The organism is Acinetobacter sp. Marseille-Q1623, from assembly GCF_902809895.1.
Classification (GTDB): Bacteria; Pseudomonadota; Gammaproteobacteria; order Pseudomonadales; family Moraxellaceae; genus Acinetobacter; species Acinetobacter piscicola_A.
The window spans coordinates 1,499,459-1,557,129 of record NZ_CADDWG010000001.1; the positions used below are offsets into that span (position 1 = coordinate 1,499,459).

The 57,671-nt window shown below is 37.0% G+C and carries 57 protein-coding genes (1 of these 57 cut by a window edge); 18 read left to right on the forward strand and 39 right to left on the reverse strand.

Annotation, left to right across the window (positions count from 1 at the left end):
* Positions 1-17: 17 nt before the first annotated feature.
* From HUV91_RS07135 to HUV91_RS07160, 6 genes are all read right to left on the reverse strand, one after another.
* On the reverse strand, positions 18-764 hold the full coding sequence (locus tag HUV91_RS07135; RefSeq protein ID WP_174493604.1) for a HesA/MoeB/ThiF family protein: 747 nt from the start codon (positions 762-764) through the stop codon (positions 18-20).
* A 489-nt stretch (positions 765-1,253) separates the two neighbouring features.
* On the reverse strand, positions 1,254-2,900 hold the full coding sequence (locus tag HUV91_RS07140) for an AMP-binding protein (protein WP_174492972.1): 1,647 nt from the start codon (positions 2,898-2,900) through the stop codon (positions 1,254-1,256).
* A gap of 283 nt (positions 2,901-3,183) precedes the next feature.
* Positions 3,184-3,750, reverse strand: a complete 567-nt coding sequence (locus HUV91_RS07145) for a LemA family protein (RefSeq protein ID WP_174492973.1) — start codon at positions 3,748-3,750, stop codon at positions 3,184-3,186.
* 17 nt (positions 3,751-3,767) lie between these two features.
* Positions 3,768-4,793, reverse strand: coding sequence for a hypothetical protein (locus HUV91_RS07150; protein ID WP_174492974.1), 1,026 nt, complete (start codon positions 4,791-4,793; stop codon positions 3,768-3,770).
* Positions 4,794-5,028: 235 nt separating this feature from the next.
* The gene (locus tag HUV91_RS07155) at positions 5,029-6,411 is read right to left on the reverse strand and encodes an amino acid permease (RefSeq protein WP_174492975.1); all 1,383 of its coding nucleotides are present in this window, start codon (positions 6,409-6,411) and stop codon (positions 5,029-5,031) included.
* Between the two features lie 170 nt (positions 6,412-6,581).
* Positions 6,582-8,303 carry an alpha-keto acid decarboxylase family protein gene (locus HUV91_RS07160; protein ID WP_174492976.1) on the reverse strand — a complete coding sequence of 574 codons (1,722 nt, stop codon included), beginning with the start codon at positions 8,301-8,303 and terminating at the stop codon, positions 6,582-6,584.
* 130 nt (positions 8,304-8,433) lie between these two features.
* On the opposite strand from HUV91_RS07160, the gene HUV91_RS07165 reads away from it, so the two are divergent.
* Positions 8,434-8,901 (forward strand): Lrp/AsnC family transcriptional regulator, encoded by a 468-nt coding sequence (locus HUV91_RS07165; RefSeq protein ID WP_130072784.1) that lies wholly within the window; start codon positions 8,434-8,436, stop codon positions 8,899-8,901.
* An 87-nt stretch (positions 8,902-8,988) separates the two neighbouring features.
* Here the strand turns inward: HUV91_RS07165 and HUV91_RS07170 are convergent, their stop codons facing one another.
* Together HUV91_RS07170 and HUV91_RS07175 are read right to left on the reverse strand one after the other, a co-directional pair.
* Positions 8,989-10,521, reverse strand: coding sequence for a pyridoxal phosphate-dependent decarboxylase family protein (locus HUV91_RS07170; protein ID WP_130072785.1), 1,533 nt, complete (start codon positions 10,519-10,521; stop codon positions 8,989-8,991).
* A 3-nt stretch (positions 10,522-10,524) separates the two neighbouring features.
* Complete coding sequence (locus tag HUV91_RS07175) at positions 10,525-11,898, reverse strand: diaminobutyrate--2-oxoglutarate transaminase (RefSeq protein WP_130072786.1); 1,374 nt, start codon at positions 11,896-11,898, stop codon at positions 10,525-10,527.
* A gap of 465 nt (positions 11,899-12,363) precedes the next feature.
* On the opposite strand from HUV91_RS07175, the gene HUV91_RS07180 reads away from it, so the two are divergent.
* The 3 genes from HUV91_RS07180 (at position 12,364) to HUV91_RS07190 (ending at position 14,763) form a co-directional block, all read left to right on the forward strand.
* Entirely contained in the window at positions 12,364-13,068 is a 705-nt protein-coding gene (locus HUV91_RS07180) for an SIMPL domain-containing protein (RefSeq protein ID WP_174492977.1), read from the forward strand.
* 195 nt (positions 13,069-13,263) lie between these two features.
* Entirely contained in the window at positions 13,264-13,860 is a 597-nt protein-coding gene (locus HUV91_RS07185) for a phosphatase PAP2 family protein (protein WP_174492978.1), read from the forward strand.
* Between the two features lie 123 nt (positions 13,861-13,983).
* A complete protein-coding gene (locus HUV91_RS07190; RefSeq protein ID WP_174492979.1) occupies positions 13,984-14,763 on the forward strand; it encodes a sulfite exporter TauE/SafE family protein in 780 nt (259 codons plus the stop codon).
* Between the two features lie 129 nt (positions 14,764-14,892).
* Here the strand turns inward: HUV91_RS07190 and HUV91_RS07195 are convergent, their stop codons facing one another.
* Positions 14,893-15,987, reverse strand: coding sequence for a fatty acid desaturase family protein (locus HUV91_RS07195; RefSeq protein WP_130072790.1), 1,095 nt, complete (start codon positions 15,985-15,987; stop codon positions 14,893-14,895).
* A gap of 12 nt (positions 15,988-15,999) precedes the next feature.
* Positions 16,000-17,067 carry a ferredoxin reductase gene (locus HUV91_RS07200; protein ID WP_174492980.1) on the reverse strand — a complete coding sequence of 356 codons (1,068 nt, stop codon included), beginning with the start codon at positions 17,065-17,067 and terminating at the stop codon, positions 16,000-16,002.
* 141 nt (positions 17,068-17,208) lie between these two features.
* On the opposite strand from HUV91_RS07200, the gene fabR reads away from it, so the two are divergent.
* On the forward strand, positions 17,209-17,904 hold the full coding sequence (gene fabR, locus HUV91_RS07205; RefSeq protein ID WP_130072792.1) for an HTH-type transcriptional repressor FabR: 696 nt from the start codon (positions 17,209-17,211) through the stop codon (positions 17,902-17,904).
* 30 nt (positions 17,905-17,934) lie between these two features.
* On the opposite strand, the gene HUV91_RS07210 is transcribed toward fabR, so the two are convergent.
* Both HUV91_RS07210 and HUV91_RS07215 read right to left on the reverse strand, forming a co-directional pair.
* Positions 17,935-18,066 (reverse strand): LuxR C-terminal-related transcriptional regulator, encoded by a 132-nt coding sequence (locus HUV91_RS07210; RefSeq protein WP_174492981.1) that lies wholly within the window; start codon positions 18,064-18,066, stop codon positions 17,935-17,937.
* Positions 18,067-18,072: 6 nt separating this feature from the next.
* Positions 18,073-18,672 carry a LysE/ArgO family amino acid transporter gene (locus tag HUV91_RS07215; protein WP_174492982.1) on the reverse strand — a complete coding sequence of 200 codons (600 nt, stop codon included), beginning with the start codon at positions 18,670-18,672 and terminating at the stop codon, positions 18,073-18,075.
* A 129-nt stretch (positions 18,673-18,801) separates the two neighbouring features.
* On the opposite strand from HUV91_RS07215, the gene HUV91_RS07220 reads away from it, so the two are divergent.
* On the forward strand, positions 18,802-19,698 hold the full coding sequence (locus tag HUV91_RS07220; RefSeq protein ID WP_174492983.1) for a LysR family transcriptional regulator ArgP: 897 nt from the start codon (positions 18,802-18,804) through the stop codon (positions 19,696-19,698).
* Between the two features lie 22 nt (positions 19,699-19,720).
* Here the strand turns inward: HUV91_RS07220 and HUV91_RS07225 are convergent, their stop codons facing one another.
* Positions 19,721-20,293, reverse strand: a complete 573-nt coding sequence (locus HUV91_RS07225) for a nicotinate-nicotinamide nucleotide adenylyltransferase (RefSeq protein ID WP_174492984.1) — start codon at positions 20,291-20,293, stop codon at positions 19,721-19,723.
* Between the two features lie 104 nt (positions 20,294-20,397).
* Between HUV91_RS07225 and HUV91_RS07230 the strand changes: the two genes are divergently transcribed.
* Together HUV91_RS07230 and HUV91_RS07235 are read left to right on the forward strand one after the other, a co-directional pair.
* Positions 20,398-21,198, forward strand: coding sequence for an enoyl-CoA hydratase-related protein (locus tag HUV91_RS07230; RefSeq protein ID WP_174492985.1), 801 nt, complete (start codon positions 20,398-20,400; stop codon positions 21,196-21,198).
* A 94-nt stretch (positions 21,199-21,292) separates the two neighbouring features.
* Entirely contained in the window at positions 21,293-22,051 is a 759-nt protein-coding gene (locus HUV91_RS07235; protein WP_174492986.1) for a nitroreductase family protein, read from the forward strand.
* Positions 22,052-22,137: 86 nt separating this feature from the next.
* On the opposite strand, the gene HUV91_RS07240 is transcribed toward HUV91_RS07235, so the two are convergent.
* The 8 genes from HUV91_RS07240 to HUV91_RS07275 all read right to left on the reverse strand — a co-directional run bounded on the left by HUV91_RS07240 (position 22,138) and on the right by HUV91_RS07275 (position 30,761).
* Positions 22,138-22,452 carry an NGG1p interacting factor NIF3 gene (locus HUV91_RS07240; protein WP_130072798.1) on the reverse strand — a complete coding sequence of 105 codons (315 nt, stop codon included), beginning with the start codon at positions 22,450-22,452 and terminating at the stop codon, positions 22,138-22,140.
* Positions 22,453-22,526: 74 nt separating this feature from the next.
* Positions 22,527-23,255 carry a hypothetical protein gene (locus HUV91_RS07245; RefSeq protein ID WP_174492987.1) on the reverse strand — a complete coding sequence of 243 codons (729 nt, stop codon included), beginning with the start codon at positions 23,253-23,255 and terminating at the stop codon, positions 22,527-22,529.
* 26 nt (positions 23,256-23,281) lie between these two features.
* Positions 23,282-23,746: a hypothetical protein gene (locus HUV91_RS07250; protein WP_174492988.1), complete on the reverse strand. Its 465-nt coding sequence runs from the start codon at positions 23,744-23,746 to the stop codon at positions 23,282-23,284.
* A gap of 165 nt (positions 23,747-23,911) precedes the next feature.
* Positions 23,912-26,911, reverse strand: a complete 3,000-nt coding sequence (gyrA, locus tag HUV91_RS07255; protein ID WP_174492989.1) for a DNA gyrase subunit A — start codon at positions 26,909-26,911, stop codon at positions 23,912-23,914.
* Between the two features lie 440 nt (positions 26,912-27,351).
* Positions 27,352-27,843 (reverse strand): DUF2147 domain-containing protein, encoded by a 492-nt coding sequence (locus tag HUV91_RS07260; RefSeq protein ID WP_130072802.1) that lies wholly within the window; start codon positions 27,841-27,843, stop codon positions 27,352-27,354.
* Positions 27,844-28,155: 312 nt separating this feature from the next.
* On the reverse strand, positions 28,156-28,557 hold the full coding sequence (locus tag HUV91_RS07265; RefSeq protein ID WP_174492990.1) for a hypothetical protein: 402 nt from the start codon (positions 28,555-28,557) through the stop codon (positions 28,156-28,158).
* Between the two features lie 501 nt (positions 28,558-29,058).
* The gene (locus HUV91_RS07270) at positions 29,059-29,991 is read right to left on the reverse strand and encodes an FAD-binding protein (RefSeq protein WP_130072804.1); all 933 of its coding nucleotides are present in this window, start codon (positions 29,989-29,991) and stop codon (positions 29,059-29,061) included.
* Positions 29,992-30,008: 17 nt separating this feature from the next.
* On the reverse strand, positions 30,009-30,761 hold the full coding sequence (locus HUV91_RS07275; protein ID WP_130072805.1) for an electron transfer flavoprotein subunit beta/FixA family protein: 753 nt from the start codon (positions 30,759-30,761) through the stop codon (positions 30,009-30,011).
* Between the two features lie 587 nt (positions 30,762-31,348).
* On the opposite strand from HUV91_RS07275, the gene HUV91_RS07280 reads away from it, so the two are divergent.
* Entirely contained in the window at positions 31,349-31,987 is a 639-nt protein-coding gene (locus HUV91_RS07280; RefSeq protein WP_174492991.1) for a GNAT family N-acetyltransferase, read from the forward strand.
* On the opposite strand, the gene HUV91_RS07285 is transcribed toward HUV91_RS07280, so the two are convergent.
* The 6 genes from HUV91_RS07285 to HUV91_RS07310 form a co-directional block, all read right to left on the reverse strand.
* Entirely contained in the window at positions 31,935-32,315 is a 381-nt protein-coding gene (locus tag HUV91_RS07285) for a hypothetical protein (protein WP_174493605.1), read from the reverse strand. The two genes, HUV91_RS07280 and HUV91_RS07285, sit on opposite strands and share 53 nt — an antisense overlap.
* A 313-nt stretch (positions 32,316-32,628) precedes the next feature.
* Positions 32,629-33,546 (reverse strand): tyrosine recombinase XerC, encoded by a 918-nt coding sequence (locus HUV91_RS07290; protein WP_130072807.1) that lies wholly within the window; start codon positions 33,544-33,546, stop codon positions 32,629-32,631.
* A 111-nt stretch (positions 33,547-33,657) separates the two neighbouring features.
* On the reverse strand, positions 33,658-33,933 hold the full coding sequence (locus HUV91_RS07295; protein ID WP_174492992.1) for a hypothetical protein: 276 nt from the start codon (positions 33,931-33,933) through the stop codon (positions 33,658-33,660).
* 86 nt (positions 33,934-34,019) lie between these two features.
* Entirely contained in the window at positions 34,020-35,435 is a 1,416-nt protein-coding gene (gene glnA, locus HUV91_RS07300; protein WP_171457446.1) for a type I glutamate--ammonia ligase, read from the reverse strand.
* A 767-nt stretch (positions 35,436-36,202) separates the two neighbouring features.
* A complete protein-coding gene (locus HUV91_RS07305) occupies positions 36,203-36,736 on the reverse strand; it encodes a GTP-binding protein (RefSeq protein ID WP_174492993.1) in 534 nt (177 codons plus the stop codon).
* A gap of 80 nt (positions 36,737-36,816) precedes the next feature.
* The gene (locus HUV91_RS07310; protein ID WP_174492994.1) at positions 36,817-37,761 is read right to left on the reverse strand and encodes a hypothetical protein; all 945 of its coding nucleotides are present in this window, start codon (positions 37,759-37,761) and stop codon (positions 36,817-36,819) included.
* 702 nt (positions 37,762-38,463) lie between these two features.
* Between HUV91_RS07310 and HUV91_RS07315 the strand changes: the two genes are divergently transcribed.
* The 7 genes from HUV91_RS07315 (at position 38,464) to HUV91_RS07345 (ending at position 43,422) form a co-directional block, all read left to right on the forward strand.
* On the forward strand, positions 38,464-39,048 hold the full coding sequence (locus tag HUV91_RS07315; protein WP_217431191.1) for an anthranilate synthase component II: 585 nt from the start codon (positions 38,464-38,466) through the stop codon (positions 39,046-39,048).
* 13 nt (positions 39,049-39,061) lie between these two features.
* Positions 39,062-40,108: an anthranilate phosphoribosyltransferase gene (gene trpD, locus HUV91_RS07320; RefSeq protein WP_130072813.1), complete on the forward strand. Its 1,047-nt coding sequence runs from the start codon at positions 39,062-39,064 to the stop codon at positions 40,106-40,108.
* Between the two features lie 30 nt (positions 40,109-40,138).
* Positions 40,139-40,945 (forward strand): indole-3-glycerol phosphate synthase TrpC, encoded by an 807-nt coding sequence (gene trpC, locus HUV91_RS07325; protein WP_174492995.1) that lies wholly within the window; start codon positions 40,139-40,141, stop codon positions 40,943-40,945.
* A 65-nt stretch (positions 40,946-41,010) separates the two neighbouring features.
* On the forward strand, positions 41,011-41,454 hold the full coding sequence (locus tag HUV91_RS07330; protein ID WP_130072815.1) for a hypothetical protein: 444 nt from the start codon (positions 41,011-41,013) through the stop codon (positions 41,452-41,454).
* Positions 41,455-41,608: 154 nt separating this feature from the next.
* Positions 41,609-42,310: a Smr/MutS family protein gene (locus tag HUV91_RS07335; protein WP_130072816.1), complete on the forward strand. Its 702-nt coding sequence runs from the start codon at positions 41,609-41,611 to the stop codon at positions 42,308-42,310.
* A 140-nt stretch (positions 42,311-42,450) separates the two neighbouring features.
* Positions 42,451-42,999 (forward strand): GTP cyclohydrolase I FolE, encoded by a 549-nt coding sequence (gene folE / locus HUV91_RS07340; RefSeq protein ID WP_171457450.1) that lies wholly within the window; start codon positions 42,451-42,453, stop codon positions 42,997-42,999.
* A gap of 63 nt (positions 43,000-43,062) precedes the next feature.
* Positions 43,063-43,422 carry a cupin domain-containing protein gene (locus tag HUV91_RS07345; RefSeq protein WP_130072818.1) on the forward strand — a complete coding sequence of 120 codons (360 nt, stop codon included), beginning with the start codon at positions 43,063-43,065 and terminating at the stop codon, positions 43,420-43,422.
* Positions 43,423-43,436: 14 nt separating this feature from the next.
* On the opposite strand, the gene HUV91_RS07350 is transcribed toward HUV91_RS07345, so the two are convergent.
* From HUV91_RS07350 to hemE, 6 genes are all read right to left on the reverse strand, one after another.
* Positions 43,437-44,156 (reverse strand): hypothetical protein, encoded by a 720-nt coding sequence (locus tag HUV91_RS07350; protein WP_174492996.1) that lies wholly within the window; start codon positions 44,154-44,156, stop codon positions 43,437-43,439.
* Between the two features lie 102 nt (positions 44,157-44,258).
* On the reverse strand, positions 44,259-45,614 hold the full coding sequence (locus HUV91_RS07355; RefSeq protein WP_174492997.1) for a diguanylate cyclase: 1,356 nt from the start codon (positions 45,612-45,614) through the stop codon (positions 44,259-44,261).
* 261 nt (positions 45,615-45,875) lie between these two features.
* On the reverse strand, positions 45,876-47,762 hold the full coding sequence (locus HUV91_RS07360; protein WP_174492998.1) for a DUF4105 domain-containing protein: 1,887 nt from the start codon (positions 47,760-47,762) through the stop codon (positions 45,876-45,878).
* Between the two features lie 79 nt (positions 47,763-47,841).
* Positions 47,842-48,312: a DUF3015 family protein gene (locus HUV91_RS07365; protein WP_174492999.1), complete on the reverse strand. Its 471-nt coding sequence runs from the start codon at positions 48,310-48,312 to the stop codon at positions 47,842-47,844.
* A gap of 134 nt (positions 48,313-48,446) precedes the next feature.
* The gene (locus HUV91_RS07370; RefSeq protein WP_174493000.1) at positions 48,447-49,241 is read right to left on the reverse strand and encodes a DUF817 family protein; all 795 of its coding nucleotides are present in this window, start codon (positions 49,239-49,241) and stop codon (positions 48,447-48,449) included.
* A gap of 12 nt (positions 49,242-49,253) precedes the next feature.
* Entirely contained in the window at positions 49,254-50,327 is a 1,074-nt protein-coding gene (gene hemE / locus HUV91_RS07375; RefSeq protein WP_130072824.1) for a uroporphyrinogen decarboxylase, read from the reverse strand.
* A gap of 241 nt (positions 50,328-50,568) precedes the next feature.
* Here hemE and HUV91_RS07380 point away from each other — a divergent pair, with 241 nt between their 5' ends.
* Both HUV91_RS07380 and HUV91_RS07385 read left to right on the forward strand, forming a co-directional pair.
* Complete coding sequence (locus tag HUV91_RS07380; protein WP_174493001.1) at positions 50,569-51,840, forward strand: L,D-transpeptidase family protein; 1,272 nt, start codon at positions 50,569-50,571, stop codon at positions 51,838-51,840.
* A 235-nt stretch (positions 51,841-52,075) separates the two neighbouring features.
* Positions 52,076-52,765 (forward strand): pirin family protein, encoded by a 690-nt coding sequence (locus HUV91_RS07385; RefSeq protein WP_174493002.1) that lies wholly within the window; start codon positions 52,076-52,078, stop codon positions 52,763-52,765.
* A gap of 88 nt (positions 52,766-52,853) precedes the next feature.
* Here HUV91_RS07385 and HUV91_RS07390 read toward each other — a convergent pair whose 3' ends face one another.
* From HUV91_RS07390 to HUV91_RS07415, 6 genes are all read right to left on the reverse strand, one after another.
* Positions 52,854-53,606 carry a class II aldolase/adducin family protein gene (locus HUV91_RS07390; RefSeq protein ID WP_174493003.1) on the reverse strand — a complete coding sequence of 251 codons (753 nt, stop codon included), beginning with the start codon at positions 53,604-53,606 and terminating at the stop codon, positions 52,854-52,856.
* A 136-nt stretch (positions 53,607-53,742) separates the two neighbouring features.
* Positions 53,743-54,426 (reverse strand): molybdate ABC transporter permease subunit, encoded by a 684-nt coding sequence (modB, locus tag HUV91_RS07395; RefSeq protein WP_174493607.1) that lies wholly within the window; start codon positions 54,424-54,426, stop codon positions 53,743-53,745.
* 43 nt (positions 54,427-54,469) lie between these two features.
* Positions 54,470-55,240, reverse strand: a complete 771-nt coding sequence (gene modA / locus HUV91_RS07400; protein ID WP_174493004.1) for a molybdate ABC transporter substrate-binding protein — start codon at positions 55,238-55,240, stop codon at positions 54,470-54,472.
* Positions 55,241-55,280: 40 nt separating this feature from the next.
* On the reverse strand, positions 55,281-56,507 hold the full coding sequence (locus HUV91_RS07405) for a molybdopterin molybdotransferase MoeA (protein ID WP_174493005.1): 1,227 nt from the start codon (positions 56,505-56,507) through the stop codon (positions 55,281-55,283).
* On the reverse strand, positions 56,507-57,430 hold the full coding sequence (gene moaCB, locus HUV91_RS07410) for a bifunctional molybdenum cofactor biosynthesis protein MoaC/MoaB (protein WP_174493006.1): 924 nt from the start codon (positions 57,428-57,430) through the stop codon (positions 56,507-56,509). The genes HUV91_RS07405 and moaCB overlap by 1 nt, the downstream gene beginning before the upstream one ends.
* A 45-nt stretch (positions 57,431-57,475) precedes the next feature.
* On the reverse strand, positions 57,476-57,671 hold the end of the coding sequence (locus tag HUV91_RS07415; RefSeq protein WP_174493007.1) for a molybdopterin synthase catalytic subunit. Its footprint extends 476 nt past the window's final position; 196 of the gene's 672 nt are visible here — the last part of the coding sequence; the start codon falls outside the window, past its right edge; the stop codon is at positions 57,476-57,478.

Genomic DNA, 57,671 nt, shown 5'->3' on the forward strand with positions numbered 1-57,671 from the left:
GGATTGAGTTTAACAAATTAAATGACATTTGCAGTATGGCTTGCCTGACAGTTTGCACAATCTTGATCTTTTTCAAAGCTTAAAATTCGTTGTTTCATTGTTAAGCCATCCCAAAGCAAGAGTTTTTGTTTCAATGCCATCCGATTTAAACCCAAATATAAAAGTGCATGATGTGCTTGCAAACTTGCCATTACATTCGGTGTCGTTGCCAAAACACCTGTATCAGCACAGCGTAAGCTTTCATTGGTATGTTGTTCTTTTGGAAATACACATTCATAACATGCCGAATGCTCTGCCACCATAAACAATTGCCCTTGAAAACCAATCGCAGACGCACTAATCAAAGTAACATTATGCTGAGTACATATTTGATTCACCAAATAGCGAGTTTCAAAGTTATCACAACCATCTAATACTAAATCTTGAGCATGAATGAGTTGCTCAGCATTTTTTGATGTGAGTTTTTCTGTAATACTTTCAACCTGTATAAAAGGGTTAATTTGTTGTAGTCGTTTCGCCAAAATTTCGGCTTTATAAAAACCAATATCTTGCTGACTATAGGCGATTTGTCGTTGTAAATTACTCATTTCTACTGTATCTGCATCAATCAGGGTAATTTTCCCTACACCTGCACGTGCAAGTAATTCAGCAGTGGTACAACCAATTCCGCCACATCCCACAATAAGCACATTGGCAAGTTTTAATTTTTCCTGCGCTTCAATATCCCAACCATCAAGCAGTATTTGACGTGAATAAAGATGCATTTCTGCATCACTGAGTTCCAAATCTAGCGCAAGTTCTGTTACCACTGGAATATCCTTTTCAGATGAATCTTGATCAGTTGAGGTATTATTATAGTTGATCTACTGTGATTAGGAGATTTAACTTTCAGCACTCATTAAATTAAATTTAAATTATTGAAATTTGACAATATTTTTAAATAATGTAGAATAATTTCTTAAGCAGCCTAATTTATTCAAATCAGCTTCATTCGCTCAATGAATTTAGGTCATTTTTATCTTTTTATAAAAGGAGTAAATGGCAAATGTTTAAAGCGTTTAAACAATTATTTTGTAAACATCACTTCGTTCAATATGAGATGCAACATTTACATATTGCTGAATGTGTCAAATGTGGTGTGCAATTTCCGCATTAAATGGTCAACCTGTAAAAACCGTTTTACGACTTGAATCAAAGGGTAGATTCAGAAATCAAAGCACCCATTTCGGGTGCTTAGAGAAATTCTGAAACACTTAAACGGCTTGTTGCATCATCTGTAACTTTGCAATTTCTTGTTGTTTCAATAAATTACGCTGAATTTTTCCACTCGATGTTTTTGGTAAACGCTCTACAAACTCGATCTCACGTGGATATGAATGCTTAGATAAACGAGAACGCACATAATCTTGTAATTGAATGGCTAACGCAGCCGATGCCGCAACTTGAGGTTTTAAAACCACAAAGGCTTTGACAATTTCAGTACGCTCTACATCAGGTTTACCAATGACTGCTGACTCTAATACTTCTACACATTCTAAAAGTGTACTTTCAACATCAAAAGGACCTACACGATAGCCTGATGTTGTAATCACATCATCAGCACGACCCACAAAATCAATCCCACCTAATTCATTGAGTTTGACCGTATCGCCTGTTAAATAATAATGCCCAACAAATGATTTACGGTTATTACCGCCATAACCTTTAAACCATGTTAGAGGAGATTTTGAAAAATCAATTGCCAATGTTCCAATCCCACCACGTTCGACTTCTTCATGATTTTGATTGAGTACAGCAAAACGATGCCCAGGATTTGCAAAACCTGCTGAACCGATCTTGATTGGATGCTGCAAAGCATGATGATTACCAATCACCATTCCCAATTCAGTTTGCCCATACTGATCAAAAATATTGACCTTTAAATCTTGATTAAACCAATGAATCACTTCAGGTGTTAAAGGTTCACCTGCACTACTGACCACACGCAAATGCGTTTGAATTGAAGCATCAAATTTTTCTTTAAAGCCAAAGAACATACGAAAAGCGGTTGGTGAACCTGTTAAATTACTGACTTTGTATTTTTTGATTATTTCTAAGGCATTATCTACACTAAATGCACGTTCATCCATAATGATGCTATGCCCTAATGCCAATGGACCTGTAATACCATAATACAAACCATATGCCCAACCAGGGTCAGCTAAATTCCAAAACGAATCTTCTTCAGTTAATCCAACTGCATGCAACATATATTCTTTAAATGCCAAAACTGCCTTTAAAGGAACAGGAACAGATTTTGCCAAACCTGTCGTTCCTGAGGTAAACATCATTAAAAAATCATCATCAAAACCAAGTTGCACAGCTTCAAATGCTGCATCTTGTTGCCCCACTTCTTGCCAAAAATCTGGGTCAATTCTTTTCTCATGTTGATCTGTATAAACCGTTAAAATTTGTGGAACTTCAATATGATTTAATTTACTTCGTTGCTCTGAATTGGTCACAACCAATTGAGTATTGGCAGTATCAAGGCGATGCTCTATCGCTTTCGACTCAAAAGCAGTAAATAAAGGCTGATAAATTGCCCCCATTCGCCATGTTGCCAAAATAGTGATTAATAACTCAGGCGTACGCGGCAATAAACCTGCAATACAATCCCCAGTTTGAATCCCCACATGCTGAAAGTAATTGGCTAATTTTCCTGAAGCTTCCGCAAGTTGCTCAAACGTCCATTGTTCAGATCTACCATCTTTCGCTTGCCAAATCAGCGCAACTTTATCTGAGCCAACATAACGTTCACAGCATTCTATGTACGCATTCAGTGCTTGTGGTGTACCCACTAAACTTTTTGAAATCAATGCTTCATAATCAAAATCTTGATGCGCTCGCTCTAATGTCTTCATGACAATATCCTTTTAATCCTTGTACAAACATCATAATTTTTATGACATTTTTCGCATATTTTTATTTTGAAAGCTCATTCATTGAGCATTTCTAAAGATAGGAATAGATAATCATGAATATAAATATTGAACAATTTCCAAACACCGCAAAGATCATGCAGTTTTTGGATATTTAACAATAAACTCGATTTTATTATTTTTTACAAAAATGTGAGTTAATCAATTCTTCATCCATAAGCGATTACTCACATCAACCATAGGCTAAAACAGTCTGATTCAAATTTTAAAAATTTGGTCGATAATCAAAATTTTTCAACAAAATTGGATCTGAAAATGGACGTATTGCCTTTTTTGATAAGGTCAGTGTATTAATTAAATTGTTGGGAAAAACTTGAATTGTATTGTTAAATTCTTCAACATTTCGATTAAAAATCGTAATGGCTGCGCCCACATTTTCATTCTGCTCTTGAATCTCATCCATCATTTTTAGATAAATCTGATCTGCTTTGAGTTCAGGATAATTTTCTACCACGACATTTAAATTTTTTATCAAATCTTGACTGAGCTTTTCAATATGTTGCAATTGAGAAACATCTGTATGATTCAAATTGAGATTTAAAATTTGTTGACGTAATTCAGTGACTTTTTCTAAAGTCGATTTTTCAAACTCAGTATATTTTGTCAAAACTTGTTCTAGATTGCCTAAAATTTTGGCTTTTTGTACTTCAAAATTTGCCACTTCAGCCCAAGCTCGTTTGGTCGCATTAAAATAACGAACAATATTATTACGAATAGCAATTCCCCAAATAAAAATAAGGACAAAAATTGCAATAAAAATAAACCAGCCCATATTGTTTTCCTTATTGATTATGAAATTAAGTTTAGCATGTGTTGCTGAAAGCGTTCATATTCAGCCATACGCAAAGTACGTAAATGTCCTCTTAATTGCGAAACATCTCGAATTTTTTCGATATTTTGACGATGTTGCAACAAATTTTGATCCCCCATATAGCACAGCATATCTTCTTCAAAATGAAATACAACTTCACCTGAATAATCTTGAAAAAAATCACTCAATTTTAAAGTCATCATTGGGCTAATATGACGTGCAAGTTGATTCTGATCATGTCCAAAGATGTTTAGATTTTCATTCACTAAAATATCACTGGTTGACCATTTTTGTGTATAGGGTTCAAAAAATGCGTGACGCTGATTACTTGCTGCAAAGCCCAAACGGGGTGTAGCAAATACAAAAGCGCCCCACTGATCTTTACGTATCCCTTGCGTTTTATTCTGATCTTTATTGAACTGACTCATTGGCAATTCATTGATGTAATAATAATGAAACAATAAGACTGGATATTTTTTATGTTCAAATTCCCATGTTGTAGCAATGTATTGAGTAATTTCATTTATCGCATTTCCTTTTGAAAATAAAGGAAAAGATTGCTTTAATTTACTCATAACCAAAAGCGAGTTGCTACTTTGCGGCAAAAAAGATGGTACACGATTGAACTGTAAATCATATTTTAACATCAACATGCGTTTTTCTAAAAACTGTATTACTTCTTCAATCGGTGAACGAGGTTCATAAATTAAATAAGCAAAAAATAAACACAACATAGCGACCAAGAAAGTCAAAGCAAAGGGAATATAAACATTAATCATCCAACCAAAAATCAGAATAAAAACACCTAAAACTATGAATAAATGGGCAATAAAATTGTGGAAATATAAATCTTTACACTCTCCCCACGGGTGTAAAGCATCTAAAATCTCTTGGGGATCGCGTGCTTTTTCACCAATATTCCATAAACGAGCAACATTACGCATCACCTGCTGATTTTTTTGCGTGGTTAAATGTAGCCAGGTTTCAACGGTCTTTATTGGCATAAATACTTTAAATTTAAATGATTAAAACAAGTGTTTAACAATATCACGATGCATGATCGCTTTAAAATAAAAAATAAAACCATCAATAAATGATCAATACCTTTTTAAAATACATAAGCATAAAAAACCGAGCGAATAAATTCACTCGGTTTTTCTAAACGGTTCAACCTATTGCGAAGGATGATTCTATAAAACAATGTCGGTGAAATATCAACCACAAAGCGATAACTTTTATTTAGCGAGAAATACCGACCTCAGACATGATTGCGGCCTTCTTGCGGTATTTCGCCATATACATAAAGCCTAAAAATACCAACCACACAGGAATCATCACCACTGCTATGCGCATATCTGGCGTAAAGCTCATCACAATCAAAATAAAGAATACAAAAGCAATCGTGAGATAATTTGACCACGGTGCAAACAAACTGTTAAATGCAGTCTGCTCACCTGTACTTAACATCACTTTTCTAAATTTTAAATGTGTAATCGAAATCATTAACCAGTTAATCACTAATGCAGAGACCACCAACATCATTAAAAGCTCAAACGCTTTGCTTGGCATGATGTAATTGATCAAAACACAAAGTGCTGTCACAGCCGATGACAATAGAACAGCATTCACAGGAATGCCACGTTTATTTACTTTCTTAAGAAATTTAGGTGCATTCCCCTGTTCCGCCAAACCATGTAACATTCGTGTATTACAATAAATACAACTGTTATAAACTGAGATCGCGGCAATCAACACCACAAAATTTAAAACATTGGCCACGCCACCACTATTTAAAGATTGGAAAATTAATACAAATGGGCTGCCACCTTGTGCAACCTGATTCCATGGATATAGACAAAGTAAAATCCCAATTGCACCCACATAAAAAATCAGCACACGGTATACAATTTGATTAACTGCTTTCGGAATGGTTTTCTGAGGATTTTTGGTTTCTGCCGCCGTGATTCCAATCAACTCAAGCCCACCAAAAGCAAACATAATCATTGCCATTGCCATGATAAAACCATGTGCACCATTGGGGAAAAAACCACCGAATTGCCAAAGATTGCTCACGCTTGCCTGTGGACCAGCCTGTCCACTTAATAATAAATAAGCACCAAAACCAATCATGCTTAAAATCGCTATGATTTTAATCATTGAAAATAAAAATTCAGATTCACCAAAAAACTTCACATCAATGAGGTTAATCCCATTGATCAAAATAAAAAAGAACAGTGCTGTTAACCATGTTGGGATTTCGGGCCACCAAAAATGTATAAATGTACCAATCGCAGAAAGCTCTGCCATACTGACCAAAACATACAACACCCAATAATTCCAACCTGACATAAAGCCAGCCATTTGACCTAAATATTTATTGGCAAAATAACTAAAAGAACCACTGACAGGCTCATGTACGACCATTTCACCGAGTTGTCGCATGATCAAAAATGCAATCACACCCGCCAAAGCATAACCTAATAATACTGAAGGTCCTGCAAGCTTAATGGTTTGAGAAAGTCCAAGAAATAAACCTGTTCCGATTGCACCACCAAGTGCAATCAATTGAATATGACGATTGGAAAGCTCTTTTTTTAGCGTATTTTTTTCCTGAATTTCCATATTAACTCCTGTGTTGTCATATCCGTGACAACTTTTTTAGAAGAAATGATCTTTAACAGCTCATACCTTAAAGATCACAGTTTGATTAGCATCACATTTTAGAAATAACTTGAATTGGAAAATAAAAAAGAAGAGGAAATGTAGCACTGCTACTACATTTCCTCTTTGCGTCAAAACGAAATCGCATCCTGACATTTCACATATGGTTCAGACATTTTTAGTTTTTGGTAAGCATGATCACCATAATCATAACGAGCTACAACATCGGCAAATTTTTGTAGGCTAAGTGGCGCATCCATCGCGGGGAGTTTTAATTCAATAAATGATAAATGCTGATGATCATTAATTTTTTCTAAGGCTTGCTCAAGCTCTAAGACTGTTTCCACGGTACATGTTTCATAGGTATTTTTCCCATTAAATACATGAACCATTTCGGTATATTTCCAGTTTTGAATGTCGTTATAAGCTGCCTTTTCTCCTAAGATCAAACGCTCAATGGTATAACCGCCATTATTAATGACAAAAATAATCGGCTTAAGATCATGTCGAATAATCGTTGAAAGTTCTTGCATGGTCAGTTGTATAGAACCATCACCAATAAACAAAACATGACGACGTTTTGGTGCTGCTTTCATTGCCCCTAATAATGCGGGTAAGGTATAACCAATCGAACCCCAGATTGGCTGAGCGATGTATTTTGCTGTTTTCGGCAATCTAATGCCTGATAGAGCAGAATTTGAAGTACCGACTTCACCAATGATTACATCATTTTCTTTTAAAAATGCACCAATATATTTCCACAAAATATCATGTGAAAGCTTTCGTGAAGCTTGAATGCTTTGTGGCACAAAAGGCGTTGCCTCTAATACAGGTTTGAGAACTTTTCGAGTCGGTAAAGCATGACAGAGTGCAGTCAATAATTCAGATAATTCAATTGCAGGAAAATTTTGACCAAAAATATTTAAATCATACTGCTTAATATCTACAAACGTTTTGGGGTTAATTTGATGGCTAAAATAACCAGAACCCACATCTGTAAATCGTGCACCAATTGCAATTAAACAATCTGAATTTTCAACCAATTGGCGGACGATTGGCTGACTTGCTGCGCCCACATATACACCTGCGAACAATTGCGAGGATTCATCAACAATATTTTTCGCCGTGCTTAAACACACATAAGGAATTGCATATTGGTTTGCTAATTTTTCCACAAGCTGCGTCACTTGGAAGATTTGAGCTTCATTATCAACCAAAAGTACTGGACTTTTTGCATGCACAATTGCATTCGCCAGTGTTTTAATTGCATTTTCAAGTAATTCAGGATCACTTTTTGGCATAACAAAATTTAAAGGCTGCTCTTCCACCTGTATTTTGACATGCGTAATGTCTGATGGAAGTTGAATGTGCACAGGTCGTTTTTCGATAAAACATTGTTGCAATACACGGTCTATTTCTTTGGCTGCATTTGCAGGTGTTAGACGGGTCTGCGCCACTGTAAACTCTCGCATACAGTTCATGATATTGTCATAATTACCATCAACCAAGGTATGGTGTAAAAGTGCACCATTTTTTACTGCATGCAAAGGTGGAATCCCGGAGATATGAACCACCGCAACATTTTCAGTATAAGCACCTGCAATCCCATTGATCGCACTTAAGTCTCCTACACCATATGTGGTTGCAAGCGCAGAAAAACCGTTGATTCGTGCATAACCATCAGCAGCATAAGCGGCATTGAGCTCGTTGCAATTACCAACAAAATCAAGCTGTTTCTCTTCTTCAATCTGCTCTAAATAAGATAAATTAAAATCACCAGGTACACCAAAAACATGTTTAATTCCAAGCTCTTGTAAACGTTTATTCAGGTACTTACCAATTTCTATTAACATATTCACTTTCCTTTACATTATTATTCCCTTTATAAAAATAATATTGCATTTTATTTTTATATTTCATGCATAATAGAAACAGATTTTTTGCAATATGCATGATCTGTGTATCATAAAAGGATTTTATGCAATGGATAAGTTTGATTGGCAAATCATACAAGCATTACAACGCAATGGACGTTTAACCAATCAAGAAATTGGCGACACGATTGGATTATCAGCTTCACAATGTTCTAGACGTCGACAGATCTTAGAACAAAAAGGCATTATTTTAGGTTATAGCGCCCGAATTCTTCCACAAGCACTCGGAATAAACGTTATGGCAATGGTTCATGTTAATTTAAGTACGCATGGTGCTGTATCAAAACAGGCTTTTCAAGATTTAATTGAATGTGAAGATCAAATTCAGGAGGCTTTTTCTTTAAGTGGAGATGCAGACTATATGCTCAAGGTTGTTGCTGAAAATTTGGAACAACTTTCACATTTTGTCACAGAGCGTTTGTTGTCTTGTGACTTTATTGGACACATAAAGTCTTACATTGTTTTAAAAAATTTTAAAGAAAAGAATCAGATCATGATGAAATCTAAATTTACTTAATGAGAAATACACAAGTTGATAAAAAGTTCATTTTCAAATCAAAAAACCCAGTGCTAAAACTGGGTTTTTCTTTGATAAATACAATGATTAATCAATTGCAGGCGTATAACTACCATCCGCAATAGCATCTTTAATACGATCAGCTTCTGCAAGCACTAAAGCAAGTAAATTCTGTACGTTTTCTAAAGTTGCCACTGGACTTAAAGTGGTCATTTTCAATGATTGAACATTGCCCACTTTGGTCACACCAATATTGGCTTCACCACGTGCAAACAATTCATCTGCCACGTTTTGATTCAGAGAGTCCAATAATTCCACAGGATAACCTTCAGGAATCACACGGAACAACACAGACGCAAATTGTGGATCGACCAACATTTCAAGACCGTCTGTTGCATTGATATAATCCGCAACTTCACGTGTAAGTTTCACACCGTGATCGATCATTGAACCATAAAGCTCTTCACCCAAGTTCTCAATCGTCATCCACAATTTCAACGCATCGAAACGACGAGTTGTTTGTAATGATTTAGACACTAAGTTTGGAACACCATGCTCTTCATCATAAGCAGAGTTTAAATACTCAGCTTCGTAGTGCATGAAACGATAGTTCGCTTCATCTTTTAACAAGAATGCACCACATGAAATGCTTTGGAAATAATGCTTATGGAAATCCAATGTGATCGAATCTGACAATTCAATACCGTCTAACATTGAACGGTAGTCATTTGACAGAATTAACGCACCACCCCATGCCGCATCGATATGCATCCACGCGCCATATTTGGTGGTGATTTCACGAATTTGTTTCAGTGGATCAATGGCACCCGCATCGGTTGTGCCCGCAGTTGCAACCACACATGCCACGATTTTGCCTTCAGCTTGCAAATGCGCCATGGTTTTTTCCAGTGCATCCACATCCATCTGAGCATTTTCATTGACAGGAACAGTCACGACTGATTGGAAACCCATGCCCATCATTGCCATGTTCTTTTGCACAGAGAAATGCGCATTTTCAGAACAAATGACTTTGACATTACGCATTGCTTCATTTGGCACGCCATCGCGCTGAACCGACCACGGATTACCGTTTTCGTCTTTCCAGTTTTTTGCGATACACCAGTCACGAGCAAGTAGTACGCCCATCAAGTTAGATTGTGTACCACCAGAAGTGAACACGCCTGCTTGACCTGCACCATAACCCACTTTTTGACGTAACCAATCGATCAATTGAACTTCCATCAAAGAACCCGCAGGGCTTTGATCCCATGAGTCCATCGACTGGTTCGTTGCATTAATCAATACTTCAGCGATTTGACTTGTCACCATGGTTGGGCAATGCAAATGTGCTAAAGAATGTGGGTGATGTACTTTTAAGCTTTTGTTTAAGAATAACTCAACCATACGCTCAAGCGATTGGTGAAGACCTAAACCTTCTTTAGATGGGTTAAAAGAAATCGCTTGGCGAAGTTCTTTAATGCTACCACCTGTATACATTTTGTCGTTTTGCAACCATGCTGCGACCGCTTTGGTCGCCTCACCCATTGCTGACTCATAGTCAGCAATAGATTGAGCATCATTGCAGAGTAACGCTTTACGATGTTCTGCAAAATCTACCATAAATTACGCGCCTCGAACTGCAACAAGCGCTTCTGCAACAGCTTTCTTAAAGCGTGCAATAGCTTCTTCACATTCTTCTTGAGTGATGATCAATGGGCAAAGCAGACGAATCACTGTGCCGCTACGACCACCTTTTTCAAGCAATAATTTATTGTTGAAACAAGCAGTTTGGATTGCAGCAGCCAATTGCGAATCTGCAGGAAGAGAACCCATGTGATCCGCTTGTTTACGTTCATCTACGATTTCAATACCGATCATCAAACCACGACCACGAACATTACCAATACATGGGAATTCTTGCGCTAATTTTTTCAATTCAGCTTGTAAGAAATCACCACGTTCTTGTGCGTTTTGAGCAAGATTTTGTTCTTTAATGGTTTTAATGGTTGCAAGACCAGTACCCATAGCAAGTTGGTTACCACGGAAAGTACCCGTGTGACCTGCAGGTTGCCAAGCATCAAACTTACGTTTAATTCCTAATACAGCCAATGGTAGGCTACCACCCACTGCTTTCGACATCACAACGACATCAGGTTCGATACCCGCATGCTCAAAGGCAAACATTTTACCTGAACGTGCAAAGCCCGCTTGAACTTCGTCTAAAATCAATACGATGTTGTGACGCTCTGTCACTTCACGGATTTTTTGCAACCATTTTACAGGTGCAGTCACCACACCACCTTCACCTTGAATTGCTTCAAGAATTACAGCAGCTGGTTTAGTGACACCACTTTCGACATCTTCAATGAAGTTTTCGAAGTAATACGTTAAGGCATCTACACCTGCTTCACCGCCAATGCCTAATGGGCAACGGTATTCATGCGGATATGGCATAAATTGTACGCCTGGCATTAAGCCATTGACCGCATTTTTAGCAGATAAGTTACCTGTCATCGCCAATGCACCGTGGGTCATCCCGTGGTAACCACCAGAAAAACTGATAACTGTGCTACGACCTGTATAGGTTTTCGCTAATTTAATTGCTGCTTCTGTACCATCTGCACCAGATGGACCACAGAACTGTAAGCAATATTCTTCTTGACCACCTGGAAGCTGTTCAAGAAGTGCTTCAGTAAAAGCATCTTTTAAAGGCGTTGTTAAATCTAAAGTATGCAGAGGAAGACCACTCGCTAAAGTGTCCTGAATACTTTTAATCACCGCAGGATGATTATGGCCTAAAGCCAATGTTCCTGCCCCAGCTAAACAATCGAGGTACTTTGTACCTTCAACATCGGTAACCCAACAACCATGTGCTTCCGCTATCGCTAACGGTAATTTACGTGGATAACTACGAACATTCGATTCCATCTGACTTTGGCGAGTCAAGTAGTATTCGTTTGTGGAAGTGGCAGCAGGATTTACAGAAGTAACGCTCATATCGAATTACCATCTCTGATATGGGTTGAAAGAAATAAGTCGGGTGACTTGCGGTCCTTTGACTCGGTGCTTTATAGAATCTAGTTAGAGCGATTTTGAATATTCATAACTAGGAGCGCGATAATACAGTTTTTTTCAAGAAAATAAATATCTTTTATGTACTTATCGCCTATTCGTTTATCGAAAAAAACGCTCATTAACATCTATACTATAATTATCATCATACTCTGTGACAAAGCAAAGAAAAGTCGATGATTTGCTCGTTTTTAATTTCTACAATATTTTAATCTATTTATTTTTTACAAAACATAAATAACACACTAATTTATATCATATTTTAATTTATTATTTGTTGCAAACTTGGTATAAATTATTACAAATGCACCACAAATTATGCAAAAGCTCTCCCTGACTTGTGCTTAATATCAAATAAAGAATTTCAATGAATACTTCTAAGGAAAAACTATGCGTTATTTAGCTTTAACCACTTTACTTTTAGGAACAACACTGAGTACCCTAACTATGGCAGCAGAAAATGACGCATTGAACTATAATGTTGTCAATGTACAAGCAGATGCAACCCGTCAAGTCTCTAATGATGAGATGCATGCTGTCTTATTTATTGAAAAAACCAACAAACAACCTGCTGAATTGTCTGCCCAAATCACACAGCTCATGAATCAAGCCATGAGCATTGCCAAAAAATATCCACAAGTTAAAGTTGAAACAGGCTCTCAAACCACTTACCCAGTCTATGACAATGACAACCAAAAATTAAAAGAATGGCGTGGTCGTGCCGAAGTTCAAATTGAAAGCAAAGACTTTAAAGCCGCGAGCCAGTTGATCAGTGAGTTACAACAAAGCTTCCAAACTCAATCAATTAATTTTACAGTATCTGATGAGCAACGAAAAAAAGTTGAAAATGAACTCATGGTTGAAGCATCCAAAAACTTTCAGCAACGTGCACAAATTTTGACACAGGCATGGAATAAATCGGCATATAACTTGGTGAGCTTAAATATCAACACCAATAATTCTTATCCTCAGCCGCTCTATGCAGCGCGCGCTAGCATGGCAAAATTTGAAGCAGCCGATGCAGGTGGGCAAAACATGGCTTCTGGTGAATCTAAAATCACTGTCAACGCCAATGGATCTATCCAATTTAAATAAGTCTTCTTATTTTTGAAACACACATACCTTATAAAACAGTAGATCAAGCCATGGTTCTACTGTTTTTTATTCAATAATCGCAAAATACGTCTCAAATTTTGAGTTACATTGTTGGCTTTAGGTGAGCACTATATTTCATTTTAATGACAAGATGCTTACAGTAGCCTACCGTCGCTTTACTTGAACTTTCCTCTAATGTCGATTGAAAATTTAAATTTTGCTATATTTAATCTTTTAAATGCGCCCGAACATGCATCATCCTTTATGGTGCACTATGCGATTTTCATTGCTAATGATTTATTGTATTTAATGATTGTTGTATTTGCCATCCTGTGGTTTCGTGGCGATGAACAAGTCAAAAAACAAATTTTAAAAGCATTCATTTTTACTTGTGTGACGCTGTCAATGAGTCAGTTAATTTCACATTTTTTTTATTCTCCACGACCTTTTGTCATGGAAGTCGGTCAAACCCTCATTCAACATCAACCGACAGGTTCATTTCCAAGTAATCACATGACGATTTTTAGTAGTATCGCCTTTGCTTACTATTTTTCATCACAACGTGAATTGGGTAAATTGCTGATTTTGGTCGCGTGGTTAGTGGCATGGTCTCGTATTTATGTGGGTGTGCATTTTCCACTCGATATGATTGGTGCTTTTTTGTTGGCATTATTGGTCAATTTTTCTGGACTCATGTTATGGCACAAATATAAAGACTTGATTTTAAATCTGGTCTTATCAATTTATTATCGTATTTTTAGACCTTTCATTGATAAAGGGTATATAAAATAAGCATCGCCTTACACATTAGATCAACCAAGTCTCAAATCATGAGACTTGAGTAATTTTATGACTTTCATTGTAAATACTTCTAGCATAAACTCGCAACATCTCCTTTAAATATCAGCGCTGACCATGGAATATCAAACCCTTTTAATGGGTCTCGGCTTTTTCGCATTCTGTGGTGGGCTGATTGATGCAGCAGTAGGTGGTGGTGGTTTAGTCCAATTACCTGCCCTCATGCATGCTTTGCCAAAACACAGTTTAGCCACTGTTTTCGGTACCAATAAAATGATTGCAATGGCAGGTACATTGTCTTCTGCACTTGCTTACTTTAAGAAAGTAACTATCAATTGGAAGTTAATCTTACCGACCATGGTTGCTGCATTTATATTTTCTTTCTTTGGAGCAATGTCAGTTTCGCTCATTCCCAAAGAACTCATGCGTTATATCGTGTTCTTTTTGCTGATTGCAATTGCCATTTATACATTTGCCAAAAAAGATCTTGGGCAAGTTCATACCGTTTTACAAGCAGGGAAAAGGGAAATTGCGCTCGGCATTTTGTTTGGTGCATGTATTGGTTTTTATGATGGTATTTTTGGTCCCGGAACAGGCAGTTTTTTATTATTCTTATTTGTCAAAGTCTTTGCTTTTGACTTTTTAAATGCCTCTGCTTCGGCAAAACTCGTCAATGTTGCGACCAATGCAGCCGCAATGTTTTTCTTTATTCCAACAGGTCATGTGATTTGGCTCGCAGCCGTTGTCCTTGCTGTATGTAATATTTTGGGAGCTATTACAGGTACGGCGTTGGCAATGAAATATGGCAGTGGTTTCATTCGTATTTTCTTTTTGATTTTATTGGTCTTTTTAATTGGGCGAATGGGTTATGATCTATTCTCTTTGTCTTTATTTTAATGCTTTTTTCAATCTTCAATGCTCATACTGAGCACAGTCAATTTATCGTATTAATCATCATGACAACACTCAAACTTATTCCCAATAAAAAACCGCTCTAAAGCGGTTTTATTTCAAAATGAATGCTGATTATTTTTTAAATGGAAAAGCATATTTGACAATACGTCCAAGTACCTGACCATACTGTTTGAATAAGCTTGCATTGTTATAGTTCAAACCATATTTTTCACATACAGCCTGTACTTTCGGTGCCATTTTACGATAACGACGTGCAGGAATTTCAGGAAATAAATGATGCTCAATTTGATGGCTTAAATGACCCGTCAGAATATGGAATGCTTCTGAACCCGTTAAGTTCGAAGAACCACGAATTTGACGCATATACCAATGTCCACGGCTTTCATTTTGTAATACTGTTTTAGGAAAAACTTCTACATCTTTAGTGAAATGACCACAAAAGATAATACTAAATGTCCAAACGTTACGAATGCCATTTGCAACTAAATTGCCCGTGAACACAGGCAACGCCGCAGGTCCTGCAATTAAAGGAAAAAATACATAATCTTTAAAAAATTGCTTACCTATTTTTTTCTGCGTCGGTTTCCATTCTTCTTTAAATTGTGCCCAAGTTTTACGCTTATAAAAAACTTTACCAATTTCAAGATTTTGGATTGCAACCCCCCATTGGAATAACAAACAAAATGGAATGCTGTATAAAGGCTGTAATAAATAGCCTGGTTTCCAACGCTGTTCAGGGAAAAGACGCAATAAACCATAACCAATATCGTCATCCATGCCTTTAATATTGGTATAGGTATGGTGCTTGTAGTTATGGGTTTGACGCCAATTATCAGAAGTACCGACAATATCCCACTCGTAATCAGTACCCTTAAAACGTGGATCATTCATCCAATCATATTGCCCATGCATGACATTATGACCCAGCTCCATATTTTCCATGATTTTGGCAAAACCAAGTAAACCTGTGCCTAGCAACCATGCTGGTGGGAACCAACCTGCAAAAAGACAAGCGCGCCCTAAAATACTGCTATAGCGAATCGCTGCATAAACCTTTTTAATGTATTTCGCATCTTTTTCGCCAATATCATCAAGAACTTCTTGCTTAATTGCATCAAGTTCACGGGCAAGTTCATCTAACTCAAACTGAGTTAACTCACGGTTTTTAGGATTGGTAAAATATTGAATTTTAACTGGCATATTCATGATAAAACTCGCTTAAATGTCGATAACTAAATCAGTTTGTGCAGTATTTACACAAATTCTAAGTAAATTGTTAGGTTCAGAGTTTTCTTGACCATTCACCATATTTTTGGTTGCACCTTGGGCTTTATTACATGCACATTTGTTGCAAATTCCCATACGGCAGCCATGCTGTGGTTTAATGTTTTGTTGTTCTAAACTCACCAAAATAGACTGACCTTTTGGAATCGCCAGCACTTTATTCGACTGAGTTAAAGTCACATTTACATAGCCTGTTTCATCAGAAATGATCGGCGTAAGGCTAAAGGCTTCACTTTTAAAATCATGTGCAGACTGAAATAAACTTTCCCCAGTGCGGACAAAACCTGATGGTCCACAAACATAGACCGTACTTTGTGTAAGGTCTTTCACCAAATGTAAATATTCAACATTTAAACGTGCATCTTTAGGCGTATCTTGTGTATAAAAAACATCAAATTTAAAGTTTGGATATTGTACTGCCCATTGTTCAAACTGCTGTTTAAATGCAACATCGGCATGTTTTTTTACCCAATACAGCAGATGTACGGTTTGCTCTTTATTTTTTTTGTTTTGAAGCAGATCCTTCACTAAGCTATACATTGGTGTAATGCCGCTTCCCGCAGCCAATAATACAAGTGGCTGGGTTGTGTTTGGCAGTTGCATTTCACCATAAGGCTGACCAAACTCAAGAATATCTCCGACTTTTGCTTGTTCATTCAACCACTGACTAACGATACCTTTTTCAACTTTTTTTACTGTTAATACAACATGTTGTTTATCAAGTTGAGTCAAACTGTAAGTACGCTCATAGCGACGACCATTAATTTCAATCGTGATGGGATGATGTTGCCCTGCTTGCCCATGTTTAAAATTACGATTTACTTGAATGGTCAAACTCACCATATCAACAGCGGTTTGTTCTTTTTGGACAATTTTTCCAAGTGCTTGTTGAATTGACCATAAAGGATTAATTTTTTGTAGCCAGAAGTTGCTTGCATGAGTGCCCAATACAACTTCAAATATTGAATTTATAGGAGATTTTTGCTTTTCAATAGCATGCATCAGAGGCGTACCACTCAATAGAATTTAAATTATTATACATATGTATATATATTTGTATATACAGTTGTATTGTATCTAGACATTTCATTTATGTAATGGCAACGGCTATAATAGTTAAATAACTTAATTTACTTGATATTTATGAAGCAAAGCTCTGCACTCTCTGAAAATTCTATTTCCGTTCAAGACACAGATTCTGCTCTTGAAAAAGTATCTGTGCGTTCAGTAGGCAGAAAAGCAACCATTACTAAAGAAGAGCTTTTTCAAGCTGCATTAAATTTAATTAGCCCACAAAAAAGTATTTCTTCTTTAAGTTTAAGAGAAGTTGCACGTGAAGCAGGCATTGCACCCAATAGTTTTTATCGACACTTTAAAGATATTGATGAACTTGCAATTGAGTTAATTGACCGTGCAGGCGGTGTCTTACGTCAAATTTTGCATCAAGCACGTTTACAAGCAACCAAAAATGGCAGCATTATTCGAAGTTCTGTTGAAGTATTTATTGAACAACTAGATGCTGACGAAGGAAATTTAAGTCTATTATTACGTGAAGGTTATACAGGTTCAATTCAATATAAACATGCGGTAGATCAACAATTGGCTTTTTTTCAACAAGAGTTACAAGAAGATTTAATTCGCTTAGAAAAACTAAATCGGCATAAACTCATTCATCCTGAGCTTGTCGCTAAAGCCATTACACAATTGGTCTTTAACATGGGAGCAAAAGTATTGGATCTGCCAAATCATGAACGTAAAGAAGTGGCTGAACAAACCATGATTATGATTCGCATGCTGCTAGAAGGTGCGCGTCATATGAATGAAGCAACCATTCCTTAAACCTTAAAATTATCTATGTATAAAGGCTTATTATTCACTGAATAAGCCTTTATTTTGTACAACATGAATGACTTTAGTACGAGAGTTTACTTCAAGTTTTTGATCAATATTTTTGATATGAACATCCACTGTGTATTTCATAATCACAAGTTGATGATTCATTCAAATTCAATTCAATAGCAAATTAAAAGCCATCGCCCACATCATCAAAGCAATCATCATATCCAAAATTTTCCATGCTTGAGGTCTTTGAAAAATCGGTTGCAAAAATCTTGCACCAAATCCTAAGACAAAGAAAAATATAAATGAAGCTGTCATTGCACCGAAAGCAAAATACATTTTGTTTGCTGCATACTGTGTAGAAATTGAACCCAACAAAATCACTGTATCTAAATAAACATGCGGATTTAACCATGTTAATGCAGCACAAATGGCTAAAATCTTCCACACATTTTCTGCTTGAGTATCACTTGCAGATAAGCTTTGATTTTGCGTTACAGCAGCATAAAAATGTTGTGCACCATAAATAAATAAAAAAGCAGCACCAAAATATTTTGTGATGCTCAAAATTTGCGGATAACTTTGAATGACTTGGGCAAAACCTGTTACCCCTAGCGCAATTAAAATTGCATCAGAAGTAGCACAAAGTAAACATACCCAAAATACATATTGTCTTTTTAAACCTTGTTTGAGAACAAAGGCATTTTGTGCCCCAATGGCCACGATCAGACTCATACCAATCGCAAATCCATGAATAAATGATTGCATTTTAACTATACGATAACATCACTGAATGTCGTCATTATCTCGTTTTCCATTCAAAAATAAATTATTCTTAGAAAATCTCATCCAAACTAAATTTTTCTTAGTTAAATAAAGCCAAAATGAGCCATAAATATGTTACAGAGCAAACAAAGTGAAGCATTTTTAGCCATTGCCGAAACAGGAAGTTTTGAACTCGCTGCAATCCAACTCAATATCACAGCTTCAGCAGTCACATTACGGCTACAAACATTAGAAAAACAATTAGGACAAGTATTAATTTTACGAGAGCGTCCTTGCCGTGTTACACCAATGGGACAAACGCTATTACAACATCTACAACATATTCGCTTAATGGAAAGTGACCTATTACAAAATTTTCAAGGTAAACATCAAGCATCTGCTTTTTATAAATTAAAAATCGCAACCAATGCAGACTCTTTAGCCACATGGTTATTGGCTGCACTACAACAATCTGTACAACAACAGAACATTTTATTAGATTTAAAAATTGATGATCAAACTCAAACCCATCATTTACTCGAAGCAGGTTTAGTCAATGCCTGTATTTCTACCGAAAAAACAGCTATGCATGGTTGTCACACACATGCTTTAGGAAAAATGACCTATCGTATGGTGGCAAGTAAAGCTTTTTATCAACAGTATTTTAAAAATGATATTTCACGTGAAGTTTTAAAAAATACACCTGCTGTAATTTTTAATGAAAAAGACCAACTACATCAGCAAATTTTAACGCAACATTTTGGCTTAACTCAAACTATGTTTCCTTATCATAGTGTTCCATCTTCAACGGCTTTTGCAGAAGCAATTTTATTGAGCTTTGGTTATGGTCTACTGCCTGACTTTCAAATTGAGAATCGCATTCAGAATGGTCAACTCATTGAAATAATGCCTTTTGCCCAAATACAGATCCCTTTATATTGGCATCATTGGAAGCGACAATCGCCTCAACTCGAAGCTTTGACACAGCATCTGATTCAACAGAGTAAATATCTATTTGAATCAGAATAATGTATATATTTAAAATTTTCGATTAAAGCTCAATATTCGATGTATCTTGAGCTGCAAATTTAGCTTTGAGTTGCTGATAATGATCAGTGTGTTGAAATTTTTGTAAAAACTCCACTGTTCCAAGCGGAAATTCAGCCTGTTTAATTTCACCCTGAAAGTATGCTTCCCTGAGTGGGGTGGCTGAAATTGACCCTTTCAAACTATCTAACTCAACCATTTTCCATTCAGGAAAAAGCTGTAAATAATAAGAAGATTCATCCTTAAAGTGACCAATTAAACCCACTCGATCATCAGGTTTAACCACTTCATTGACCAAAGATTTCACCAATTTCACCCATTTCACATCATTATAAACATCAATAACATGTACAAAATGGATACGTTTTTGATTTTCAGCTGAAAAGTTAGAGAGAATCATATTTTCACGTTCTTCAGCACTAAAAGGATTTTTAATATTACGCTCATTTTGTGCCGAACCTAATGCCAAAATTATATTTTGACTTTGTGCTAATGCAATGTTTATAGTTTGCATATGTGCCAAATGAAAAGGCTGAAAACGACCTATATAAATCAGATAATCAAAACAATATTGCATCATAGTCCTCATTTTTATGAACTGACCAGTTTGCGTCTACACATAAAATATGCGACATAATGGCGTTATAAAAATCCAATGAATTTTAAAGCAAGGATAGTACGATGACCCTCAGTTGTATTCAACAGCCACATCCACATTTAAATGCAAATTTAGACAACGGCACACTCACTTTAGCGATTAATCGTCCTGAAGCAAAAAATGCACTTTATGGCGACTTATATTTATGGATTGCGCAAGCATTGGATGAAGCCGATCATGATGATGCTGTACGCAATATCATTCTCCGCGGTCAAGACAATGACTTTACTGCTGGTAATGATATGCAAGACTTCTTGGCTTTTGCACAAAAGCCTCTAGATCGTAAAGCAGGTATGAATCCGCCATTTGTGTTATTAAAGTCGGCTGCTCGTTTTTCTAAACCATTGATTGTCGCTGTGCGCGGCGTAGCCATTGGAATTGGTGTCACTATTTTATTACATGCAGATTTGGTTTATAGCGACAATACAGCATTATTCCAAATGCCGTTTGTTAGTCTAGGTCTATCTCCTGAAGGTGCCGCAACACAGCTTTTGGTACAACAAGCAGGTTATCATAAAGCGGCTGAGCTTATTTTTACTGCACAAAAATTTAATGCAGAAAAAGCTTTCGCTACAGGCTTAGTCAACGAAATTGTAGAAGATGCTTATGCACATGCTGAAGCACAAGCACGCCATTTATCTTCACTTCCATTGGCTTCATTAAAACAAAGTAAAGCCTTAATGAAACACAATTTACAACAAATCATTGAATGTGTAGACCATGAAGCTGAAATATTTATGACCCGTGTCAAATCACCTGAAATGGCAGAAGCTGTTTCAGCATTTATGCAAAAACGTAAACCCGATTTTTCTCAATTTAACTAATTGAGTATATGATGAGCCAAAGCCACTGAAGTCATAATATTCAGTGGCTTTTTCATTTTAAATGCTAATTTATTTTTCATCTCAGGCAAATCTTATGTCACAAGAAAATTCAACTAAACAACGTTATTATGAACCTGCTCCACAAGATATTGATGTTGATAACTTTAAGCTTGTTCTGCAAAGCCGCCGCTCTGTACGTAAATTTACAGAAAAGCAAATTCCAAACGACATTTTAGAGCAATGCTTAGATTTAGCTTTGCTTGCACCGAACTCTTCTAATTTACAGCCTTGGACATTTTATGTTGTGCAAAATCAAGCGAAGAAAACACAATTGGTCAAAGCTTGCTTAGGTCAATTGGCTGCAAAAACAGCTGCTGAACTGATTGTTTGTGTCGCACGTACCGATCGTGTCAATGAAATGTCAAAACGTAATATCAGTGAATTTCCATTTCCTGAAGTACCACCAGCGGTGAAAAAATATTACAAATATATTCCGTATAACTATAAAACGGGTTATTTCAACACTTTGGGTAATTTTAAAAAGGTGGCATTTAAAATTGCCCGTAGTATGAATAAGCAATTGCCTGTAACTGCTTTTAATCCTGCTGATGCCCAGCTTTGGGCCGCAAAAACCACTGCATTGGCTTGCGAAAATTTTGTCTTGGCTTTGCGCGCGTATGGTTTTGATAGTTGCATGATGGAAGGCTTTGATGAACCTATGCTACGTCAAATTTTAAATTTGAATGATCAACAATATCCCGTTATGGTGATTGCCGCGGGTGAACGTGCCAAAGATGGCGTATTCTTCCCACAGTATCGTTTTGATCGTGATTTATTTATTGAAAAGGTTTAAAAATAAAGTCCTCTCTCCCGTTGAGGGATGAGAAATATTGTTTCGTAAAGAGAGGATACTTTTGAACTGACTTATGTCAATTAATGTCAATTAATCTCAACCATCTGAATAAACTCAAAAGCAGGCTCTTCATAAGGATGGCTTGCTTTTAAAGCTTTTGCCACTTTTTTCGCTTTATCTTCAGGAACAATCGTTTCCACACGCCATTCAGGGATTTGCTCTAAAACATCCAACTCACCAATAAATGGATGTGCGCCTTGCACAGGTTTAAATTGCCCTGTGCCTAACACTTGCCATGCACAATGTTCATAATTTCCAATTCCACCTGCGCCTGCTGCAAATATTGCTGTTTTTGTCGTCTCTAAATGTGACTCGGGAACATAATAAATTAATTTTAACATCTCAGTTTATTTCCAATAAAATAGCATAGGGTTTCAATTTTTTTGCAAATATAATACTCAAGTTATTTTAAATTCTAAAACACCCTAAACTCAACTTGAAGCCATATCCAAATAAATTTGTAAAATATAAAATAAACAACAAAAATTAATCCTAAAATATAGATTATTATTGAAGAAATATTGTTTTTATAATCTTTCAAACAACTGAATAAAGATGCAATACAAATGCTAGAAGCAATAATAAAAATTAAAATGAAAGAAAATACATACATGTTTTTTGTATAACGGATTTTATTATATCTTTTAAAATTTGGATCTGCATTTTTAAAATAGATACGTGCTTCTTGTCCCTCACTAATCACCGTTGCTTTGCTGATCCAATATAAGTTTTTACGTTTCAACATCACACTATAATCAGGGCTATAATAAAACTCAGGATAGCTTATCGGATATTCAGCATCAGAGATTAACTTTAGTTCAGGGCGATTAATTTTAAAAAAACTAAATTGTTGACTCACTAGAGTTTGTCCAGTTTTTTTATTTTTAACAATGAGTTCTGGAGCTTTAGGTTTTATCGTTTTACCTTTTTTAGAGTGGAAACTAAAAATAAGATCTTCAACTTCTAATTCTTTTTCTAATGTCCAATTTAATTTATAACTGATTTCATATTCAGTTAATGCAGCTAAATATGCTTTACGATATTCACTAAACATCACAGTAAACCAAATAATCGCGCATAAAATAACAAAAATGACTTTTAATTCTCCTTTCACATCTGGTTTTGCTATCTGTTCATTATTCATATTTTTAGCTAAGTCATTTCTTTTGTTTATTCTGTTTCAGTCACTTGTTGTATTTGATCGGGTGTCACAAAAAGTCCTAACACTTTTGCACCGCCCTCATGTCCTTTAAATACCACCGTAAAACGAATAGGTTTGTCAGGATAATCATAATAATAAGTCACTGAAAATATTTTACCTACTTTTAAATCAACTGTTTTTGCACGATACACCACCTCTTTTGGCTCAATCACATGGTCAGGCATTATTTCAAAAATTTCTGGCAGCACTTGTGGATTATTATTTAATAATTTATGAACATCGAGTTCGACTAACTGATAAACCTTAATCTCGTTTTTTTCAACCAATGCCGTAAAGAGTTGTTGCGCCTTAGCATCTTGTACTGTACTACTTTCTGGAATTTCACCGATTGCCTTTTCAAGCACCGCATTGCCAACTTTTTCACACGCCATTAATGGCAAACTTAAACACAAAATAAGTAAAATATTCTTCATTCAAATCCCAGTTTATTTTTATAAAAGCATTTAACTTTCATTAAGCAACCAAGTTATCACAGATATAACTACAAATAAAACTCATCTATAAATTAAAATGATAAATATTTAAAGTGATATGCAATAAAAAAGAGCGCCGCAGCGCCCTTTCTCAATAACTACAAATTACTCATCAATGTCATTATCAATAGAATCAGTGTCACCTTCTTCCATGATTGTTTCATCAATCACCAGCTTTTCTTGATCCACTAATGCTTCACCATCAATGGTTTCAACTGACTCTAAAATTTCTTCATCTTCTTCAACCGCTTCAACCGCAACAACGCCAACCAAGATTTCTTCATTACCTAAACGGATGAGACGAACACCTTGTGCATTACGACCTGTTTGTGCAATTTCAGAAGCACGAGTACGCACTAAAGTACCACCATCAGAAATCAACATCACCTCTTTGGTGACGTCAATTGCTACAGCACCGACCAATTCACCATTACGCTCAGAAGTCTTAATGGCAATAACACCTTTACCACCACGTTTCTTGGTTGGGAAGTCATCGACAGAAGTACGTTTACCATAGCCATTGGCAGAAGCACATAATACTTCGCCCGTTTCAGGAACAACAACGAGTGAAACAATACGGCTCACGAAACTTGAATCTGAAGAATCTTCATCTTCAGAATCTACATCTGTTTCTATGTCTTCATCCGCTTGTGCAGCTGCTAATGTCACACGCATACCACGAACACCTTTCGCAGTACGTCCCATCACACGCGCATCTGTTTCAGAGAAACGAATTGCCTTACCTTCGTTTGAGAACAACATAATTTGCTGTTCACCATCCGTAATTGCAACACCAATCAAGGTATCTTCGTCTTTCAGCTCAATAGCACGTAAACCATTTGAACGAACATTACTAAATTGTTCTAATTCAACACGTTTTACTGTACCTGAAGCGGTTGCCATAAACACATAGAAGTTTTTACGAACACTTTCAACACGTTCAGCAAATTCTGCAATTAAATCATCTTGTACATCTGTTGTTGAAAGCTCTAAACCTATTTCTTTCAACTGCTTACGTAAAGCATCAGACAAGTCATCAGGGTTTTCACCCAATTCAGCAAAAGCAGCTTTCAATGCTTCATAATGCGAATCAATGACTGAATTTTCACGAAGCTTCGCAACATTGGCACGCGTAAAACTTCTAAACTCAGCTAAACGCTCAGTAAATTTCTTCGGTGCATCAATCACAGGAAGAATTGCTGTAATGGTTTCCTCAGCCTCCAATGGCAATAAGTTCACCATCGGACGACCTTTCGCACCACGCGAAGCTTGCGGTACTTCAAATACTTTCAGACGGTAAACCTTACCGACATTGGTAAAACAAAGCACGGTTGCATGGTTCGATGTCACGATTAGATGTTGAATATAATCGTCTTCTTTCATCGAAGTTGCTGATTTACCACGTCCACCACGACGCTGTGCAGCGTAGTCTGACAATGGTTGAGTTTTCGCATAACCTGTTTTAGAAACAGTCAATACAACTTGCTCTTCTGGAATTAAATCTTCACGAGAGAAGTCAATACGTGACTCAACGATTGCTGTTTTACGAGCATCGCCATATTGTTGCAAGATCAAAGCAAGTTCTTCTTTAATCACGCCCATCAATAAATTAAAGTCATTTAAAATTGCTGTAAGTTCAGCAATTTGCGCTAGAATCTCAGAATATTCCGCTTGTAACTTATCTTGTTCAAGACCCGTTAAACGATGCAAACGTAATTCTAAAATCGCACCAACTTGTGCAGGTGATAAACGATAAATTGCGCCATCTAAACCAAATGGACGATTTGGATCTTCACCCTCAATCTCTTCAGGGCGTACAGAAATCGCACCTGCTTTTTCAAGCAAGGCAAGTACATTACCCCCAGCCCATTCACCTGCTTGCAAACGTTCACGTGCTTCTTGTGGATTTGCCGAAGTCTTGATGGTTTCAATAATTTCATCAATATTGGCTAAAGCAACAGTCAAACCTTCTAAGATATGACCACGTTCACGTGCTTTACGCAATTCAAACATCGTACGACGTGTTACCACTTCTTGACGATGACGAATAAATGCCGCAATGATATCTTTCAAATTCATTAACTTAGGTTGCCCATTATCAAGACAAACCATGTTGATACTGAATGAATTTTCAAGCTGTGTATTTAAGAATAGGTTGTTTACAATCACTTCAGCGTTTTCTCCACGCTTTAAATCGATTGCAATACGCATCCCTTCTTTGTCAGATTCATCACGAAGTTCTGAAATCCCTTCAAGTTTTTTCTCTTTCACCAATTCAGCAATACGCTCAATGGTTTTTGCTTTATTGACCTGATAGGGAATTTCAGTAAAGACGATTGTGGTACGACCCGTTTTTTGGTCTTCTTCAAAATGATATTTACCACGAATATGTAAACGTCCTTTACCTGTACGGTAAGCATCTACAATGCCTGATTTCCCATAAATAATACCGCCCGTAGGGAAATCTGGACCAGAAATATGTTGCATCAATCCTTCAATTGAAATTTGAGGATTTTCTGCATATGCCAAGCACGCATTAATGACTTCCGTCATATTGTGTGGCGCCATATTGGTGGCCATGCCCACTGCAATACCTGTAACACCATTGATCAACAAGTTAGGAATACGCGTCGGCATCACCTGAGGAATACGCTCAGAACCGTCGTAGTTATCTTCCCATTCGACTGTATCTTTTTCTAAATCAGCCAACATTTCATGGGTCAATTTACGCATACGTACTTCGGTATAACGCATTGCCGCAGCACTGTCACCATCAACCGAACCGAAGTTACCTTGACCGTCTACCAATTGATAACGCAAACTAAAATCTTGCGCCATCCGAACAATTGTTTCATAAACAGCAGAGTCACCATGCGGGTGATACTTACCGATGACATCACCGACAACACGGGCAGATTTTTTATACGCTTTGTTATAGTCGTTGCCTAACTCGTGCATAGCGAATAGCACACGACGATGAACAGGTTTTAGGCCATCGCGAACATCTGGTAATGCACGTGAGACAATAACGCTCATCGCATAGTCTAGATATGAGTGCTTGAGTTCATCCTCAATGGCAATCGGTCTAGTTTCCGATACGCTCATGCATACTCCTTATTTCAAGCAACAAAGTTACTCGATTTATATCGTCAATCTTGCAAAAATTTGACCTAAAAATAATAAGTCAAAATCTAAAATTCAGCCGGAAATTATAGCATAAAAACTTCACTTTTTGTGGCTTTAAATGGCGCTAAATCTTGTTAAATTTATGCATTTAAATGACAATTTTTCGTCCGTTTCAATCATAAAATTAATTCAGCAAAAGCCGCATAAAAAAGTCTGACAAAATGATTGGAAAATTCATATTTTAAAAATTTATAAGTCAAAAAACTTCTCTATGGACTCAGGTAATAAAATTTATTTTTTAAATCTTAGAGCTAAAATAAGGCAATTGAGCCAAAAATTAAATGCGATGAAAAATCAACCTTCTAAATTATTTGATTCAGACAATTTAGAAGGGTGAACACTGTTAAATCAATAACCTATTATTTATTAATCTCTGCTTGAGGGTCATTCACTTTAACCCACACTTGGGTACGCCCTAACATAGATACCCCAATAAAACCCCTTAAACGTAAGCGACGACCATCTGCAACCAATTGCCCTTTTCCTTCAAAAATCTTACCACTCTTTGCCTCTAAAACCTTACCATGGATAAAGTTATTTGGCTTTTTAGGATCTTCAATAAAACCCGATAAAATCTGCATACCGATTAAAGGTTTATTTCTATAAGGTTCAGGACATTTTGTACAATGTGTCAACGGCACGCCACCTGGAGCAGCAAAACGATGGACAATAAATCCGCCATACGTCCCATTTTCTAACTTTTTGATTTCAATAATAGACAACGCCTCTCCTGTGCGATCATCTACGCTTTTCCAATACCCCACCAATGGACTAGCAGCATAGACTTGTGCGAACAACCCCATTCCCAATAAAGCAATTAACGCAATTTTTTTTAAAATATTCTGTTTCATCTTATGTCCTATAAGAATTATTACTCTTCCTCTCTGGAAGCAAGGTTTATATTACTTATCGCCTTATAAAATACAATTGTTTTTTAAAACAAATCACTGATTACTTTTAGATATTTCATTATTTAAAACACATTTCATATAATTTTTATTAGAATTATTCTCTTAAATACATGCTCCACCATTGAGCAGCAATAGTATTTTTTCTTTAAAAATATTCTGTGTTTTAGCATCAAATATCAAAGGTTCTGATTTCAGCCATTATTTTTCTATAAACATAAAAAACATATTTTGCTTCAATCGCGCATTTATACTTTAGGGAATAGCGTTACTATTCATTCCATCAAGAATTGCCAATACAAAAATGATCACTGCCCACACAATATAAATAAATACCTTCTTATTTTTTAATGGATGCTCCACAAATCTACCTTGTGCCCGTAAAATTTTTTCTTGTGTTATATCAAATAGTTTTCTTATTTCATTTTTAGCTTTATGCTCGTTCTTTAACGATTGATTCGAATTTGAATGTTGATATGGCTTTATATCCGCATCTTGATTCAAAATATGCTGCTTTTGTCGTTTGCCTCGGTTTAAAGATCGGACATAACTCCCTGTGAAATCATCAAAAGCTTGCTGATGCTTTAAGCGTACACCACAGATTCCACATCGGACTGCTTCATTGATATTTTCAGCATTGCACTTATGACATTTCATTCTATTTATCCTCTTTTTATCCCCCTACAGGAACTGTAAGTCCAATTTTTTAAAATATTTTGCCCATCAAAAATCAATCGATATACAAAAGTTACAATGAGAGCGTTCAGTCTAAACAGTACATAGACAAGAATTAAAATAATTAATCCCAATAAATCCACACCAAAATCCAAGGACTCCAATGTAGATAATATTTTTTAGATCGATCTTTTCTAAAAGCATCTTGCAGTAAAAGACAAGCCGTACAAGCCAATATTATACCGAATATGGAAAAAACAATCATACCGAAGCGATCGTCCGCCATGTTTATTGTCATAGCATAGACCATTACGAGCATCATCATGCCCACGAACAATGCTGATTGAAAAACAATGATTCTTTTAAAAATATGATCTTGTGTAAATTTTAAATTTATGTTCATTGAACTTATCTATTTTTAATTTAAATAAAAAACGCCCTTAATATCTTAAGAGCGTCTTTTTTGAAACTTAAAGTTCAGAATTAAAGTTTAGAAACTAACTCTGGAACTACAGTATTCAAATCACCGACTAACCAGTAGTCAGCTACAGCATTGATTGGCGCTTCTTCATCTTTGTTGATCGCTACGATCACTTTAGAATCTTTCATACCCGCCAAGTGCTGAATCGCACCAGAAATACCGACAGCGATGTATAGGTCAGGCGCAACGATTTTACCTGTTTGACCAACTTGCATGTCGTTAGGAACGAAGCCAGCATCAACCGCAGCACGTGAAGCACCTTGAGCAGCACCAAGCTTATCAGCAAGTGGATCAAGTACTTTGTGGTAGTTCTCACCAGAACCAACACCACGACCACCTGAAACAACGATACGCGCAGCTGTTAATTCTGGACGTTCAGATTTCACGATTTCTTCAGAAATGAACTTAGAAATACCAGCATCACCTGTAGAAGCAATTGCTTCAACAGCAGCTGAACCGCCGTCGCTTGCAACAGCATCAAAAGCAGTACCACGTACAGTTGCAACAACGATAGATTCGTCAGATTGAACAGTCGCAATCGCGTTACCAGCATAGATTGGACGTTTGAAAGTTTTAGGACCTTCAACAGCGATGATGTCAGTGATCATGCTTACATCTAATAGTGCAGCAGCACGTGGAAGAATGTTCTTACCCGTCGTTGTAGAAGCAGCTAGGATGTGAGAATAACCCGCACCGATAGAAGCTACGAGTTTAGCCACGTTTTCAGCCAATTGATTTGCATAAGCAGCATCATCAGCAAGTAATACTTTGCTTACGCCAGCAACTTTAGCAGCAGCATCAGCAACTGCTTGAGCACCAGAACCTGCAACCAATACAGTGATATCACCACCGATTTTTTGAGCCGCAGCAACAACGTTTAATGTTGCACCGTTAAGTGCTTTATTGTCGTGCTCAGCGATAACTAAAATACTCATGATTTTATCCTTCTGTATTAGATCACTTTCGCTTCATTTTTTAATTTTTCAACAAGCTCATCTACAGATTTCACTTGTACGCCAGCTTTACGCTCTGCAGGTGGTTCAACTTTAACTGTTTTAAGTTTAGACGTTGAAGTAACACCATAATCAGCAGGAGATTTCGTATCAAGCGGCTTTTTACGTGCTTTCATAATGTTTGGCAGCGCAGCATAACGTGGCTCATTCAAACGTAAGTCAGTCGTAATAATTGCTGGAAGTGCAAGTTCAACAGTTTGTAAACCGCCATCCACTTCACGTGTTACTTGTACTTTGTCGCCTTCAACTTTAACTTCAGAAGCAAATGTACCTTGACCTGAACCAAGTAAAGCACCGAGCATCTGACCAACTTGGTTAGAGTCGTCATCAATTGCTTGTTTACCTAAAAGGATGAGTTGTGGTTGTTCTTGTTCAACAACACCTTTTAAGATTTTAGCAACTTCTAAAGCACCCAGTTGGCTATCATCAGCTTCAACCAAGATACCACGGTCCGCACCTAATGCCATCGCAGAACGGATTTGTTCTTGTGATTCTTTAGGGCCAATAGAAACCACAACGATTTCAGAAACAGTTCCTTTTTCTTTTAAGCGAACCGCTTCTTCCACTGCGATTTCATCGAATGGGTTAATTGACATTTTAACGTTAGTAAGGTCTACCCCACTATTGTCCGGTTTAACTCGAACTTTAACGTTGGCATCAACCACACGTTTTACAGCAACAAGAGCCTTCATGTAATCCTCGGCTGTTTTAGCAAATGTAAATGTTAAGAAGAGTTATCATAACCCTTCATTTAAAATTATTTAGGTGTCCTATCTTGCAATGTGTTTGGCATTTCGGTCAAGTCACAATTCACTAAAGTGATGTAAAAAAGCGTAAAAATAGTTGAACGCACAGTTCAAAAATATTTTTTTCAAACAATTCACTTTGTTTTAGCTATTATTCAATAAAATTTTAAATATTGATTTTTAAGGTTTAATAAATTTTCAATCACGCTATTTTCAACTTTCTTAAGATATAAAACCAATAAATGATCTTAAAAAAAATTTCACTCAAAATTACTGATTCAGCTTATCAAAAATTGTCATTTAAGATATAAAACTGAAAATTTAGGTATTTTTTTAAATATTTTTTACGTTTGCTCACAACTTTCTTTTTAATTTTCCGCATTCTTTTAGATAAACAACGAAATATCTTCAATAAATTACCTTCATCTGATGCAAAAAAGTTGTTTTTTGATCGACCTACAGGATTAAGCTCATGCTACTGCACAGTTACTGTAAAATATTTTTACACCTACAATAATTTAGGTCATTTTAAAATGTTAACTTACCAGCTTGAAACCAAACGTTTATATTTACGCCAATGGCAACGCTCAGATGTTCCAGCTTTTGTACAATTAAATGCTGACCCCAAAGTCATGCAATATTTTCCAAAATGCCTAACAGCAGATGAAAGTGAACAATTGGCTATATGCTTTCATAATTTAATTCAGGACAATCAATGGGGGTTTTGGGCAGTTGAGTTAAAACAAACTCAACAGTTTATTGGTTTTGTTGGTTTACATGCACAACCCGAACGCTTTAGCTTTTCCCCATGTGTTGAAGTCGGTTGGCGTTTAGCACACCACTATTGGCATCAAGGTTATGCAACCGAAGCCGCCGAAGCATGCCTCGCTTTTGCATTTGAAATATTAAATCTAGATACTGTAGTGGCTTTTACAGCACATCTTAATCTTGCTTCTGCCAAAGTTATGCAACGTTTAGGTATGACTTATTTATATGACTTTGATCATCCTGCCTTGGCAAAAAACCATCGACTTTCCCAACATGTCTTGTATCAGATCACACGACATGAATTTATACTCCGCTCAAACAAGAGTGAAATTGTATATTCAAAAACAGATGCTAATAAGAAGAACTACTTTGAGCCGCTAAAAAATCTCGGTGAATATGACTGAGTGAAATTAAATCTTGATGCTCTAAATCAAATATCTGCCAAACTGCTAAAAAATCTTCCTTTGCATCCACATGCTCTGACACAGTTTTTGCTGCTTGCCATTGTTGATCAGAAATCCATAAATATACTTCTTGAGTTTCAGTATTTAATGCTTGCACTTTACCTTCCGCATTAATTCCTAGGACTTTTCCTTGTTGTGGTAAAGTCGCCTCAATTTTCGGCAGACTAAATTCCACAAAATGTTTAACTTGACGTAATCCATAGCCACGAAAAATTTCTTTTTGCGCTTCAGTCAATTGTTGATATTTTTGCTCAAGCTCAGGAATCATTTTATTACCCAGTACATGTTCAACATCTTTTTTTAAAAATGGAAAAAATCGTGCACATCGCACGTTGCCTAAAACATATACAATAGAGCGCCACAAAATACAATTATCCTTTTGGCTTTTTTATTGATAAAAGATGCAAAGCATATTGTCTAGTCATATAAGTTTTGATTTTTTATTGCGATTTCAGCTTACACTCAAAGAATGCCAAATAATCTGCATTCATGTAAATTGTAAGAGACCGTGTATTTTAGAGTTTCACCCTCTTCTAATTAACTAAAATTTGTCATTTGCACATTTATTGCGGTATATAAAGCTACTTTTTAACTGCTCTTGGATGTGCTTGATCATAAACTTGTGCTAATCGATCAAAATCAATATGGGTATAAATTTGGGTCGTAGTAAGATTACTATGTCCAAGCATTTCTTGCACTGCACGTAAATCACCACTATTTGACAATAGATGACTCGCAAAACAATGACGTAATAAATGCGGATGTAAATCTACATTTACTCCTGCACGATGTGCTTGATATTTTACTCTATTTTCAATTTGTCTCGGGGTGATTGCATTTCCTTTTTGGCTAATAAACAGTGCAGATTCAGCCACAAATTCTCCCTGCCAAATTCGATAAACTTTCAACCAATCAATCAAACTTTGTTTGGCTTTACTTCCAAAAGGAATAATACGTGTTTTGTTACCTTTCCCTGTCACTCTAAGGAGTTGTCGATTAAAATCAAGATCTCGAATTTTCAAACCTTGTATTTCTGCTAGACGTAAACCACTAGAATACAACAACTCTAAAATGGCTTTATCACGTACCCATAATTGATTTTCTAAGGGTTTTTCAGGTGCTGCTTGATCCATAATTTGATTGACCGTTTCAATATCAATCATACCGGGCAATGGTCGAGGTTGTCTTTTTAGCTGCAAATCATCCGCAGGATTCATTTCCAGATAATGCCCTTGCTTTGCCCATTTCATAAACTGACGAATCGAGCTCAGATGACGCTGTAGGCTGCTTGAAGTTAATTGATCTTTTTCGACTTTATAAGCGAGGTATTCTCGTAAATCCGCTGCTTCAATTTGATTAAGCTCAATGTGTCGCATATAACAAAAGTCAATAAAACCTGAAACATCACGAAAATAAGCATCTAATGTATGTTCAGATTGATTTTGCACTTGCCGATCTTTAATCCACATGGAAAGCAGTTGCATTGCACCATATTGCATAAATCATCCTGTGAAATTAAACCTGCATAAACTGAACGAAAACACTCATTTTCTGGCATTCATATATTCATCAATATAATAACTTCAATAAAAACATATGCAAAAAATAAATTATGCACTATCTGTTTTTGCAATCACCTCAAACTTACCTTGTGGTGTTTTCACTAAAATCATCCCATCCGTACTGATGTAAAAACTTTTTGGATAATCAAAATTCAAAGCAAGTTCAGGGTTTCTTAACGCAACAAATTCAGCCTGTTTATACCCTTCAATAGTACGTCCAACTTCAAAATAAGTCACTTCAGAAAAATTCAGCTTAAAGCCTTTTTCATGGTCTTTACAATCAATCCATGGGAAAAATCCAATATGTTTTTTACGTTGTGCCATTTCAATCCATCAATCTCTTATATATACCTATCATACAAAAAAACCCGCACAAGGCGGGTCTTTTTTACAAGCATAATTCTTATGAATTACAAGCTGTAGTACATATCAAATTCAACTGGATGCGTTGTTGTATTTAAACGACGAACTTCTTCAGTTTTAAGCTCGATATATGCATCAAGCATATCTTTAGTGAACACGCCACCTTTCAACAAGTAATCATGATCCGCAGCAAGAGCTTCAAGCGCCATATCTAAGCTATGTGCAACTGTTGGGATTTTTGCTTCTTCTTCAGGAGGAAGGTCATACAAGTTCTTATCAGCAGCTTCACCTGGATGGATCTTGTTTTGAATACCATCAAGACCAGCCATTAACAATGCAGCAAAACCTAAGTACGGGTTCATCATTGGGTCAGGGAAACGTGCTTCAATACGTTTACCTTTAGGGCTAGAAACGTAAGGAATACGGATAGAAGCTGAACGGTTACGCGCTGAGTAAGCAAGCATAATTGGTGCTTCAAAATGTGGCACTAAACGCTTATACGAGTTTGTAGAAGGGTTTGTGATCGCATTCAATGAACGTGCATGCTTGATTACACCGCCAATGAAATACAATGCCATTTCTGACAAACCAGCATATTCATCACCAGCAAACAAGTTCTTACCATCTTTAGAGATTGACATATGAACATGCATACCAGAACCGTTATCACCTACCATTGGTTTAGGCATAAAGGTTGCTGTTTTTGCAAATTGATGTGCAACATTCCAAACCGCATATTTAAACTGTTGTACTTCATCCGCTTTACGAACTAAAGTATTGAAACTTACACCAATTTCTAATTGACAAGATGCAACTTCATGGTGATGCACTTCAACACGACCAGGTCCCATAATATCTTCAATACGAGCACACATTTCAGCACGCATATCTTGTGAAGAATCAACAGGTGGAACTGGGAAATAACCACCTTTCACACGTGGACGGTGACCAGAGTTACCCGCCTCATAGTCTTTACCTGTTGACCAAGCTGCTTCTTCAGCAATTAATGTATGACGTGCGCCAGACATGTCAATGTCCCATTTCACTTCGTCGAATACAAAAAACTCTGGTTCTGGACCAAAAAATGCAGTATCACCGATACCTGTTGATTTTAAATATTCTTCAGCACGGCGAGCAATCGAACGTGGATCACGTTCATATCCTTGACCTGTAGAAGGTTCAATAACATCACATGTTACAACAACAGTTGCTTCAGCAAAGAATGGGTCTAAGAAACATGATTCTGGATCTGGACGCAAGATCATGTCAGATGCTTCAATACCCTTCCAACCTGCAATTGAAGAACCATCAAACATTTTACCGTCTTCAAAAGTATCTTCATCAATACTATCCGAAGGATAAGTTACGTGTTGCTCTTTACCCTTAGTATCAGTAAAGCGAAAATCGACCCATTTTGCGCCACTTTCTTGGATGAGTTGTAGGACCTTGTTCGCCATGCTCATTTTGCTCCGATGATTTTTTGTTGCACATGTGATTGTGCGTGTTAGTAGTTAGTATTAATAAAGCAATTACCATACCAACTTCAAGAATATTTGCTAAAAGGTTGAATTCCTTATCAGAAAATACGCTTTAACTTGTTTATACCCGTACTATTATACAAGCCGTATTTATAAATGCACCATCTTCATACACACTTCTTTGTTTTAAATATTTAATGCCGCCTTTAATTGCACTATTATTGTGCAATTATTTATATGTGTATTATCTTGGTGCTCATTTTATCTAATTATCATACTTTTGATCGTACTTTATGCAAAGAATAACTTAAATATTTACTCTAAATCCTAGACAAAAAAGAGCATCACGCTAGAACAATGAACTTTTACGCCCATTAGATAATGTTTCGATACATAAGACAAAAAAAATTACGATGCTTACAAAAATTGATCATGCAAAAATTTGGCTTTTTTCCTGATTTAAATCTTATACAACAAGCATCGTTAGCATTCAAAAATGTACAGTTAACTATATAACGTATCTGTTAAATTAAATGATAAATACCTTATGACATTTCTTCTTAAAATATTGTTTAAAATTGCATGATTATTTTTTCATGTAGATCGTGTAATTTCACACACTCAAGAATCATATTTTTTGTTATTTTTATGCATAACCATTTAAATAAAAATCGGGTTTTAATGCACCATTTTCGTTATAAATCACAACTCAAACCACAAACCCGACAATATTATTTTAACTGGTTACACACTTAGGATATTTCAATTTCAGCACGTGCAATCAATGCTTCAACCACAAGCAACACATCATCTTTTTTACGTGCATCAACTGCAAAAATTGGCAAATCGTAATTTTCCATCTCACTAAAATCACGGTAAATTTTTAATAGACTTTGCGGATTTTCATCCACATGGGTAATACCGACAATAATATTTCCCACATGTGCTTTAAAAGATTCAAGATAGAATTTCAAATCATCTAAGGCATTTTTTCGTGAATGATCGATCAATACTATTGCACCAATTGCACCTTTACAGATCACTGACCAAATAAAATCAAAACGGTCTTGCCCTGGCGTACCATACAAACCAACCACAACCCCATCTTCGAGTTTGATTTCGCCATAATCAATACCTACCGTTGTTAAAGCCTTGGTATGTGCGTCTTGATCTGTATTTAATGCTTCAGTTGAAAGTACTGAAACCTCAGAAAGTGATTTAATGGCTTCAGTCTTACCTGCCCCCATAGTACCACCAAATACAATTTTGTATTTCTGTAAGATCAATTTTTTCTCCCTTGTCCAATTTATGGACGATTAACAACTTTAATTTTTAAATTAAAATTTTTATAAAACTTTAATATATCTTATAGACCGAGTTTTCGTCTGAGTTTACCAAAGAAACCTTTTAATACGCCTTCAGATTTCTCAGTTTTAAGGACTAACTTTGCATCTGTCTCAGGAATTTCTTTTACAGCATCGATCAAAACGGCAACAGCCACAAATTGTTGAATAATAGAAAGTTTAATTTCTAATTTTTTTTCAACTTGGCTGATACTCGCACCTTTTTCAAAACATGCTGCTATTTTAAATACATTTTGTCGATCATAAGCAGATTGCGGTTGTGGCCAAAACTTTAATTTATAAAAAGTATTTACATTTTGCTCTTTTAATAATTGCGGTGAATTCCACAATAAATTCCACAACCAATTTTTTAGATCTTGACCTTGCGTTGAATCTACACTTTGCACTTTTTGCATCGTTGCATAAGTATAGTTGAGTGAATTGTCTGTGCTATTGGTTTTACGTTCTGGGTCTACCCATACTTGCTCTTTACGGATATTAATGAGTGCAATATTGCCTTGATGATCAAAAACCTGAATATTACTATTTCTTTGATCGATCAACTCTTTGATTAATTTATTTATATCAGTAGTTTGGGAAGTTTTAACTACACGAATATCCTGATTAGATGTTTTTAAAGGGGTACCTAAATAGCGCGCTTTAAACCATTCTCGAATATCATCCGATGCTGAGAATGGTAAATATAGAGCATCATTTTCAATCATTCCTGCTTTATCTTGTTTGTTGACCAAACGTAAATAAGCAACTCGCTGACTCCCGACCAAATTTTGAATAGTGGGTGAGCCAAAAAACATATCATTGACCAAAAGTATGTCTAATTGTGGATCTGCAATATTAACCCAATTGATCTGGATGGATTCGTCATATAGCGCCTGAATTTTTTGTTTTAGGCTTTCTAATACATTTAGACTTAATCCAAAGATTGCTATTTTTACTTCTTCTCTCACAAATTCTTCCCCTAAAAACATGTGACGATATTATCATTTTTAAATAAAAATGCAAAAAATAACCATTGAAAAATCATCAATCTGTTCTTTTTTACAATGTATATCAATATATTAATAAATTGTTTAATTAAAGTTTTATCAATTTGACCGATAGCATCATATACAAAATTGATTTTTACATAAATTCAAGTGATTTGTCATCTAAATTCAGATCAAAGTTTAAACTATTTTAGACCTTAAAATATAATCTACATCTTTAACCATTTTGAATGAAATCATATTTATACATCTATTACTTGCTCCTTATTCAGCATATCATTTTTGATAACTCAAAATACGATTGAAAAATATCCTTTAAATCATATTTTAAATTTACTAAAATATTACCTTAGCTTTCGAATGCAACCACTGACCTAAGCTATAATTATATTTTTTTTAACAACATAGCAACTAAATAATACGATTTAATGAATAGAATTTTTAATACCCAATTCAAACATTAATTAGCCCTTAAGTTTTTCATAGAAATCTTATATAAAACAAAAATTCAAAGAATTTAAAAAAGAATCTGCTATGATAGCGTGCACTTCGTAGGCTTTCTTATTTTGTGCCTAAACCAAGTGTTTTTAAATGAGGAACTCAACAGTGACTCAAAAAATCCAAACAAAATAAATGTATAAATAACTAGAGGTTATGCTTAATATGCTTCTCATGATCGACAACTATGACTCTTTTACCTACAACATCGTCCAATATTTTGGCGAGTTAAATCAAGAAGTAAAAGTCGTCCGTAATGATGCCGTGACTTTGGAAGATATTGAGCGATGGCAACCAAAGTATCTTGTGATTGGTCCTGGTCCTTGCTCTCCATCTGAAGCTGGCGTTTCTGTGCCTGCGATTCAGCATTTTGCAGGGAAAATTCCAACCCTTGGCGTCTGTCTTGGACATCAGGCAATTGGGCAGGCATTTGGTGGTGACATTGTTCGTGCCAAAACCGTGATGCATGGTCGTTTATCTGACATGTACCACAGTGATACAGGCATTTTCAGCAATTTACCTTCTCCATTCTCAGCAACTCGCTATCACTCTTTGGTGATTGATCAAGCGACTTTGCCTGAATGTCTTGAAATCACTTGCTGGACCAATGAAGCCGATGGCTCAATAGAAGAAATCATGGGTGTAAAACATAAGACATTGCCAATAGAAGGCGTGCAGTTCCATCCTGAATCCATCCTGAGCCAACACGGACACCAAGTCTTCAAGAACTTTTTAGATATTTATGCATAATTGAGTGACCCAAATGAATATTCAACAAGCTTTAAATAACATCACCAAAAATATTGAACTGACTCAACCGCAAATGGAAGCAGTGATGCGTACCATTATGAGTGGTGAAGCCTCAGATGCCCAAATTGGTGCGTTGATGATGGGTTTACGCCAAAAAGGTGAAAGTATTGATGAAATCACCGCAGCGGCACGTGTCATGCGTGAATTTGCCATCAAAATCGATGTCAGTGATATTCCCTATTTAGTCGATATTGTCGGTACAGGCGGCGACGGACAAAATTTATTTAATGTCTCGACCGCATCTTCTTTTGTCATTGCAGCTGCAGGTGCAACCATTGCCAAACATGGTAACCGTGGTGTGTCATCCAAGTCAGGCTCTTCTGACTTATTGGAACAGGCAGGCATCAACCTTGATTTAAATATGCAACAAACAGAACGATGTATCCGTGAGATGGGCGTCGGTTTCTTATTTGCTCCAAATCATCACAAAGCCATGAAATATGCAGCTGGCCCCCGTAAAGAGTTGGGTTTCCGTAGTATTTTCAATCTTCTTGGTCCGCTTACGAATCCGGCTGGGGTGAAGCGCTTTGTCATTGGTGTATTTTCCACTGAACTTTGCCGTCCTATGGCGGAAGTTTTAAAGCAACTTGGTGCTGAGCATGTGATGGTGGTTCACTCCAAAGATGGTTTGGATGAAATCAGTCTAGCTTCAGCAACTTATGTGGCTGAACTTAAAAATGGTGAAGTGACTGAATGGATGATTCAGCCTGAAGAGGTTGAGATTGAGTCTCAGACATTAACAGGATTATCTGTAGACAGTGCTGCTGAAAGTCTTGCACTGATTAAAGACGCTTTGGGTAAGAAAAAATCGGCAAAAGGTGAAAAAGCAGCCAACATGATTGCTTTAAATGCAGGTGCAGGGATTTATGTTTCAGGCTTAACCAACTCCTATAAACAAGGTGTGGCTTTGGCACATGACATTATTTATGGCGGACAAGCTTTGGAAAAAATGGGCGTTTTGTCAGAATTTACCAAAACCCTCAAAGAATACGAAGCTTAAGCATTTAGCCAAAATTTAAGGAATATCATTATGGTGGATATCGCCAATACCATTTTAGGTAAAATTGTAGATCGTAAACACGAAGAATTTGCAGCACGTTTAAAACAACGCAGTTTAAAAGATGTTGAAGAACTTGCTCAGGCAGCAACACCTGTACGTGGTTTTGCCAACGCTTTGCACAGTAAACGTCCTGCGGTGATTGCTGAAATTAAAAAAGCATCTCCGTCCAAAGGTATTATTCGTGAAAACTTTAATCCTGCTGAAATTGCTGAACAATATCAACATGCAGGTGCAGCATGTTTGTCTGTGTTAACGGATATCGATTTCTTTCAGGGTGCGGATGAAAACATCCAAATCGCGCGCAGCCATTGTGACTTACCTGCCCTGCGTAAGGATTTTTTAATTGATCCTTATGGTGTGATTGAAGCGCGTGCTTTACATGCAGATTGTATTTTGTTGATTGTGGCAAGTTTGTCAGATCAGCAACTCGAAGAAATGTCGAAAACCGCATTTGAACACAATCTGGATGTATTGGTTGAAGTCCATGATGAGGAAGAACTTGAACGTGCAATGAAGCTTTCTGAGCGTTGTTTATTGGGCGTGAATAATCGTAATCTAAAAACCTTTGATGTCGATTTAAATACATCTTTCCGTTTGAAAAAGTTGCTTGATCCTTCTCGTTTGCTGATTACTGAAAGCGGAATTGCCACCCCTGAAGATGTTCGAAAAATGCAGGAACATGACATTCATGCATTCTTGGTTGGCGAAAGTTTTATGAAACAACCACGTCCTGATCATGCTTTTGCAGAGTTGTTTGGTGTGCCTGAGAAGGTTTGATCAACTTTTAAATGTCAGCTTGATCAATCGATTAAGCTGACTTAGTATTAAAAAAGAAGAAAAAAATGGATATAAATTTCTCAAGTCCAATGGGTACTCAACCCTTGAAAAATGGAAATGTACTTCATGAGCATCAAATTGGTGACACTTTAATTTATATAGAATTTACCAAACATCATGAGATGTTGAATTTTCATCAAAAAGTGAAGCGCAGATATTTGTCTGACTACAAAATTATTCCACAAATCAATGAATTTTCACAAAATATTTTCTTAAAAAAATTTCCCAAATACCAATCTCTCATTACAAATATAAAATCTACATGTTTAATGGTATATAGCTATAGATACTTTATCGATCAAGATTACGTTGAGTATGATTGTTTTATTAATCATGATTTTATGGATTTGATTGATGATCCTAAAATGTATGATGAGCTATATGAAATTTTAGAAAATGAAGCTGTCTTTTTAAAATACAAAGATGGAATTATTGAGGAAGATATATGAAAGATTTTTTTAACTAAATAATTTAAGATTTAGCATTTCTTTCATACTATCCCACTTAGAATTCTATCTATACAATAAAACCAATACACTTCAAAAATCGCCAATTTAAGCTATAATAGTCAACAAATTCTGTTCATTGACTGTTTTAAATATTATGAGTAATTCTGATTCTCCATTTTCCAAATCACAACTCGATTTATTAAAACAATTCAAGAAACAAATCACTCATCCGCATTCTTCAAAAGTTGCAGCACAGCCTGAACCTAAGAAAGTTCAAGAAACTGCACCTGAAGAAATCAGCGATGCAGATTTATTTAAAACAGCTTTGGGCGGCGTTAAAAAACTCGATAATAGTAATATTGCCAAAATCGAGCGTAAAGATATTCGTAAAAAACCTGATGCAAAGACCTTAGCCAAACGCGCTGCGGCTGAAGGTGCATTTGAAGTCAATGAGGCAGAACTGTCTGATACTCAAGCTATTTTAAACCCTGTAGCAAGCCAAGCTGCATTAAGTTATCGCATTGCGACCTTACAACACAAAGTCTTTGAAGACTTAAAAGCAGGTAATCTGCGTTGGTTTGAAGCGGTAGATTTGCATGGTTGTACGGTCGAAGAAGCTCGTTCAGCCGTTTTGCAAATTATTCAAATTGCCAAAGAAGAAAATCAGAATGTGATTAAAATCGTGCATGGCAAAGGTCCTGATGCCATTTTAAAAACGTATGTCAATGGTTGGCTACGTCAGCACCGTGATGTATTGGCATTTGTCAGCGCACCTGAAAAACAAGGGGGTACCGGCGCTGTTCTGGTTCTATTGAAACGTGCAGAAAAAAATCCAAAATTTGCCAAAGAATCTTGATTTACTGTATGTCAAACAGGCAAACCTCCGTAAAAATTTTATTTAAATGACGGTTTATCCCGTAGTTGGAAAATATTTGATGTTTTTCTGCTACAATGCCGTCCTTGTTCAATCCGTATAAGTGAACACGTTTTATGTCTATGCAGCAATCCTACGCAAATATTTTAACTGCCGTTGGCGAGGACTTAGACCGTCCTGGTCTGAAAGATACGCCCATGCGTGCGGCTAAAGCTTTTTCGTACTTGACGTCTGGCTATAGCAAAACGCTGGAAGAAGTGACCAATAATGCGGTCTTCCCTTCTGACAATGATGAAATGGTCTTGGTTAAAAATATCGAGTTCTATTCTTTATGTGAGCATCATTTATTGCCATTTCATGGTCGTGTGCATATTGCCTACTTACCTTCAGGTAATGTTTTAGGCTTATCTAAATTTGCCCGTATCACGGAAATGTTTGCCCGTCGCTTACAAATTCAGGAACAACTCACCAAGCAAATTGCGGATGCTGTTGCAGAAGTAACCAATGCCCGTGGTGTTGCTGTGGTGATTGATTCAGCGCATATGTGTATGATGATGCGTGGTGTCAGCAAACAGGAATCCACCACACGTACCGTATCTTTCGTGGGTGATTTTAAAACCGATAAAGAAGCACGTCGTGAATTTCTTTTGGCTGTCCCTGAAGCACACTAATCATTTGATTAAATCATTTAAGCCTCAAATTTTTGAGGCTTTTTTATAAAATGGATTGTTAAAATGTCACCGATTTATTTGGCAGGTCAAGGTTTAATGCACAGTGAAAACACCGTGGACTATCCACGTGCGGATCGTTTGGTTAAAGGCAACCCCAAACGCCTGACCCAAAGTTTATATGAACATCCCCATATGAATTGTGGGATTTGGCAATGCGAAGTCGGTGCGTGGAATATTGTATTTGCTGACAATAAACAAGAGTTTTTTACTCTTCTTGAAGGTGTTGTTCGCATTCACAATGCAGAAAATCATGATTATATTGAAGTGAAAGCGGGTGAAGCAGGTGTGATTCCACCGAGTTTTGTCGGAACTTTTGAAGTGCTTGAAGCTGTGAAAAAATATTTTGTTGTCGTTGAAAGCTAAACACTGTAGTACATTTATTTTGCTGGCGCAGATTTATATGGTGTGAGTGCTTGATCACGCTGGTCGATGACCCTATTGGGAAATCCATCCCCCCGTTCTATCGCTGCACGATAAATAGGTAAATCTTCAAGATCAATCCATAAGAGGCTATCAAAACTCACCACATTGGCTTGTGCTAAAAATTGCTGTTTCAAACGTAAATATTCAATTTTAAACTGTACCGCATCCTCTCTGCTCAAGGTTTCAAGTTGCTGCTGAAAGGCATTTATCTTTTCCGATGAAACCTTAGGAACTTGACAGCGAATCTTAATGTTCAGTAGTTGATCATGAATGACCTGAATCTCATTCAATGCCCTGCAACTTTTAAACAGCGTGGAAGTCTGCTGAATTTCTTCATCAATCACAGCCAACATCTGCTTTTTCTCTTGTATATTCAGACCTTTGCTATTCATTTCACGTAAATAATTAGCAATCCCTTGTTTGGGAAATGCATCCCGATAGCGTTTTATTTCTGCCTTAAGATCAGGATCTGCTACCATTTCTGCAACAAGTTGATCATAGGTTTGATTAGGGTCAGGATCATTTAAAATCTGTGTTTTAATCACAAGTTGGGCAATTTTGATTACTTTTTTTTGGTCATATGCGCCTTGGTCAGATGCAAATGACGGCGTTGCATCCACAATACACGTGAACAAGATTGAGACTGTAAAAATGGCGAATTTCCACATATGCATTGATGATTTTTAAAGCTGAAAACAGATTTCAGTATACCCGTTTCAAATCAAATACCACTTAAAAATCGTACTCATCCAACATTTTCAATCCGTACATCAAAATTATGCAATATAAACCAAATTACGCCCATTATTTTTTGCTGCATATAAAGCCGTATCTGCTGACTCTAAGAAACGCTGATAATCTGGATGACCATCATAACTTACCACACCAATGCTCACGGTAAATTGGACTGCCACACCTGTACTCGATAAAATTTCTGATGTCTGAATGCGTTGTCGAATCTTCTCAGCAATCTGTTCAGCCATCTTCAAATCTGTAGCCACTTGTAGCAACAAAAATTCTTCACCACCGACGCGAAAAGCATAATCACTGCCTCGAGTGTGTTCCAATATCACTTCTGCCAATAATTGCAGTGCTGTATCACCTGTAGCATGTCCATATTGATCATTAATCCGTTTAAAATGATCGACATCGATTGCAAGCAATGACAAATGGGTTTTATGTTTGCGTGCATATAGTGTTTCGCGTGAAACAATTGTATTTAAATAACGTCGATTCAATAATTGGGTCAACGAGTCATTGCCTGAACCAATATATTCAGAAACTTGAAAGAGTTGATCCACCAACAGTAAAATTTCACGATCCTGATTGCGGATTTCCTGAATCAATTGAATGGCTAAGGTTTTATCTGCACAGCTTATAATTTTTTGATTAAGCACATCGACTTTTTTAATGCCACCAATAATTTCTTTGACTTGATCCGAACTTGAAAAAGCATAGGCGGCTTTGTGTATAAACCACAAACCAAATTCGGACTTAGATAAAGAAGTATGGGTAAAATTGGTCTGATTAGAAAAAACCTTAAACATCAGTTCATTTTCCCAATCAAGCAGACTGCCGCGCTGTTTATCTTTTTGTACAGCGACATCTTGCATGGCTGAAAATAAACGATAAGTATGTTTCATATCATTGTTAATTTCAGCCTTGGCTTCATAGGTTCGACTCATAATTTCTGAGGTAAACCCCAACACCTGCACAATGTAGCTGGCAATGCTTAATAAATTTTGTTGCGGTTTATTCAGCAGGCAAAATACTTTCTTTTCAATCTGTCGAATGCCACGGATAATCAACCACGATGGAATACCAATACGGGCATGAACCTCACCCACTTTCAATTGCTTTTGCACCATTTCATAAAAGTTTTTTTGAAATGGCACCTCAAAACTTTCCAACAACCAATTATTCAATGACGATTTCAAACGACTTTGTACAATTTCATCTGAAAGGAATTCAGAAGCGGTCTTTTCTTCCATCATTTTTTTATAAAATTCGGACACTAAGACAAAAGAATTATCCTGAATAAACTGCAATGCATAAGTCAAATCTGTGTTAGAAAAATCATCACAAATCCACTGCCACTGTCGGGACAAATCGACTATGCTTGCTTCGTTCATACAGAAATTTCTCATATTTTCTTAAATTAGTATGAATAATATAACACTATGAAATAAAATTTATAGCCACATTGCACCGCAATAAGATGTTAATTTTTCTATTTATATTTAATAATATAAACTTCATTTCTTAGCTCGCAATTTCATCTAAAAATACACGAGCATAAATTTAACCTGTTGAACCAAATCAATATTGATTTAATCCACTGCTGTTGTGGACATCATAATGATTGAAAACTTATTTTAGGTCATTTCCATCCCTTAAAAATAGTGAACAAAGCCCAAACTGGTTTTATTCCAATCCACATGATTTTGTTGTTGATATTGCCATGTCATACGCAGCGAGTTTTGTGCATCAACCGCATAGTTTAAACCTGTATTCAGACGTAAATTCCATTGACTTGCATCCTGCCAATATGGCAATTCAAGCTGTACTAAGCTATTTAAACGGTCTGTCCATATATTTTGGCAACCCATCGTAGGTCCAAGCCCGATACGCCAACCATCATCAAGCGATTTACCTGCTTGTGCTTGTGATTGTAACTGGGCATAACACACATGCTGCCGATTTTGATCGGCAACACTATAACCAAATTGGGTTTTCAGTTGTAATACGCCATGCTGCTGATCTGAATTAAATTGCCCCTGATGGATGGCTTCTTGTTGCCACCCCAGATTAAAACCCCAAGTTAAAGGTGTTTTAAATGGCGTGATCGGATTGTAGGAATTGACCGAAAGAAAATCAAAATGTTCAAGTTTCAACTTATCATCACGATACTGAAGGGTACCATCCCAGAAATTTAACTGTGTTCCTGTGCGGTATCCACCTTGTGGATCAAGTAAATCATGATACGCTTGACGTAAACCCAAGTCGAAAAACTGTTGCCCCTGCACTTCTCCCACTTGAATGAAAGTATTTTTGGTGTGGTGCCCCTGAGCAGGATCATGGCGCGGTGGCTCAACTTCAGTACGTTGTTTTTCAATATTAAGTTGACTGCGTAGACTCAAAATCTGACGTAATTTTGGCTGTGCCTCTTGCGTTGCAATTTTACGTGAAATCAACACCAAATATAAATCGTCATAAGCCATTTCCAGTATTTTAGCTTGATCAGTAGCATCAAATTTTGCCAGCATTGCAGGCATTTCATCGACGTTTAACAAGGTGAGTTGATGTGCTGTTTTTGCCAGTTGCTGCCCATGCTGACGTGACTGAGCCAAAAGCTGAGTTTCTAAAGCGGGACGATATTGCACATCCTGAATCAAATGATTGTCTTGAACTGTTTTTAAAGTTTCAACGGGAATGGAGGCAACTTGAACATGCTGTTGTAAATTCAGCTCAGGGCGGACGATGTCCAACAAACCAAGCAGTCGATAGGCACAATTGTCACTAATAAAATAATAAGGGAATTTAACATGCTTCATTTCCCAAATGTGTTGTACTAAAAATCGTGTTTCTTCAGGGTTTAAACTCAGTTCATACTCCCATAAATCACGACTTTCAAAATCACCATATTCCTTCACCTTCCGATAGTACGGCATCAGTGAATATTCACCATCATATTGTCCAGTCAAGCCTTTCCAAGCATAAGACCAACCTTCACCGCCCTGAACCGTAGCAGCATAATTAAGTGCATAAGACACCAAATTTAGTTGTTTTTGATCTTTGGGATCTAGTCGCAATAAGGTATGTCCAAACATGGAGCTTGGATTGCCCATAAAATCTGTGGCATAAATTAAAGTGGCTTTATAAGGTTTGATTTGCCCGATCCATTCATCCAATTCAGCACAATCTGCATGAGCCAATGCTGCTTTGGAAATTTCGAGTTGTTGAATTAACCAATGACTACGGGCAGGAAAACGACATTGAATGGATTGATTGGCAGCAGCAGCTTCAAACAGTGCTGCAATATTGGCATTGAGTTCTTGCTTTAAATCCGATTTTCCATGTGGTGAGAGAAAAAAACCGTCATAACGCACTTCACTTTGACCTTGCGCATTGGCATATAACAAACGTTGCCATGCAGTCTGCTTGTAAAGCTGTTTTTGTTCAGCAAGTTGCTGATATTTTTGAATAGATGCAAGATCTACTGAACTTGCATACGCCAGCGGTGTTAAACCGAGTGTGCACAAAAGCGCAAATATTTTCATTAATAATATATTGAGTCATTTAAAATTTTACTAAAATGAATAAAAACCCCATCATCCATGACAGGGTTTTCTCTGCACATTAAACGTAAGCTTTTAAAACTTCGTCTTGTGACATCACAGATTGTAATGATGCTAACACTTCTACTGAAGATACATTTTCAGCTGAATAAATTTTAGAGAAATTTTGTTTAGATACTGCAAAGAAACGCGCTTTATCCTCAGCTTTAATATTTAATAATTCAGCCAAAACATTTAAGCTTTCGCCCTCACCCACTGCCATATCACGGGCCAGCGACTCCGCATTTTCATGGGTGAATGTCACTGCCTGAGCAGTCACAGCACCTGTACCATTACAACCGAGCGTACCAAACGTGATACCAAATAACTGGTTTGCAAATAAACCATTGGTGGTTGCAGCTAAAATTTTAGGAATTTTTCCAGATTGTCCTTCCCAAACTTGAGAACCTAAACCACAACCTACATCGCTATCTGCAAAAGCTGAAACTGATCCTGTTGCCAATATGGCTGCTAAAGCAATTTTTTTTAACATGGTATTCTCCAATATTTTTTAATATTTCATTTATTTCTAGGATGTGTGTAATTTTTATTACACCATATAAAGATTTAACACAGTTATTCTAATAAGCAAATCAAAATATGATCATTTTTCGATTATTTTTCAAACTATTTTAATGTCCATTCACCAATGCTATTTCTATTGCCAAGAATTTTTAAAACCAACACCAAACTGAGTAATAGCAATAAATACCAAGAACCAAGTTTACCCCACCCGACCATATGCCATGCATCGACCTGACTCGGATATAACCAAATTTTATAAAAAGTACTGATATTTTCAGCAATCCAGATTAGAAATGCCAATAACAGCAATACAGGCAACATCGGCAACTGAAATTGATGTTGTTGTAATTGAAACCGTATTTTAGTTTTCCAAAAAATAACGACACTCCAAAAAAACAATACATTGCGTATATCTGGAACAAAAAATTTTGTCATAAAATTAAGATAGGACAATACTGCTAGACTCAACATATTGGCAAAACTAGGCAATTTTAAAAAAGAAACTTGATAAAGCCTTAATGAACGTGCAAAAAAACTGCCAACTGCCGAATACATAAAACCTGCAAATAACGGCACGGTCATGATTTTAAAAACTGCAGGTTGTGGATATTGCCACGAAGCGATCTGTGGATGAGTCAAAAATATTTCCATCCCCATAGCTAAGATGTGAAAAAGTGCAATGACTTTTGCTTCTGCCCATGATTCGAGTTTTAAACAAAGCAAACACGCTTGAATGATCAGTGCATAAAAGAATAAATAATCATAGCGAAAGAAGCCATAAAACTCACGACTGCCCATTTTTGCAGTCAGTGCAAAAGCGATTAGCAGTAAAATACCAAATAAGGCAGCTGAAGCTGCCTTAAAGATAAATTCCACACTTGATTTTAAATACAGCATACTCGAAGTGACTTAACCTAAATATTTCGCACTATATTCATGCACAGTATCAATGAAAATTTTAGGTTGTGCAGGGTCAACCCACTGCGTAATACCATGCCCTAAATTTGCCACATAACCTGTTTTTTCACCCTGAGCATAAGCATCGTCGAGCATGGCTTTTGTTGCCTTCTCAATACTTTGAGCTGAACCGTATAAGGTTGCAGGGTCTAAATTACCTTGCAGTGCCACACGACCATTTACAGTTTGACGTGCTACATTTAAAGGCGTTGTCCAGTCTAAACCTAAAGCATCTGCACCTGTTGCCACCATTGGCTCTAACCATTGACCACCGCCTTTGGTAAATAAAATCACAGGGACTTTACGACCGTCTTTTTCACGTTGTAAACCTGAGACAATCTTTTGCATATAATGCAGTGAAAATTCAAGATATTCACGATGTGCTAAAGCTCCACCCCAACTATCAAAAATTTGAATCGCTTGCGCACCTGCATCAATTTGTGCATTTAAATATTCAGTCACAGCATCAGCCAATCGCTCTAATAATGCATGTAAAACTTCAGGTTGAGCATACATCATCTGCTTCGTAAAACGAAAATCTTTACTTGAGCCGCCTTCCACCATGTAGGTTGCTAAAGTCCAAGGACTACCCGAGAAACCAATTAAAGGGACTTGCCCACCTAATGCAGAACGAATAGTTGAAACTGCATTCATGACATAATCTAAGTCAGATGCTGCATTAAATTTCGGTAAATTGGCAACGTCTTGTTCAGTTCGAATTGTTTTATGAAACTTAGGACCTTCACCTGTTTCAAAATATAAGCCTAGGCCCAATGCATCAGGAATGGTTAAAATATCAGAAAATAAAATCGCTGCGTCTAAATCATAACGGCGCAAAGGCTGTAAAGTCACTTCACAAGCAAATTCAGTATTTTTACATAAAGAAAGAAAATCACCTGCTTTGCCTCGTGTTTCACGATATTCAGGTAGGTAACGACCTGCTTGACGCATCATCCACACAGGTGTGGTATCGACAGGTTCACGTAGCAAAGCACGTAGAAAACGATCATTTTTGAGGGTCGTCATTTACTTTCCTATTTAAAAAAATTGAGCAAGGTCAGTCATCATAGCAAAAATCTATGCGCTATCGGCATTTCTTCGTGAGATTTTAATCTTGAAAATTATTTGAAATTTCATTTTTTTATGATGCGTATAGAATTGTATAAAAAATAGGATTTACACAAAACAAATACTGCATCTCCATTTATTTTCTGCAATACTTGCTTACTTTATAAATCAGTATGAATAATTCTTAAGGTTGAATTACATGTTCGTTCGCTCAATTCTTGCTTTGAGTTTAAGTTGTATCTTCACAGGTACAGCATTCGCTGCGCCTACAACTACTGAGCAATCGCTTACTCCGCATAAGGTAACATCTACAGCAGTTGAAGATCCAATTGATCCGCTGGCTGTTGAATCTTCTGCTGCCTCTACAGTCAACACAAGTAGTGCGAGCGAAGCTCAAATTTCTCAACAAGAGCTTAATGATTTAGATCAAGCTGCCAACACGCTGCAAAATTTAGAAAAAACAGAAGATAAAACTGCAGATATAGCAGCTGAAACAAGCACACAAACAGAAACCACAACGCCAAGTACAGCAGCATCAACCACTAAGTCTAGCAGTGCAAATAAAGCATCATGGACTTTAGACGGGATGAACAATGCTGAATGGTATGAAAATATTGGCAAAGGTCAATTCCCAGTCTATGCACGTGCACATGTGATGTTAAACAACTCACATGCGTCTCCGGGTGCCATTGATGGTTCAAGTGGTATGAATACCTTAAAAGCAATTTCTTCATTCCAACAAATGAATGGCTTAAAACCAACAGGTGAACTGACCAAAGAAACATGGGATGCTTTGATCGCAAAACAAGGCAGCAAACCTGCATTTGTAGAATACACCATCACAGATGCAGATTTAAAAGGCCCTTATGCTGCATCGATCCCACGTGACTATGCTCTACAATCAAAAATGAAAGGTTTGTATTACACACGTGTAACAGAAATGTTGGGTGAAAAATTTCATATGGATGAAGATTTCTTAAAGAAATTAAATCCAAAAGCAACCTTCAAAAAAGCAGGTGAAAAAATCATTGTGACCAATATCCGCAATGAATTACCTGAAAATATTCATTTGATCGTGGCACATAAAGGTGCAAAACAACTTTATTTGTTTAATGCCCAAAACCAAATGGTGGGTTCATTCCCTGCAACGATTGGTAGTTCTGACACACCATCTCCAACAGGAACTTATAAAATTACAGGTGTCGCACCAAATCCATGGTATAGCTATTCACCAAGTAACTTTGTGCAAGGCAATAACCGTAAACCATTGTCTTTACCACCTGGTCCAAATGGTCCTGTAGGAAATATCTGGATCGGTTTAAGTAAAAAATCATTTGGTATTCATGGTACACCGAACCCATCTGCGATTTCTAAAACCGCATCGCATGGTTGTATCCGTTTAACCAACTGGGATGCCAATGATTTAGGTAAAAAAGTTAAATCAGGTGTCACTGTTAAATTCTTAGAATAATCATTTGATTCTATCTGCAAATGATGATTTCAATGCCCAATAATTCGTTATTGGGTTTTTTTATGTTCAATATAAAATAGGCCTCATTATATTACTTACAAAAAAACAGTCCTATCTCTTTATAACTAATCGTCCTAAAAACACAACAATACGTTGCATGTTTAATGTTTCAACTCAATTTCGCAAAGACTAATATGATCTCAAGTTAAAAAAAATAAAGAATTGGAGATTTATCATGAATACATTTCTACATCGCAGTGAAGACCGTGGTCATGCTCAAATTGGCTGGTTAGACAGCAAACACAGTTTTTCTTTCGGCAGTTGGTACAACCCTAAATATATGGGCGTAGGTTCTTTACGTGTGATCAATGACGATACCATCGCCGCACATAATGGTTTTGGTACACACCCGCATGACAATATGGAAATCTTAACCTGTGTACTTCAAGGTACGATTTCACATAAAGATACCATGGGTAACGAACGCCATATTCACGCAGGCGAATGGCAGTTAATGAGTGCAGGTACAGGGGTACAACACAGCGAAATCAACAATGGCGATACACCTGTGCATATGTTGCAAATTTGGGTCATTCCCAATGTACGTGATGCTGAGCCGAACTATCAACAAGTCGAACGTGATCCAAAAAAATCACCGAATGAGTGGTTATTGATTGCAGGTCCTCATGACGATGCGCTTATGCATATTCGCCAAGACGCTGAAATTAAAGCAGCATATTTAGAAAAAGGTCATTCCCTCCCTGTCAAAGCCACTCAAAAATTTAATTATGTTCATGTAATTGAAGGTGAAATTGATATCGCAGGTCAAGTCGTCAAAGCAGGTGATGCTTACTTATTTGATGAAGATGCAACGATCAATGCCAACGAAAACAGCCAATTCATTTGGTTCGATTTAAGCAACTAAGGAAGTTGTTTTACGCTATTCACCTGTAAATCACCGATTAAATCCTCTGCATAGGCAGGGGATTTTTTATGCTCATGAAAAGACCACACTAACGAGAATAATCATTTTCCTGATCTTTAATCAATGATAAAGCGGCTTGCCATGCTGCTGCAATAATCGGTTCTGCCGCATCACTTTGAAACTGCTGCACGGTATATTCACATACAGCTTGGCTTGGATAATGCAATTGACGACTACTCATAGCTTTGATTTGAATTTGACATGCTCTTTCTAAAAAATAAATCTCATGAAATGCACGCGCGATGGAATCACCTGTCGCCAATAAACCATGATTACGTAAAATCATACAACGATAATGCTTTAAATCTTGCACCAAACGCTCACGTTCTGCTGTCGAAAATGCAATGCCTTCATATTCATGATAGGCAATATTATTGTAAAATTTCAGTGCATGCTGTGAAAGTGGTAATAATCCTTCAGCTTGTGCTGACACCGCAATCCCATCTGCGGTATGGGTATGAATCACACAATTGATCTCAGCATTGGCATGATGTAATGCCGAGTGAATCACAAAGCCTGCAACATTGACCATTTTCCCTTCATCATATTCAGCGACAATATTGCCATCATGATCAATTTTTACCAGATCAGAGGCTGTCATTTGGTCAAAGGTCACACCATAACGATTGATTAAAAAATGATTCGGTTCATGCGGCACACGTAAACTGATATGGGTATCAATCAAATCCGTCATTCGATAATAAGCGATCAAACGATACAGTGCTGCAAGTTGGCAACGTGCTTGCCATTCTATTGCATTGATATGCTGTGGTGCTTGCACAATACATTCCTTTTTTATTCTTCGATATTTCCTATATTCTTTGTAATGCAGAATAGATCATTTCTCAAGTGCAATCCATTTACCGTCAAGTCGATTTTCTTCAATCTCACCTCATCATTGTGTTTTCAATCAGCTATTATTCTTTGACAGTCTTCTGATATTTCATCATCAAATAAAAATGGGCAATTAAAGCCGTAAAAGCCAAAATTAAGGACAATACAAGCAAACGCATCGCCATGATCTCACCATCAGGTTGTTGTAAAAATGAATAAATGGCAATGGGAATGGTACGGGTTTCATCGGGAATATTGCCAACAAAAGTGATGGTGGCACCAAATTCACCTAAACTACGACTAAAACCTAAAATAGACCCCATTAAAATCCCCGGACATGCTAGAGGCAAATAAATTTTGACAAATATCTGCCGAAAATTTGCCCCTAAGGTTTGGGCGACTTCTTCCAAATGCCGATCTGACAACTGAAATGCCAAACGAATAGGTTGCACAATTAAGGGAAAACCCACAATCATTGAAGCCAGCACAGCACCTTTCCAGTTAAATGCGAGCTCTATGCCAATCGCTGATAAATACTGCCCCAGCCAACCTTTATGACCAAAAAGCAACAGCAGTAAATAGCCAAGTACCACAGGCGGCAATACCATCGGCAATTGTAAACATGCTTCGACCAAGACTTTCAGTCTAAAATCATAGCGTGCTAGCATCCATGCCAATGCAATTGCAAAAGGTAAACTAAAGGCAGTAGCACAGAAAGCCACTTTGGCTGACAGATACAACGCACTTAATTCTTCAGAGCTGAGCATATCCATTTGATTTTAAATTTTAAGCCTCAACAGAAACAATAGATTAATGTAGAGATGAGTTGAGTCCAAAACCATATTTCACAAAAATCGCTTTGGCTTGCGGATCACGTTGTACAAAGTTTTTAAAGTGTACAGCCTCTTTATTTTTCTGCCCTTCAACCGTCAATGCAAGGGGATAAATAATCGGATGATGGCTATTTTGTGGAAATGTCCCCAGCATTTTAACTTTTTGACTGATTAAGGCATCGGTTTTATAGACAATGCCGACATCACACTCGCCACGCTCCACAAATGCCAAGGCTGAGCGTACATCATCTGTCCCCACAATACGTCCTTTTAACGCATCGAACCAATTGAGTTTGACTAAACTTTGTTTGGCATATTTGCCTACTGGGACGGATTCCATTTGCCCTGTGCATAAGCGCCCTTTAAACGTTTTGGCAAAATTAAAATTAGATTGAGCTTTAAATGGAATATTTAAATTTTTAGCGCTAATGACCACCAATTGATTAAACAGCAAAGGTTTTACTTGTTGCATCTGAATTGCATTTTTTTGTACTAAATACTGCATCCAATCGACATCGGCTGAGAAATAAAGATCACTTTTTGCCCCTGCTTCAATTTGTTTAGCAAGCGCTGATGATGCACCAAACACAGGGATAATTTTAGTTTCTGGATATTTTTTTTCATACAGTTTTGTAATATCTATTAGGGCATTGGTCAAACTTGCAGCTGCATAAATTTTTACTGTTTCTGCATGAGTTAAGCTCACAGCACAACAGAATGCGCTTGCGAATAGCATTTTTTTCAACATTGAATTGCCCCTATACACAACATGAGAAAGATAAAAAGAGCTAAATAAAAATACCTTGCACCATCTGCCCTGCTTCAAGCTGTTGATGTGCAGGAATACGCACCAAACCATTGGCTTGCATTAAATTACTCAGCATATGTGATTGTTGTTTGCCGAGGCTTTGGACTGTGAGCTTGGCTTGATCGAATTGCACCGACATACGTAAAAAACGTTCTCGTGCATCGGCTTTTAAATCATGACTGAGTTCCGCGCTGAACCATTGCAAAGATGATGTTTGCCCTTGCAAAGCATCTAATAGCGTCGTGGTATAAATTTGCATGCCCACATACACCGCAGCAGGATTCCCCGGTAAGCCCAATAAATAACAGCATTTTTGATCAGGCTTTTGCAATCTCGCAAAGAACATCGGCTTACCCGGTTTTTGTTTCACTTTCCAAAAGATTTGTTCAAAACCTAATTCCAATGCCACAGGACGAATAAAATCATAATCACCGACTGAAACCCCGCCTGTGGTCAGGATCAAATCATAATTTTGACTTAATTCAGCGAATAATGTTTTTACCGCAAGTGCTGTATCCGCCACATGAAAAAGATCAATCTGTTGATTACGCTGTTGAAACCATGCCTGAATTAAAGGGGCATTGGCATCAAAGATTTTGCCTGCAGTGAAGTCCTCAATATTTTTTGCAACTTCATCGCCTGTGATCACCACTGCAATTTTAGGATATTGAAAGACTTGAACCTGTTGAATACCTGCCATGCTTAAAGCTGCGATTGCACCCACTGACAGTTGTTGACCTTTCTGCGCAAGAGATTGTCCAATCGCAATTTCCTCGCCAACATCACGAATATCGGCATGTTTTTTCAGTGCTTCTGTCATTTGAATTTTAGATGTCGAAACTAAATGGACAATTTCTTGCCGTGCTACCGTTGTTGTTCCAAGCGGAATTTTTGCTCCCGTAAAAATACGTAAGGCTTGTCCATGCGCTAATACAACATCAGCACATTGTCCTGCACGAATTTCCCCAATCAGTTCAAAAGTCGAACCAACCTCAATCACTTCGTCTGCATGTATCGCATAGCCATCTACTGCACTTTGTGAAAACATGGGTAAATTAATACTTGAAGCAACATCTACTGCTAAATAACGATTTAATGCTACATGTAAAGCAAGATCTTCAGTGCCTAAAACTTGGCTATGTTGTTGAATCAATGACAATGCTTGATCAATCGAAATTAAACCCTGTTCAGCCTCACAACCTGACATTATTGATAACCTCCCGCATGCGGAATATTTTTTTGTACATCAAAGAGATGCACAAGTGCAGGTAAAATTGCGCTTAAAGACTCTAAAGCCCCCTGACGACTGCCCGGTAAAGTAATCACCAAACTTTGATCGATATAACCTGCAACCCCCCGACTGAGTGCAGCATAAGGGGTACGGCGTTGCCCAAAACTGCGTGATGCTTCCATTAAACCGGGAATTTCACGTTCTAATAAAGGCTGAATGGTTTCTACAGTTAAATCTTTTGGCCCTAAACCTGTACCGCCCACGGTTAAAATTAAAGGATATTGATTTTTTTGCTGTTCAATCAATGCCAATAATTGTGTCGGATCATCAGGAATCACTTGATAAGCAATATTACTAAAATTGGCTTCTTGTAAAATTTCTAGGACATTTTGCCCTGCGGTATCAGGCTTTTTCCCTGCTGCGACAGTATCGGACAAGACAATCACCGATGCAGATAGACTCTGTTTTAAAGCACGGGTAAAATGTGATTTTCCGCCTTTTTTCTTTTCTAATTGAATACCATCCAATAATAAATCATCAGGGTCACAATGCGGTTTAAGCATGTCATACAAGGTTAGTCCTGCAAGACTCACTGCCGTTAATGCTTCCATCTCAACACCTGTAGGGCCAATGGTTTCCACAACAGCGCTAATTTTGACATGTGCATCAAACAGTTCGTAATCGACATCGGCACGGTAAATCGGCAGTGGATGGCACAATGGAATCAGTTCATCGGTACGTTTTGCCGCTAAAATCCCCGCAATCCGCGCTGTTTTTAAAGCATCCCCTTTTTCCGTAGTGCCATTGCGTAATAATTCGATGCAATGAGGTGGTGCATGTAATATTGCTGTGGCGATCGCGGTGCGATAACTTTCTGCTTTCATGCCAACATTTTTCATTGCACATTCCTATTTTATAATTTTCTTCAAGATTAACGGTTTGATTTACAGATGCCATTGATAAACAGCGGGATCTACCGAAGATTCGTGCTGTTTTTGCGTTAAAGAGGCAAGTTCCTGTGTCGGTTGCTCATGAGGCAGATGATCATCTTGATATGTTGCTGTAGATGAATGTGCACGTAGACGATGATGTATATGGTCACACTGTTTCGAATGCTGATGTGGTGCAGTATGTGATAGC

Excerpts from the sequence above, each read along its gene's own strand:
- HUV91_RS07135 (WP_174493604.1), bottom strand. The coding sequence starts at position 764 with ATGCATCTTTATTCACGTCAAATACTGCTTGATGGTTGGGATATTGAA.
- HUV91_RS07140 (WP_174492972.1), bottom strand. The coding sequence starts at position 2,900 with ATGAAGACATTAGAGCGAGCGCATCAAGATTTTGATTATGAAGCATTG.
- HUV91_RS07145 (WP_174492973.1), bottom strand. The coding sequence starts at position 3,750 with ATGGGCTGGTTTATTTTTATTGCAATTTTTGTCCTTATTTTTATTTGG.
- HUV91_RS07150 (WP_174492974.1), bottom strand. The coding sequence starts at position 4,793 with ATGCCAATAAAGACCGTTGAAACCTGGCTACATTTAACCACGCAAAAA.
- HUV91_RS07155 (WP_174492975.1), bottom strand. The coding sequence starts at position 6,411 with ATGGAAATTCAGGAAAAAAATACGCTAAAAAAAGAGCTTTCCAATCGT.
- HUV91_RS07160 (WP_174492976.1), bottom strand. The coding sequence starts at position 8,303 with ATGTTAATAGAAATTGGTAAGTACCTGAATAAACGTTTACAAGAGCTT.
- HUV91_RS07165 (WP_130072784.1), top strand. The coding sequence starts at position 8,434 with ATGGATAAGTTTGATTGGCAAATCATACAAGCATTACAACGCAATGGA.
- HUV91_RS07170 (WP_130072785.1), bottom strand. The coding sequence starts at position 10,521 with ATGGTAGATTTTGCAGAACATCGTAAAGCGTTACTCTGCAATGATGCT.
- HUV91_RS07175 (WP_130072786.1), bottom strand. The coding sequence starts at position 11,898 with ATGAGCGTTACTTCTGTAAATCCTGCTGCCACTTCCACAAACGAATAC.
- HUV91_RS07180 (WP_174492977.1), top strand. The coding sequence starts at position 12,364 with ATGCGTTATTTAGCTTTAACCACTTTACTTTTAGGAACAACACTGAGT.
- HUV91_RS07185 (WP_174492978.1), top strand. The coding sequence starts at position 13,264 with ATGTCGATTGAAAATTTAAATTTTGCTATATTTAATCTTTTAAATGCG.
- HUV91_RS07190 (WP_174492979.1), top strand. The coding sequence starts at position 13,984 with ATGGAATATCAAACCCTTTTAATGGGTCTCGGCTTTTTCGCATTCTGT.
- HUV91_RS07195 (WP_130072790.1), bottom strand. The coding sequence starts at position 15,987 with ATGAATATGCCAGTTAAAATTCAATATTTTACCAATCCTAAAAACCGT.
- HUV91_RS07200 (WP_174492980.1), bottom strand. The coding sequence starts at position 17,067 with ATGCATGCTATTGAAAAGCAAAAATCTCCTATAAATTCAATATTTGAA.
- fabR (WP_130072792.1), top strand. The coding sequence starts at position 17,209 with ATGAAGCAAAGCTCTGCACTCTCTGAAAATTCTATTTCCGTTCAAGAC.
- HUV91_RS07210 (WP_174492981.1), bottom strand. The coding sequence starts at position 18,066 with ATGAATCATCAACTTGTGATTATGAAATACACAGTGGATGTTCATATC.
- HUV91_RS07215 (WP_174492982.1), bottom strand. The coding sequence starts at position 18,672 with ATGCAATCATTTATTCATGGATTTGCGATTGGTATGAGTCTGATCGTG.
- HUV91_RS07220 (WP_174492983.1), top strand. The coding sequence starts at position 18,802 with ATGTTACAGAGCAAACAAAGTGAAGCATTTTTAGCCATTGCCGAAACA.
- HUV91_RS07225 (WP_174492984.1), bottom strand. The coding sequence starts at position 20,293 with ATGCAATATTGTTTTGATTATCTGATTTATATAGGTCGTTTTCAGCCT.
- HUV91_RS07230 (WP_174492985.1), top strand. The coding sequence starts at position 20,398 with ATGACCCTCAGTTGTATTCAACAGCCACATCCACATTTAAATGCAAAT.
- HUV91_RS07235 (WP_174492986.1), top strand. The coding sequence starts at position 21,293 with ATGTCACAAGAAAATTCAACTAAACAACGTTATTATGAACCTGCTCCA.
- HUV91_RS07240 (WP_130072798.1), bottom strand. The coding sequence starts at position 22,452 with ATGTTAAAATTAATTTATTATGTTCCCGAGTCACATTTAGAGACGACA.
- HUV91_RS07245 (WP_174492987.1), bottom strand. The coding sequence starts at position 23,255 with ATGAATAATGAACAGATAGCAAAACCAGATGTGAAAGGAGAATTAAAA.
- HUV91_RS07250 (WP_174492988.1), bottom strand. The coding sequence starts at position 23,746 with ATGAAGAATATTTTACTTATTTTGTGTTTAAGTTTGCCATTAATGGCG.
- gyrA (WP_174492989.1), bottom strand. The coding sequence starts at position 26,911 with ATGAGCGTATCGGAAACTAGACCGATTGCCATTGAGGATGAACTCAAG.
- HUV91_RS07260 (WP_130072802.1), bottom strand. The coding sequence starts at position 27,843 with ATGAAACAGAATATTTTAAAAAAAATTGCGTTAATTGCTTTATTGGGA.
- HUV91_RS07265 (WP_174492990.1), bottom strand. The coding sequence starts at position 28,557 with ATGAAATGTCATAAGTGCAATGCTGAAAATATCAATGAAGCAGTCCGA.
- HUV91_RS07270 (WP_130072804.1), bottom strand. The coding sequence starts at position 29,991 with ATGAGTATTTTAGTTATCGCTGAGCACGACAATAAAGCACTTAACGGT.
- HUV91_RS07275 (WP_130072805.1), bottom strand. The coding sequence starts at position 30,761 with ATGAAGGCTCTTGTTGCTGTAAAACGTGTGGTTGATGCCAACGTTAAA.
- HUV91_RS07280 (WP_174492991.1), top strand. The coding sequence starts at position 31,349 with ATGTTAACTTACCAGCTTGAAACCAAACGTTTATATTTACGCCAATGG.
- HUV91_RS07285 (WP_174493605.1), bottom strand. The coding sequence starts at position 32,315 with ATGATTCCTGAGCTTGAGCAAAAATATCAACAATTGACTGAAGCGCAA.
- HUV91_RS07290 (WP_130072807.1), bottom strand. The coding sequence starts at position 33,546 with ATGCAATATGGTGCAATGCAACTGCTTTCCATGTGGATTAAAGATCGG.
- HUV91_RS07295 (WP_174492992.1), bottom strand. The coding sequence starts at position 33,933 with ATGGCACAACGTAAAAAACATATTGGATTTTTCCCATGGATTGATTGT.
- glnA (WP_171457446.1), bottom strand. The coding sequence starts at position 35,435 with ATGAGCATGGCGAACAAGGTCCTACAACTCATCCAAGAAAGTGGCGCA.
- HUV91_RS07315 (WP_217431191.1), top strand. The coding sequence starts at position 38,464 with ATGCTTCTCATGATCGACAACTATGACTCTTTTACCTACAACATCGTC.
- trpD (WP_130072813.1), top strand. The coding sequence starts at position 39,062 with ATGAATATTCAACAAGCTTTAAATAACATCACCAAAAATATTGAACTG.
- trpC (WP_174492995.1), top strand. The coding sequence starts at position 40,139 with ATGGTGGATATCGCCAATACCATTTTAGGTAAAATTGTAGATCGTAAA.
- HUV91_RS07330 (WP_130072815.1), top strand. The coding sequence starts at position 41,011 with ATGGATATAAATTTCTCAAGTCCAATGGGTACTCAACCCTTGAAAAAT.
- HUV91_RS07335 (WP_130072816.1), top strand. The coding sequence starts at position 41,609 with ATGAGTAATTCTGATTCTCCATTTTCCAAATCACAACTCGATTTATTA.
- folE (WP_171457450.1), top strand. The coding sequence starts at position 42,451 with ATGCAGCAATCCTACGCAAATATTTTAACTGCCGTTGGCGAGGACTTA.
- HUV91_RS07345 (WP_130072818.1), top strand. The coding sequence starts at position 43,063 with ATGTCACCGATTTATTTGGCAGGTCAAGGTTTAATGCACAGTGAAAAC.
- HUV91_RS07350 (WP_174492996.1), bottom strand. The coding sequence starts at position 44,156 with ATGCATATGTGGAAATTCGCCATTTTTACAGTCTCAATCTTGTTCACG.
- HUV91_RS07355 (WP_174492997.1), bottom strand. The coding sequence starts at position 45,614 with ATGAACGAAGCAAGCATAGTCGATTTGTCCCGACAGTGGCAGTGGATT.
- HUV91_RS07360 (WP_174492998.1), bottom strand. The coding sequence starts at position 47,762 with ATGAAAATATTTGCGCTTTTGTGCACACTCGGTTTAACACCGCTGGCG.
- HUV91_RS07365 (WP_174492999.1), bottom strand. The coding sequence starts at position 48,312 with ATGTTAAAAAAAATTGCTTTAGCAGCCATATTGGCAACAGGATCAGTT.
- HUV91_RS07370 (WP_174493000.1), bottom strand. The coding sequence starts at position 49,241 with ATGCTGTATTTAAAATCAAGTGTGGAATTTATCTTTAAGGCAGCTTCA.
- hemE (WP_130072824.1), bottom strand. The coding sequence starts at position 50,327 with ATGACGACCCTCAAAAATGATCGTTTTCTACGTGCTTTGCTACGTGAA.
- HUV91_RS07380 (WP_174493001.1), top strand. The coding sequence starts at position 50,569 with ATGTTCGTTCGCTCAATTCTTGCTTTGAGTTTAAGTTGTATCTTCACA.
- HUV91_RS07385 (WP_174493002.1), top strand. The coding sequence starts at position 52,076 with ATGAATACATTTCTACATCGCAGTGAAGACCGTGGTCATGCTCAAATT.
- modB (WP_174493607.1), bottom strand. The coding sequence starts at position 54,426 with ATGCTCAGCTCTGAAGAATTAAGTGCGTTGTATCTGTCAGCCAAAGTG.
- modA (WP_174493004.1), bottom strand. The coding sequence starts at position 55,240 with ATGTTGAAAAAAATGCTATTCGCAAGCGCATTCTGTTGTGCTGTGAGC.
- HUV91_RS07405 (WP_174493005.1), bottom strand. The coding sequence starts at position 56,507 with ATGTCAGGTTGTGAGGCTGAACAGGGTTTAATTTCGATTGATCAAGCA.
- moaCB (WP_174493006.1), bottom strand. The coding sequence starts at position 57,430 with ATGAAAAATGTTGGCATGAAAGCAGAAAGTTATCGCACCGCGATCGCC.